The sequence below is a fragment of the Frigoribacterium sp. MCBA15_019 genome (genome assembly GCF_001864945.1).
Classification (GTDB): domain Bacteria; phylum Actinomycetota; class Actinomycetes; order Actinomycetales; family Microbacteriaceae; genus Frigoribacterium.
This window is the reverse complement of record NZ_MJGS01000005.1, coordinates 29,805-86,097: the sequence shown is the minus strand read 5'-3', so window position 1 is coordinate 86,097 and position 56,293 is coordinate 29,805. Positions and strand designations below refer to the sequence as shown.

Genomic DNA, 56,293 nt, shown 5'->3' with positions numbered 1-56,293 from the left:
CGATCCCCTGCGTGAAGCTCTGGTCGACACGGCGGGACGTCTCTGCCCACGCGGGGCGGACGTCATCAGCCTAAAACGGGCGCGGGCAGAGACACAGGGGTTGACAATCGCGAAAACGCCTGATCATCCTTCTTTTTTAGCTAGACGACCTAGCGAAGTGGTCTAGACTCGCCGCATGCCCGATCAGCACGCCACCGCCGCACCCTTCGACGCGTCCGGCTATTGGTACAGCAGCAGCACCGAAGAGCGTGGCGTCACGGTGCTGAACACCCTCCGCGCCTACCGGGCCGCAGAGGTCGCGATGCGGGCCCGCACCCGCAAGTCGATGAAGATGAACGACACCGACCTCGCGGCCCTCCGGTTCCTCCTGCGGGCGCAGCGGCTCGGCGACCCCGTCAGTGCGAAAGAGTTGGCCGCCCAGCTGAAGATCACCTCGGCCTCGACGTCCGTGCTGATCAACCGCCTCGTCGCGAGCGGGCACATGCTGCGCCATCCTCACCCGACCGACAAGCGGGCCGTGCTGCTGACCGCCACGGGCGACTCGAACTCCGAGGTACGCGACACCATGGCGGCGATGCACGCCCGCATGATCTCGACCGCCGAGTCACTCGATGCCGACGAGGCCACCGCGGTCGTGGGTTTCCTGCAGCGCATGACGGCCGCGATCGAGATCGACGACCACCACGTCGACGGCGACCCGACCGACGCACCGGACGCAGCGGGCACGGCGGGCACGGCGGGCGCAGGTCACCCCGCTTCCTAGCCGCTGGGCGAACACCTGGTGAACTGACTAGATCGACTAGTCACCACCGTGGCAGGCTGACCGCACGTCACCGGTTCACGGCGGTGTCGTGACAGTCCGAGCACCACCGTTCCGCCAGGCACCGCAGGGGTGCCGGAGACGAGCAGAACATGACCACGATCGACGTCGCTCGCAGCGACCGCCCCACCTCCGCCCGCAGTGCTTTCTCCGAGGTGCGCGACACCGCCCGCCAGCGCACGCTGGCCGTCATCGCGACGGCCGCCACCGGCGCGAGCGTCAGCCTCGTCGCCGCCCTGCTGCTCGCCCTCGGCGTCGTCCGATGACCGGCTCGCCGGGCCTCTCCGCCCAGCAGATGCAGGGCCTCACCCACGAGCAACTCGTGTCGTTCGTCCGCGGTTCGGTGACGACGGCCGTCTCGGCCCTCGACCTGCAGTCCGTCAGACCGACTCGACCCGCGCCGACGGGAGCCGTCTGCGCATGACGGCCACCGCCTCCTCGTTGCTGTCGACGAGCAGGTAACGCCGGCCGAGGGCGTCCGCCACTGCACCGGTGGTTCCGCTGCCGGCGAAGAAGTCGAGCACCCAGTCGCCCTCTCGACTCGAGGCCTGCACGATGCGGCGCAGCACGCCCTCGGGCTTCTGCGTCGGGTAGCCGGTCTTCTCGCGACCCGTCGGCGACACGATCGTGTGCCACCACACGTCGGTCGGCAACTTGCCCCGGGCGACCTTCTCGGGCGTGACGAGACCCGGTGCCATGTACGGCTCGCGGTCGACGCTCGTCGAGTCGAAGTGGTACCGCTTGGGGTCCTTCACGTAGACGAGGATCGTGTCGTGCTTGGTCGGCCACCGGTTGCGGCTCTTCGCGCCGTAGTCGTAGGCCCAGATGATCTCGTTCAAGAAGCAGTCCCGACCGAACAGGGCGTCGAGCAGCACCTTCGCGTAGTGCGCCTCGCGGTAGTCGAGGTGCAGGTACAGCGTGCCGTCGGGGGCGAGCAGCCGCCAGGCCTCGGCCAGGCGTGGCTCGAGGAACGACCAGTAGTCCTCGAAGCGGTCGTCGTAGCCCATCAGGTCGCCGCGGATGCGTTCGTACTGCACGCCCTTGAAGCCCGTCACCGAGGTGATCGAGTCCTCGGCGCTGCGCACCGACGTCGTCGACCGGCGCCGCTGCTGGCGCCCCGTGTTGAACGGCGGGTCGAGGTAAACGATCGTGAATCCGCCGTCGGGCAGCTGGACCGTGACGTCGAGGTTGTCGCCCTGGACCACGAGGCTCGGGGAGGCGGTGGTCCAGTCGAGGGGCATCCGACCATTCTGCTGCCTGCCGGGCACGGACACGCGCCCGAATCCCGGCCGGGGGCGCGTAGCGTGTCGGGATGACCACCGAGGTAGAGAACCGCCCCACGCAGAACCAGTACGCCCTCGTCGAGGACGGCGAGACGATCGGCTTCGCGGCCTACGACGTCGTCGGCCACGAGATCCGCTTCACCCACACCGAGATCGAGCCCAGCCGACGTTCCGCCGGCCTCGGGGCCCGGCTCGTCCAGGGCGCCCTCGACGACGTGCGGGCGAACACCGACCTGCGCGTCGTGCCCCTCTGCCCGTTCGTGGTCGACTTCGTCGACGACCACGTCGACTACCGCGAGCTGCTCGACCGCTGACCGCGGCCGGGTCGCCGAGGCGCACGCCGGGCAGGAGGCGCGGGTCGCCTCGTCGGCGTGCGTCGCGTGCTCAGGGCACGCGCGCCAGCCACTCGGGCGTCGCGAACTTCGAGGTGACGAGGTGCTCGGCCTTCTCGAGTTCGGCCTCGGTGACGTGGCCCTCGGTCGCCCCGTAGAGACCGGTGAAGGTCTGCTTGAGGCGCTCGATGATCTCGGCGCGGGGCAGGCCCGTCTGGCTGCGCAGCGGGTCGACGCGCTTGGCGGCGCTGGTCGTGCCCTTGTCGCTCATCTTCTCGCGGCCGATGCGCAGGACCTGCACCATCTTGTCGCCGTCCATGTCGTACGACATCGTGGCGTGGTGCAGCAGGGCGCCGTTGCCCAGGCGCTTCTGCGCGGCCCCGCCGATCTTTCCCTTGGCGCTCGTGATGTCGTTCAGCGGCTGGTAGAAGGCGTCGATGCCGAGCGACTTGAGCGCCGTGATCACCCATTCGTCGAGGTACGCGTACGAGTCCGCGAAGCTCATGCCCTGCACGAGCTCGCCCGGGGCGTAGAGCGAGTAGGTGACGATCGACTGCGCGTCCATGAACATGGCGCCGCCGCCGCTGATGCGGCGCACCACCTCGAACCCGTGGGTCGAGGCGGCGTCGAGGTCGACCTCGTTCTTCAACGACTGGAAGCTGCCGATCACGACGGCGGGCTGGTCCCACTCCCAGAAGCGCAGGGTCGGGCCGCGGCGACCCGCGCCCACCTCTTCGGTGAGCACCTGGTCGAGGGCGAGGTGGACGTTGGGCGACACCGGGGCGTCGTGGATGATCTGCCAGTCGTAGTCGCGCCAATCCGTCGCCTTCGAGAGGCTGCGCCGGATCGCCACGGCGATCGCCTCGGGCGAGAAGCCCAGCAGCACCGCGTCGTCCGGCAGCCCCTGCTTGATCGTCGCCGCGATCGTCGCGGCGTCGGACTCGACCGGCAGGCCGTTCACCGCCCGGTCGACGGCGTCGAGCGCCGTGTCGGGCTCGAGGAAGAAGTCACCGGCGAGACGGAACCCGGCGATGCGCCCCTCTCTGACGTCGAGGTCGACGACCACGAGCTTTCCGCCTGGGACCTTGTACTCACCGTGCATGGACGCAGCCTATGCCTGGTGCCCCACGCGGTCGTCGAGCCAGCGCACCAGGTCGGCCACGACCTCGTCGCGGTTGGTCTCGCGGAACACCTCGTGCCGGGCGCCCTGGTAGACCACGAGCTCGACGTCGCTGAGCCGGCTGCGGTTGACGTACGCGTCGGCGAGCTTGCGGGCGCTGGCCTCGCCGCCGAGCGGGTCGTCGTCGCCGACGAGGACGAGGACGGGCAGGTCGCTCGCGAGCCGGGTCGACGGGCGACCCATCAGGCGCAGCGTGTCGGCCGTGCCGAACAGCTGCCGGGCCGTCGCCTGCACCGACAGCGGGTCGGCGGCCATGGCGTCGACCACGGCCTGATCACGGCTGAGCCACTCGTAGCCCGTGTCGCCGAGGTGGGCGTGCCGGGCGTTCAGGTCGCCCGCGTTCATGCTGCCGGGCATGCGGTACGCCGTGCCGCTCAGCACGACGGCGTCGAACCGGTCGGACCCCTCGTCGACGAGCTTCTGCGCCATCAACGAGCCCCAGGAGTGCCCGAGCAGCACGAGGGGCGAACCGGGGTTCTCGGAGCGCGCGATGCCCGTCAACCGGACCACCGCCTCCATCGCCCCGCGCAGCCCCGACGGGCCGAGGCGGCCGAGCTTCGAGCGGTCGCCGCCCCACTGCCCGAGGCCGGTCTCGCCGTGGCCGAGGTGGTCGTTCGCGTAGACCGTGTAGCCGGCTCGCACGAGGTCCTGCGCGAGGTCGTCGTAGCGCAGGGCGTACTCGCCGAGGCCGTGCGCGATCTGCACCACGGCCTTGGGCGCCGCGGCCTTCCAGACGTAGTAGTGCACGGTCACGCCGTGGGCGTCGGTGAACTCGTAGTCGCCTCGGGCGGCGGAGAAGATGGGCACGGCCTCAGTCTCCCATCACGGGCCCGCCCCCGGGGCAGGGACTCGTGGTCAGCGGCGGGCGTCGACGTCGGTGCGCACGACGCCGAACGCCTGGTCGAGGTCGACGTCGACCTCGGTGCCGTCGTCGAGGCGCACGTCGACCTCGTAGGCCACGCCGGCGTCGTCGCTGCGGTCGGCGTCGGTCACCGTGCCCCCACCGGCGGCGGCGAGGGCGGCGGCCGCGGCCTGGTCGTAGTCGGCGCCGGTCAGGTCGTCGTCGCGGGTCGAGTCGTCGGCCGAGTCGTCGCGGCCCGAACCCGGGACGGGCGTCGGGGTGGCGTCCGACCCGCGCGATTCGTCGTCGTCGTCGTCACGGTCGTCGCCCGCGAGGGGCGTCGGGGTGGCACCGGACCCGCGCGATTCGTCGTCGACCCGGCTCGAGGTGACGGCGTAGTCGCCGTCGAGCAGCACCTTCGCCTCGCGCCCGTCGGGCATGACGACCTCGACCTCGTAACCGACGAGCCCGTCGTCGAGGGTGTCCACCTCGGTCACGGTCCCGCCACCGGTCTCGGCGAGCGCCGCCGCCTGGGCCCGGTCACGGGTCTGCCCGGACACGCCGTCGTCGAGGCCCGAGGCGAGGGCCACGCCGCCGCCGCCCAGCACGAGGACGCCGGCGATGCCGCCGGCGATCAGCAGGGACTTCTTCTTGGTGAGGCTGTTCTTCAGCATGGTTCGCTCCGTTCGTGGGGCCGCCGAGCGGCCGGGTCTGTCGCTCTCTCGAGCTGATGACCCCACTCTCGCGAGGGGGCACTGAAGCAGTGCTGAAGTCCGCTGAAGAACCGTTCAGGAGGCGCGGGTCGCGTCACCGGGGCAGGGCGGGCAGCGCTCGGGTCAGGCCGGCCCGGCGGGGAGGTCGACCACGAACCGGGCACCACCGAGCGGCGACGTGGTGATCGACACCGAGCCGCCGTGCACCCGGACGATCTCGCGGACGATCGCGAGCCCCAACCCGCTGCCGCCCGCGTCGCGGGCGCGGGCCTCGTCCAGGCGCACGAACCGCTCGAACACCCGCTCTCGGTCGGCCTCGGCGACTCCGGTCCCGTCGTCGTCGACGGTGAGGACGGCTCGGCCGTCGCGCTCGTCGAGGGCGACGGCGACGCGGGTGTCGGCGTGCCGGGCCGCGTTCGCCACGAGGTTGTGCACGACCTGGCCGAGCAGTCCCTCGTCGCCTTCGACGCGGGCCGGGCCGACGGCCGTGGCGTCGACGGAGAGCGGCCCCCGACCGTCGGAGGGGGCGACGCCGCGCAGGCGGGCAGACTCGGCGACGACGAGATCGTCGAGGTCGACCGGGCGACGCGTCACCCCGAGGGCCCCCTCGTCCGCCCTGGCGAGGACCAACAGGCCCTGCACGAGCGCCGTCAGCCGCGCCTCCTCGCCGAGGACGGTGCCGGCCAGGGCCGCACCGTCGATGCTGCCGGGGTGCAGCAGCGCGACCTCGGCGTGCTGTCTGATCGTGGCGAGCGGCGTCTTGAGCTCGTGCGAGGCGTCGCCGACGAATCGCCGCTGGGCCGTCGCCGACGAGTCGAGTCGGTCGAGCATGCCGTTCAGCGTGCGGGCGAGACGGGCGATCTCGTCGCTGCCGCCGGGGTCCGGCAGCCGGTGCGACAGGCTCTGCGCCGTGACCGTGTCGACCTCGCGTCGCATCGACTCGACCGGGCGCAGCGCACGGCCCACCACGAGCCAGGTCGTGACGCCGAGCACGAGCAGCGCCACGGGGATCGCGACGCCGAGCGTCACGAGGCTCGCCGAGGAGGCGGCGCTCGCCTCGTCGAGGGACCGCGCCGCGACGACGCCGTACTCGGTCGTCACGGTCGGGGCGGGTTCGGGGGTGGCCTCGGGCGTCGGGGTGGAGTCGTCCGCGTCGTCCACGGCGTCGTCGGCGTCGTCCACGGCGTCGTCATCGTCGTCGCCGGACCGCGCGGACGGGGAGGACGCGGTCGGAGTCGGTGTCGGCGTCGGTTCCGCGCTCGGCGTCGGCGTCGGCGTGGTCTCGACCCCCACGTCGTCCCGTTCGACGACGAACTCGTCGCCGTCGAGCGTCACGCGGTCACCCGACCCGGCCTCCGCGAGCGACGAGGCGGACTCGACGAGGTCGTCCTCTCCCCCGGCGGCGAGCACTCGCCCCGAGGAGTCGGTCACGACGACGAGGGCCCCCTCCGCCTCGCCCGCGACCGCGACGTCGGGCGTCGAACCGATCGCCAGGGCCGACACGGCGCGGTCCACGTCGGCCGCGGCGGACCGGCGCGGGCCGTCGGCGAGCACGGCCTGTTGCACGAGCGCGAAGACGAGCGTGAACACGCCGAGGGTCAGTGCGACGGCGAGCACGGCGGCCGCGGTGATGCGGGACCGCAGCGACGCCCGTCGGGGGCGACCCGGCCCGGTGCCGGCGGACGGCCCGATCGCGGCGGACGGCCCGGGCCCGGGCGCCGGGACGCGAGGGGCGCGCTCAGCCACCCCGCGCCTCCAGACGGTAGCCCGCCCCGCGCAGCGTGACGATGGCCTCGCGGCCGAACGGCCGGTCGACCTTGTTGCGCAGGTGGCGCACGTACACCTCGACGATGTTGGGGTCGCCCTCGAAGTCGTCGTTCCAGACGCCGTCGAGCACCTCGCGCTTGGTCACGACGCTGCCGGCGTGGCGCATGAGGAACTCGAGCACCGCGAACTCGCGGCTGGTGAGCTCGACCTCGACGTCGCCGCGGCGGACGCTGCGGGAGGCGGGGTCGAGGCGCAGGTCGCCGGCCTCGAGCACGACCGGTCGTTCGCGGGCACCACGGCGGACCAGGGCGCGCAGCCGGGCGAGCAGCACGGCGAAGGAGAACGGCTTGGTGAGGTAGTCGTCCGCGCCGGTGTCGAGGGCCTCGACCTGGTCCCACTCGCCGTCCTTGGCGGTGAGCATGATGACGGGGGTCCAGTCGCCGCCCTCGCGCATGGCCCGGCAGACGGCGTAGCCGCTCATGCCGGGCAGCATGATGTCGAGGACGACCACGTCGTACGTGCCCTCGCGGGTGCGCCAGAGGCCGTCGGTGCCGGTCGGGGCGACGTCGACCGCGATGCCCTCGGCCTCGAGACCGAGTCGCAGGCCCTCGGCCAGGGTCGCCTGGTCCTCGACGACGAGCACGCGCACGGGGCCTCCCTCGGTCGCGCCGGGTGCGCGTCGTGCCCATCATGGCGGCCCGGCGCTGAAGCGCGGCTGAAGCGAGGTCAGCCCGGGCGAGGTGTCACGACGTGCCGCTCGCGTTCGGAGCTGAGCGGCACGTCGCGACATCGCGGCAGGCGGGCGGCCGAGGAGGCGCGGGTCAGTGCGCCGAGTAGCCGCCGTCGACGAGGTGGTAGCTGCCCGTGACGAACGACGCCTCGTCGCTCAGCAGGAACAGGACGAGCGCCGAGACCTCGGCGTCGGTGCCCAGGCGGCCGGTGGCGTGCTGCGACTCGAGGTACGAGAGCGCGTCGCCGTCGAGAGACGCGCGCACGAGGGGAGTGTCGATGAAGCCGGGGCCGACCGCGTTCGTGCGGACGCCACGCTTCGAGTACTCGAGCGCCGCGACCTTGGTCAGGCCGACCAGGGCGTGCTTGCTGGCGACGTAGGCCGCGTTCTGGGCGATGCCGACCGAGCCGAGCACCGAGCTCATGTTGACGATCGAGCCGCCGCCGGCCTCCACCATGGCGGGCAGCTGGTAGCGCAGGCCGTAGAAGACGCCGTCGAGGTCGACCGAGCGGACGCGGTCCCAGGCGGCGATGTCGTACTCGCCGATGTCGGCGGCCGGGGCGCCGATGCCGGCGTTGTTCACCGCGAGGTGCAGGGCACCGTAGGTGGTCTTCGCGAACTCGACGGCCGCCTCGGACTGCTCGGGCTTCGCGGTGTTCTGCTCGAAGGCGACGGCCGTGCCGCCGGCGGCGACGATCTGGTCGACGACGCCCTGGGCCGCCTCGAGCTTGATGTCGGTGACGACCACCGATGCGCCCTCGGCCGCCAGGGAGCGCGAGATCGCGGCGCCGATGCCGCTGCCTCCACCGGTGACGAGTGCCGTCTTGTCGCTGAACCGTGCCATGGTCTGTGCCTCTCTCCGTTCGTGGGCCGGCCGTCGGGGCCGGTCGGGCTCGTCGACGAGCCCGTCTGCGAACATACGCTCGCATGGAACTGTGGGCAACAGGTGTCGCCTTGCTCTCGGCGAAATCCCTGCAGTCCGTGCAGCTTCGCTCGTTCGGGGGCAGGGTGGCGGGATGACCTCCCCCGCGCCCGACGACGCCTCCTCACCCTCCACCGCCGTCCTCTTCGACATCGACGGCACCCTGGTCGACTCGAACTTCGCCCACGTGGACGCCTGGTCGCGGGCCTTCACCGACGTCGGCCACGCCGTCGACAGCTGGCGCATCCACCGGTCGATCGGCAAGGACTCGTCCCTGCTGGTCGAGGGCCTGGTCGGGAAGGACGCCGCCGCGCGCCTCCTCGACGACGCGAAGGACGCCCACTCGCGCCACTACGCCGAGCACCTCGGCGACGAAGGCGACCTGCACGTCTTCGAGCGGGCGACCGACCTGCTCGCCGAGCTGGCGCGTCGGGGGCACGGCGTCGTGCTCGCCACGAGCGCGCCCGAGGACGAACTGAAAGCCCTGCGCGGACTGCTCGACGTCGAGGACGCCCTCTGGGCCGTCACGTCGAGCGAGGACGTCGAGACCGCCAAACCCGACCCGGGCATCGTCGAGGTCGCCCTCGCGAAGGCGGACGTGTCGGCCGAGCGCGCGGTGATGGTCGGCGACGCCGTCTGGGACGTCGAGGCGGCGCACCGGGCGGGCGTGACCTGCGTCGGGGTGCTCAGCGGCGGCTTCTCCCGGGCCGAGCTGGTCGAGGCAGGGGCCGAGGAGGTCTACGACGACGTGGCCGACCTGCTCGCCCGGCTCGACGACAGCGTGATCGGTCGGCTCGGGCGCGACTGAGGCCCGCACGACGGGGCGCGGTCGGCTGGGGCGGAGCGTCTTCGGCGACCGCCACCGCGCCTCCTGGTCCGTCAGCGGAGTGGCCCGACCTCGGGTCGCGGCGCCGGTCGGCGTCGAGCCCAGGGTGGCACCGCCCGGGCCGGCGCACCAGCCCCCGGTCGGCTGCAGGAGGCGCGGGTCGCGTCGCCTGGCTCGGGTCGCCCGGGCCGGGTCGCCGGGTGCCGCCTCGCCCCGTGGGTCAGGTCGCCGGGGTGCCGCCTCGCGACGACGCCCACACCTGCACGGCCAGACCGACCGCGATGAACCCGAGCATCAACGCGCCCATCACGACGGCCGTGCCGCCGAGTGCCCCGGCGAGCGGGGTCGCGGCGCCGCCGAGCCCGAACTGCAGGCCGCCCGCGAGCGCGGCGGCCGTGCCGGGCGCGCGGTGTCCGAGCGCCTGCGTCAGCGTGATCGACCCGGGGATGACCCAGCCCCAGCCCGCCGTGACGAGGGCCAGTGCCGGCCAGATCAGCGTCGGGCCGACACCGGTCAGCGCACCCGCGAGCACGAGGGCCGAGCCCACGGTGCAGGTGACGAGCCCCACGGTGAACAGGTGGTCCTCGGCGAAGCGTCCGACGAGGCGGCGGAACACCAGGGTCGACGCGATCATGCACGACGCGTTCGACGCGAAGACGAGCGTGTAGAGGCCCTCTCCGAAGCCGTACTGCTCCTGGAAGACGAACGACGACGTGGCGATGTACGAGAAGAAGCCGATCGTCGCGGCGCAGCCCGTCACGAGGTACCAGCGGAAGCGGGGCAGGGCGAGCAGCGCGCCCATCCGTCGCAGGGACGCGAGCAGCGAGCCCGCACCCGGCTCGGGGTCGACGAGCGTCTCGGGCAGGCGCCGCGCGGCCGCCCAGGTCAACGCGGCCCCGAGCACCGCCAGCACGACGAACGTCGCCCGCCAGCTCGACACCGAGAGCACCACGCCGCCCACGAGCGGCGCCACGACCGGGCCGACGGCGTTGATCGCGGCGAGCGTCGCGAAGAGCCTGCTGCGCACGAGGCCCGTGGTCGAGTCCCCCACCATGGCCCGGGCGGCCACCGAGCCCGCCGCGCCGCCGAGGCCCTGCGCGACGCGCGCGACGACGAGGGTGGCCGCGTCGGGAGCCACGGCGCAGGCGATCGAGGCGAGGGCGAACAGGACGGTCCCGCCCAGCAGGATGCGCCTCCTGCCCCGACCGTCGCTGATCGGCCCGATGACGATCTGGCCGACCGCGAACGCGACGAGAAACGCCGTCAGGCTGAGCTGCACCTCGGCCGTCGTCGCCCCGAGGTCGCGCGCGATGGCCGGCAGCGCGGGGATGTACATGTCGGTCGCGAACGGCGAGATGCCCACGATCAGTGCCACCGTCAACACGGCCCCCCGCCCGGACAGCCAGGAGGGGCGGCTCGGCTCGGTCGGGACGTCGTCGTCGCTCATCGGACCGAGCCTAGGCGCACGCCGTCCGGGCCAGACGTTTACTTAGCCGAACTAAACGAGTATCGTGGCTCGGCGATGACCGACTCCGCGCCTCCTGCCCCCTCCGCCCCCCGGGCCGTGCCGCACGCGCACCTCGCGACCGACGTCCGCGGGGCCGTGCTGCGACTCGCCCGCCGCCTGCGGCAGCAGAAGGCCGACGCCGACGTGACCGACGCCCAGATGGCCGCCCTCGGCTACGTCGTGCAGAACCAGCCGCTGACGATCGGGGCCCTCACGGCGCACGAGGGCGTCACTCCCCCGTCCATGAACCGGACCGTCGGCAAGCTCGTCGACGCCGGGCTGCTGCGTCGCACGGTCGACGACGACGACAAGCGCCGCGTGCTGCTCGAGACGACCGAGGCCGGCGCCGCCTTCGTGTTCGAGACGCGTCGACGCCGTGACGAGTGGCTCGTGCCCCGCCTCTCGGCCCTGACCGCCGACGAGCGTCGCACCCTGGCCGACGCGACCGAGATCCTGCGGAAGCTGACCCGCTCGTGACGGCCATGTTCCGCAGCCTGTCGCTGTTCAACTACCGCCTCTGGTTCGCCGGCGCGCTCGTGTCCAACATCGGCACCTGGATGCAGCGGACGGCGCAGGACTGGCTCGTCCTCACCGACCTGACCGACAACGACGCCACGGCGCTCGGCATCACCATGGCGCTGCAGTTCGCGCCGCCGATCCTGATGGTGCCGATCACGGGGCTGATCGCCGACCGGTTCGACCGGCGGCGACTGCTGATGGTGACGCAGCTGAGCATGGGGCTGCTCGGGCTCGGCCTGGGCGTGCTCGTCCTGACCGACAGCGTGCAGCTCTGGATGGTGTACCTCTTCGCCCTGCTGCTCGGCGTCGCGGCCGCGATCGACGCCCCGGTGCGGCAGAGCTTCGTGTCCGAGCTCGTGCCCCCCGGGCACCTGACGAACGCCGTCAGCCTGAACTCGGCCTCGTTCAACGGTGCACGCCTGATCGGCCCCGCGGTCGCCGGCGTGCTCATCGCGACGATCGGCACGGGTTGGGTGTTCCTGATCAACGCCGGCTCGTTCGCCGCCGTGCTGCTGTCGCTGCGGTTCATCCGCGTCGCGCAGCTCGAGCTGAAACCGGCGGTGTCGCGGGCCAAGGGCCAGATCCGCGAGGGGTTCCGGTACGTGCGCGAGCGACCCGACCTGGTCGTCGTGTTCGTCATGGTGTTCGTCATCGGCACCTTCGGCCTGAACTTCGCCATCTTCACCTCGACCATGGCCAGCGTCGAGTTCGGCGTCGACGCCAGCGGGTTCGGCCTGCTGTCGTCCGCGATCGCGGTGGGATCGCTGGTCGGCGCCCTGCTGTCGGCCCGTCGCGAGAAGCCCCGCTGGCGCGTGCTCGTCACGGCGGCCCTGGCCTTCGGGGTCACCTGCCTGGTCGCCGCCGTCATGCCGACCTACTGGAGCTTCGCCGCCGTCCTCGTCACCGTGGGGCTCGCGTCGATCACCCTGATGACGACGGCGAACGCCACCGTGCAGCTGACCACGGCACCCCGCATGCGCGGCCGCGTCATGGCGCTCTACATGGCCGTCTTCACCGGCGGTACGCCGCTGGGCGCACCGATGGTCGGTTGGGTCGCGAACGTGGCCGGACCGCGCTGGGCCATCGGCGTCGCGGCGGCGTCGGGCTTCGTCGCAGCCGGGGTCGCGGTCGTCTGGCTCGTCCGTGGGCAGCACCTGCGGGTGCATCGCGTCCGCGGGGGTGAGCCCGACCCCGTGACCGGGGCACTGCCCGTGGTCGGCGCCGGGCGGTTCCACTACCGGCTGCAGCACGACGGCGACGCGGCCGCCGGGCGGGCACGTGACGAGGCCGCGGCCGAGCTCGCCGTCGACGAGGGCACGGCGACGCGACCGTCCTGACCTGCCGGGCGGGCACGATCGACCGTCCACCACGAACACGCCCGCCTTCGGCACGTCAGGAGGCGCGGTGCCGGTCCGCCACGCCCGTCACCGGCAGCGGTGCCGGCGTCGACGCGGACGCCGTCCCTGGCACCGACTGCACGGTCAGAGGCGCGAGTAGACGATCAGCGACGCGAGCAGCACGACGAACGGGGCGATCAGCAGCACGTTGAGCCACTTGTGTTCGACCATCACGGCCACCCACTCGCGGAGGAACGCGCTGGGCACGTAGTACGCGGCGGTGGGCGACCCGACGACGTCGGCGCTGCTCCCGGTGTCGCGCGCCAGCAGGGCCGCGCGCAGCACGTGGTAGTTGTTCGTCACGACGAGGGTCGACCCGGTCCGACCGGCGTCGGCGAGCACCCGACCCGACAGCACGAGGTTCTCGCGGGTCGAACGCGACTCGGTCTCGGGCAGCACGTCGGCGGGGTCGGCCCCCTGGGCGATCAGGTACTCCGCCATCGCCTCGCCTTCGGGCCGGGGCTCGTCCGAACCCTGCCCGCCGGACGGGACGAGCACCGGCCGCCGCACGCCCTCGGGGGTCGAACGGTAGATCGCCAGCGCCCGGTCGAGGCGGCTGCGCAGCAGCGGCGGCACCTCGCCACGGATCAGCCCCGAGCCGAGCACGATCAGGGCGTCGGTCTGCTCGCGCACCCGGGGACGTGCGTAGACGAGCGACCACAGGGTGAACGCCCCGAACGTGAGCGCGGCGTACACGGCGACGAAGACGATCACGAAGCCGAGCCCGAGGGTGACGTCCTGCGCCACGGGCAGGCTCGAGCGCCGACCCGCCTCGACCAGCACGACGGCGAGGAAGGGGACGCCGATCAACGCGAGCCCGGCGAGCAGCGAGAGCAGGTTGCCCAGGCTGCGCCCCTCGGACCGCAGCATGGTGACGCCGTTCGCGATCGCGAAGACGGCGAGCGCGAGCACGAGCACGGGGACGAGCACCGCCGCCAGGACGAACACGAAGACGAGCGGCGGGAACGCCGCGACGACCGCGACCGAGAGGGCGACGGCCCCGAAGCCCACGGCCATCAGCAGGAACACCCCGTTGCGGAACCGCCGGGCGTCCTGTCGGCGCGACACGACGAAGAGCAAGAGGAAGACGGCGGCGATGCCTGCCGAGATCGCGGTCATGCTCCGAGGCTACCCACACGAGACCCCAGGACGTCGCCCGGACCCCCGCTCGCGCGAGAGGGTCCGGGCGAGATCCTGGGGTCTGGGCAGCGAGCCGTGGTCAGCGGTCGAAGAGGTTGCCCAGGCCGGGGATCTGGAACCCCTCGCCGAGGTTGCCGAGCTGGTCGCCCAGCCCGCCCACCTGGTCGCCGAGGCCGCCGACCTGCTCGCCCAGGCCGCCGAGGTACTCCTCGCCGCCTGCGGTCAGGCCGTCGAGCCCCTCGAAGCCGAACCCGTTCGTCAGCTGGTCGAAGTCGATGCCCGACGTCACGGCGTCGGACAGCAGGGGCAGGGCGACGCTGCTGACGGCGGCCGCGCCGGCCACGGCGACCGCGAGGCCCGCGACCCCGGCCACGCCGGCGCCGACCGCGGCACCCGCCGCGACCTTGCCGCCCGTGCTGCCGAGCACGCGCTTCATCAGTCCGGGGTGCGCGGTCTCGCCGCGGGTCGCCGCCCGGGCGAGGTCGGCGGGTGAGCTCGAGGCGGGACGTTCGCCCTGGGGCACCTCGGCGCTCAGGCGAGCGAGCACCTGCTGGCGCTGCTCGGGGGTGAGCCGCTCGAACGCGTCGCGGTGCACCTGTTCGAGCTGCTGCGGCGGGGCGGTCTGCAGCAGGTAGTCGTACTTGGCGAGGGCCGCACGGTCGCCGGCGGAGCCCTGCGGGGCGTGCCCACCGGTCGCCGGACGCCCGACGCCCTGCTGCGGTGCGCCGTACCCGCCACGGTGCGGCTGCTGCCCGCCCTGCTGCGGCTGCCCGTTCTGGCGGTCGTCGCCGGTGACCTTGTCGGAGACCTTGCGCACCATGTCGCGCCAGTCGGTGGAACCGCCGGACGCACCACCGCGCCCGGTCGAGGAAGAAGAGGAAGAGTTGCCGAGCGCACGTGCGGCGGCACCCAGGAGACGGTCGAAGTTGGCCATGACGCCGATCCTCTCGACCCCAGATCCGAGAAGCCCCCTCAGAAGCCGAGCATCGCCCGGGAACGGCGCGTCCGCCGCTGCGGGTTACGGTCGAGCCCTCGTCCGGGTTACATTCGCAGGGGACGTCCGCGCGGGCCCGACTCGCGGCGTGCGCCCCACGGACGAGGAGGTGTCGCATGGGCAAGGCAGCAGTCACGGGCTGGGTCGCTCTCGCGATGCTGGTCTCGGGCGCCGCGCTCGTCATGGCCGCCACCTTCCGCCTCGCGAGCGTGGGCCTCTTCGCCGGCGGCTTCCTGCCGATCGGCGACCTCGACTTCGTCACCATCGCGATCTGGCTGCTGGGCGCCGCCCTCGCCGTCGGCGGCGTCGCCCTCGCTCTCGTCGGGCTGACCGACCGGGTGCTCGGCGCCCTGCCGCGCGACGAGCCCGACCGCGGCCTCGAGCACGAGGCCGTCCGTGAGACGGCACCGGTCACCGCCCGTCCGGCGGCCGAGGAGGCGCGGGTCCTGCCCGCAGGACGACCGACGGCCGCCGCCGTGCTCGCGTCCGCCCCCGTGGTCGCCGCCGCACCGCCCACGCCGGTCGCCACCGCCCCGAGCACGCCCGGCGAGACCGAGTCGACTCCCCTGGCCGCGCCTGCTCCCCAGGCCGCGCCCGAACCGACTCCCGCCGGGCCGACCCTCGCCGAACGCCTGCGTCCCGTCCTCTCGTCCGCCGCCGCCCGGGTCGCGGCCGCTGCCCGCGCCACCGGCGACGCCCTGGCCCGTGCCGGTCGGGCCACGGCCCGGGGCACCCGACGCGCCTCGCAGGCCGTGGTCGCCTGGGTCCGACGCACCACCCCCGTCGTCGTCGCCTGGTTCCGCACGACCGGCAGCACCGTCGCGACGCGGACCCGACCGGCCGCCCGCTCGACCTGGGACGGCGTACGTCACGGCAGCCGGGCCACCGCGGCCGGTGCCGTCGTGGCCGCCCGGGCCACGGGAGCGACCGCACGCCGCGCTTCCTCCGCCGCCGCCACCCGCGCCCGCGACAACGCGCGCTCGCTCGCTGCCACCCGCGCCGCGTCCCGGGCCGCGGCCCGTCAGGCCGAGCTCGACCGCGAGTCGGCCCGACAGGCCGCTCGTCTCGACTTCCTGGCCTCGCGCCGCACCCCGGCGACGCCGCCCACGGCGGTCGACACGGCGGTCGACACCGCGGCCGAGCGCGAGTCCGCCCCGCTCTCGCACACGGCCTGACGCCCGCACCCGCCGACACCGCCGAGCGGACGCGGCACCGTGGTCTGCGGCGGTGTGCCGTCCCCTCGGCGGTGCCGCCGGACGGTCTCCCCTAGGCTCGCCGCATGCGCGTACCCCTCGGATTCGTCGGCCTGGCCGCCGTGGCCCTCGCCGTGACGGGTTGCACGGCCGTCGGGGCCGGGGCCGGTGAGCGACCCGAGCGCGCCTCCTCGTCCGCGGTGGTGGCCTCGGGCGCCGCGACGGCCGACGGCGTCGCGCTGCCGCCCGAGGGTGCCCGCTTCGACTACCAACTGGGAGGCGCGTCGCCCGTCCCCGACGGAGCCACCGTCGTCGCCCGCGACAGCACCGATGACCCCGCCGAGGGCGCCTACGGCATCTGCTACGTGAACGGGTTCCAGACGCAGCCCGGCGTCGAGTGGCCAAACGAGCTGCTCGTGCGCACGGCCGACGGCGAACCGCTCGTCGACCCGGGTTGGCCGGACGAGCACCTGTTCGACCTGTCCACCGAGGCGAACCGGCAGGCCGTGGCCGAGCGTCAGGCCTCGACGATCGACGGCTGCGCCTCCTCGGGCTACCAGGCGGTCGAGTTCGACAACCTCGACTCGTGGACGCGCTCGGACGGCGCCTTCGGCGAGGACGACGCGGTCGCCTTCGCGACCCTGCTCGTCGCCCGGGCCCACGCGGCCGGGCTGGCGACCGCGCAGAAGAACACCGCCGACCTCGGCGCCCGGGGCCGCGACGAGGTCGGCTACGACTTCGCCGTCACCGAGGAGTGCGACCGCTACGACGAGTGCGACGCCTTCACGGACGTGTACGGCGGCCTCGTGTTCGACGTCGAGTACACCGACGACCTCCGCGGCTCGGTCGCCGAGGTCTGTGCCCGGGTCGGAGAGCTCGACCCGGCTCCCTCGACCATCGTGCGCGACCACGACCTGGTGCCGGCCGACGACCCGGCCCACGTCTACAAGGCCTGCTGACCCGCGCGTCCTGACCCTCGGCCTAGGCCTCGCGGGTGATCTCGACGGTGACGAAGAGCTCGCTGTTCGACGAGCCCGCGTAGACGCCGCGCAGCGGCGGCACGTCGCGGTAGTCGCGGCCCTGGCCGACGACCACGTGCCGTTCGCCGATGTCGATCAGGTTGGTGGGGTCGAAGCCGTGCCAGGTGCCGCAGAAGAACTCGACCCAGGCGTGCGATTCGCCCGTGACGGTCTCGCGCAGCTCGGCCGAGGGCTTCGGGTGCAGGTAGCCGCTGACGTAGCGCGCCGGGATGCCCGCCGCCCTCAGGGCGCCGACCGTCACGTGGGCGATGTCCTGGCAGACGCCGGCCCGGGCGGCCCACGACTCGGCGGCCGTGGTCTTCACGTTGGTGACGCCCGGCAGGTACCGCACCGCGCCTCCGACCGTCTCGCAGATCGCCATCGCGGCGGCGCACGGGTCGGCGTGTGACGCCCGTGCCTCGGTGCCCACCTCGGCCAGGTCGGCAGGAGGCGCGGTGAGGGGCGTCTGCTCGAGGTGCTCGACGAACGACGTGCTGGCTCCCACGACCGCCGCCAGGTCGGCCCACGAGATCGTCTCGGACGGATGCGCCTGCGGCCGCACCTCGACGAGCGAGGTCGCGGTCAGCGAGAGCTGCCGGTGCGGCAGCAGCACCTCGAACGACGACACCCGCGTGCCCCAGTAGTCGACGTACTCGTGCGACGCGGCGACGGGTTCGATGCGCAGGTGCGACGAGAGCACGAACTGGCCCTCGGTGTGCGCCGGCAGCATGCGTGCCTCGTTGTAGCTCGCGACCGCCTCGCCCTGGTACGAGAAGCCCGTCAGGTGCCGGATGCGCAGCCGGCTCACGACCGCTCCCCCACCCAGGTCGGTGCCGCGCTCGTCGGGAAGTACCGCTGCCGGATCGCCTCGGACGCGGCGCTCGTCGCGGCCTGCACGGTGTCCATCTGGCCGGGCAGGTCGTCGAGGATCTCGCCGATCGGCCGGTACTCGAGCTCGCTGCGCATCTGACCGAGGATGCGCACCCCGCTGTCGGACGCCGCCACCCGGTGGTTCGTCGGCTCGACGTCGCGCAGGCAGGCCTCGGCCCGACTGATCGCGAACAGCACGCTGCGCGGGAACAGCCGGTCGAGCAGCAGGAACTCGGCGGCGTTGCGGGCGCTCGGCACGCCCCGGTAGGTGCGCAGGTACGCCTCGTACGCGCCGCACGACCGCAGGATCGTCGTCCACGACGGCCCGGACGCCTCGGTCAGGGTGCGGGTCGCGAGCAGGCGCGCGGTCATGTCGGCCCGCTCGATGGACCGGCCGAGGGTGAAGAACTGCCACACCTCGTCGCGGCTCGTGGCGCTCTCGATGATCCCGACGGCGAGCGCGCTGCGCTCCCGCACCCAGGCGAAGAACTCGTGCACCTTGTCGTCGGCGACCTTGCGCGGCATGCGGGCCCGCGTCGTGTTGAGGCACTCCCACAGCTCGGTCGAGACGATCTCGCGGGCCCGGCGCGCGTTCTCGCGGGCGGCGCCGAGCGAGTAGGCGATGGAGGCCGGGTTGTGCCGGTCGACCGCGAGCATCGACAGCACGTCGCCCCGGGCCAGGTCGCCCTCGGGGGCGTCGCTGCCCATCACGGCGAGCAGGCTGCGGCAGGCGACGTCCTCCTCGATCCAGGGGTCCTCGAGCAGCAGCTGCAGGTGCACGTCGAGGATGCGCGCCGTGCCGTCCGACCGCTCGATGTAGCGGCCGATCCAGAACAGGCTCTCGGCGATGCGGCTCAGCATGATGGTCCTTCGGTCGGGGTGGCTCCGTGGTCGGGAACGCGGGACGCAGGAGGCGCGGGTCGACCTCGTGACCCGGCCCGCACCTCCTTCGTCTGTTGCTGTTGCGCCTGCTGGTCGTTGCGGGGGTCGTCCTGGGGCGCGTGGTCGGGGCTGTGGTCGGCCGCGGCGGCCGCGGCCTCGGCGAGCTGCTCGGGCGTGACGACCGGGATCGACTGGGTCGGGGTCGTCTGCTCGGCGATGAGAGCACTGACGTCGTGGCCGGCCCAGGCGTTGACGTCGCCGCCGACGATCCAGGTGTCCTTCGAGCCACCGCCCTGGCTGCTGTTGACGACCAGCTGCCCCTCGGGCAGGGCGACTCGGGTGAGGCCGCCGGGCAGCACCCACACGTCGTCGCCGTCGTGCACGGCGAACGGCCGGAGGTCGGCATGGCGGGGGCGGAGGCCGTCGTCGACCAGGGTCGGGATCGTGCTGAGCTGCACGACGGGCTGCGCGATCCAGCCGCGAGGGTCGCGTTGCAGCTGCGTGCGCAACTCGTCGAGCTCGCGTCGGCTCGCGGCCGGACCGACGACGAGGCCCTTGCCGCCCGAGCCGTCGACCGGCTTGACGACGAGTTCGTCGAGGCGGTCGAGCACCTCGTCGAGGGCACCGGGGTCCTCGAGCCGCCAGGTGTGCACGTTCGGCAGCAGCGCCTCCTCGCCCAGGTAGTAGCGGATCAGCTCGGGCAGGTAGGTGTAGACGAGCTTGTCGTCGGCGACGCCGTTGCCCACCGCGTTCGCGATCGTCACCGTGCCGAGACGAGCGGCCATCAGCAGGCCGGGCGACCCGAGCACCGAGTCGGCGCGGAACTGCAGCGGGTCGAGGAACTCGTCGTCGACGCGGCGGTAGATCACGTCGACGCGTTCGGGTCCGCCGGTGGTCCGCATGAAGACGCGGCCGCCCGAGCAGTAGAGGTCGCGCCCCTCGACCAGTTCGACGCCCATGAGGCGCGCCAGCAGGGTGTGCTCGTAGTAGGCGGAGTTGAACACCCCGGGTGTCAGCACGACGACGGTCGGCTCGTCGACGCCCGACGGAGCGCTCTTCTTCAGCGCGGCGAGCAGCCGGTTGGGGTAGTCGCCCACCGGACGCACCCGCATCGAGACGAACAGCTCGGGCAGCGTCTGCGCCATGACGCGACGGTTCGAGATGACGTAGCTGACGCCGCTCGGCACCCGGACGTTGTCCTCGAGCACGCGCCAGGCACCCGCCTCGTCGCGGATCAGGTCGATGCCGCTGACCTGGATGCGCACGCCGTTCGCCGGGTCGATGCCACTCGCCTGCCGGTGGAAGTGGCTCGAGCTCGTGATCAGGCTGGCCGGGATGACCCCGTCGGCGATGGCGGTCTGCGGGCCGTAGACGTCGGCGAGGAACGCCTCGAGGGCCTTGACCCGCTGCTTGATGCCGCGCTCCACGGTCGTCCACTCGGCGTGCTCGACGACCCGCGGCACGGCGTCGAGCGGGAACGGCCGCTCTTCGCCGGCGAAGTCGAAGGTGACGCCCTGCGCCAGGTACGAGTCGGCCAGCGCCGCGGTGCGGCCCCGCAGGTCGTCCTGCGTCATGCCCTCGAGCGTCGCGTGGATCTCGTGGTACGCCCGACGGGGCGTGCCGTCGGGCTCGAACATCTCGTCCCACGCGGCCGCCGGCGGACGGGCGCCGGCCGGCCGGGCCGCGGCACCCGTGGTGGTCGCGTATCCCTCGAAGAGCTCACCCATGACTCGACGCTAGCCAGAGGGTGTTGCCGGGGTGTTTCGGCCGTGCGGCGGGGGTGTGTCGGGGCCCTTCGTGCAACTGCGCGACACCTGTCGCCCAGGTTTCGACCCGGCTCGGCTCGGCCGCAGGGGAGGACAAAAGCGAACAGGAGGGCCTTCCCGCCAATCCGATTTGTAACAGAGAACTCCCAGGAGGAATAGCGTCACCCACGAACGACAAGAACGTCCCACTGGGAGGACCCCCACATGCGCTTCAAGTACCTCGTCATCGCCCTCATCGCGTTCCTCGCGTACACCTATGGCGCCAAGGCCGGAAAGGGTCGTTACAAGGAGATCAGCAACTTCTTCGACTCGTTCTGGAACGACCCCAAGGTGAAGAAGGCGCGTGTCCAGGCCAAGAAGGACGTCGCCAAGGCCCGCAAGGCCGCGGTGAAGAAGGCCCGCAAGGCCTCGCACTAGTCCTCTCAGCCGCAGGGGCCCGAGAGGACGACCTTCTCACGGGCCTCTTCGCATGCGGCCGTCACACAGACCCCCGCTGGCACGCACCCGACCCCGACCGTCTCAGCAGCACCAGCGCAACCCGCGCACCAAACGAAAAGGAACACATCATGGGCTTCCTCGCCTTCATCCTCCTCGGCCTCATCGCCGGCGCCATCGCCAAGCTCATCCTCCCCGGCCGTCAGGGCGGCGGCTGGATCGCCACCCTGATCCTCGGTGTCATCGGCGCCCTCATCGGCGGCTGGATCGGCGGAGCCGTCTTCAACGTCGGCTACGACGGCTTCTTCAGCATCCAGAGCTGGATCATCGCGATCCTCGGTGCGCTCGTCGTCCTCGTCATCTGGGGCTTCATCACCGGCCGCAAGGGAAGCCGCGCGTAAGCAGCTCCCCCGCACCACGACAGAGCGGGCCGTCCCTCCGGGGGCGGCCCGCTCCGTCGTTCCCGGGGGCCGGGGGTCGTGTCGTTCCGGGTGTGCGAATCCCGACTCGCGCCTCCGCACCCGGCGTACCGAACCCGACCCGCGCCTCCGCGTCCGGCGTGCCGAACCCGACAACCGCCGCGCGCCACGCCGCTCATCTCCGCCCCACGGCCCTGATCCCCTGCCGACTGTCGCGAATTGCACGCCGCCGCGCGCCGGCTTCCCGACCTGCGCCTCCTCGTCCCGCGTGCCGAACCCGACCCGCGCCTCCCCGTCCCGCGTGCCGAACCCGACAACCGCCGCGCGCCACGCCGCTCATCTCCGCCCCACGGCCCTGATCCCCTGCCGACTGTCGCGAATTGCACGCCGCCGCGCGCCGGCTTCCCGACCCGCGCCTCCTCGTCCCGCGTGCCGAACCCGACCCGCGCCTCCGTGTCCGGCGTGCCGAACCCGACAACCGCCGCGCGCCACGCCGCTGATCTCCGGCCCACGGCCCTGATCCCCTGCCGACGGTCGCGAATTGCACGCATCGGCCGGGCCGCAGCGGCAGGAGGGGCGGGGCAGGGGCGCGGGACGGGTGCGAGACTCGGGGCATGTGGACGCAGAACCGGCCCGACCCCGACGTCGAGGTCCCGGAGGCGGTGGTCGCGACCGCGGGCAGCGACACCATCACCGCGGTCTGGCGGAACGAGGCCGGCAGAACGACCTACCGCCTCGGCGACGGCCCGACCCGGCGCTTCGCGAAGTGGGCCCCACACGGCAGCGGCCTCGACCTGCACGCCGAGGAGATGCGGCTGCGCTGGGTCGTCGACTTCACCCCCGCCCCCCGAGTGCTCGAGATCGGCGGCGACGACGAGGGCGAGTACCTGGTGACGGCGGGCGTGCCGGGGCGCAGCGCCGTCGACCCGCTCGGGGCCGCCGACCCGGCGACCGCCGCGCGCGAGGCGGGACGAGGGCTGAGGCGACTGCACGACGTGCTGCCGGTCGACGAGTGCCCGTTCAGCTGGTCGGTCGACGACCGGATCGCGACCAGCGGGAAGGCGCGCACCGCGCCTCCTGAACTCGGCGACCCACCGGCGATCGACCGCCTCGTCGTCTGCCACGGCGACCCGTGCGTGCCCAACACGCTGATCGGCGACGACGGACTCTGGTCGGGGCACGTCGACTTCGACGCCCTCGGCGTCGCCGACCGCTGGGCCGACCTCGCGGTCGCGACGATGAGCCTCGGGTGGAACTACGGGCCCGGCTTCGACCAGACCTTCCTCGACGCGTACGGCGTCGCCGACGACCCCGTCCGCACGGCGTACTACCGGGCGCTCTGGGCCGCGACGTGACCCGGGGCTGAACCGCACCGGGGGCCACGACGCCACGATGTGGGCACCGCGCCACGAGAAAACCTGGCGGTGTGACCAGAACGTGGCGTCATACATCGTCCGGGTCGTCCAAGATGGTGCGGTGACCGACATCGAGACCACACGACGACACGACGGCAGCCGTGACGACATCAGCGGCGCCGTCGACGGCAGCCTGCGTCAGGACGTCAGCTACCTCGGCAGCCTGCTCGGCCGGGTGCTGCGCGAATCCGGCGGCGACGAACTCTTCCAGGCCGTCGAGGACGTCCGGGCGGCCGTCATCGCCGCCTACGAGGGAGCCGACGGTGCGAGCCTCGACGACGCCCAACGCCTCGTCGACGCCCTCGACCAGGGGCTCGCCGAGCAGGTCGCCCGCGCCTTCACCTGCTACTTCCACCTCAGCAACCTCGCGGAGGAGCACCACCGCGTCCGGGTGCTGCGGCGCCGCGGCAGCGAGGCGAGCGCCGCGGGCGACTCGGTCTCGGCCACGCTGCGTCAGCTGACCGACGAGGTCGGCGCCGACGAGGCCTCGAAGCGGCTCGACGCCCTGCGCTTCCACCCCGTGCTCACCGCGCACCCGACCGAGGCCCGCCGCCGTGCGGTCGCGTCGAGCATCCGTCGCATCAGCGACCTGATGATCGACCGCGACCGACTCGAGAACGACGTCGCCGTGGCCGAGGCCGAACGCCGCCTGCTCGAAGAGGTCGACACGCTCTGGCGCACCTCGCCGATCCGCACCACGCGCCCGACCCCGCTCGACGAGGTCCGCACGGCCATGAGCATCTTCGACCAGACGCTCTTCGAGATCGTGCCGCAGGTCTACCGTCTGCTCGACGACCGGCTGCTCGGCGACGCCGCCGGCCGCGAGCCCGCCGTCGCCCCCGCCTTCATGCGCCTCGGCACCTGGATCGGCGGCGACCGCGACGGCAACCCGCACGTCACGGCCGAGGTCACCCGGGCCGCCGCCGACATCGCCGCCGAACACGTCCTGCTCGGCCTGCACCGCGCGACCACCCGCATCGGCGGCACCTTGACGCTCGACGAGGCCGAGACCCCGGCCTCCGCCGAACTGGTGGCCCTCGCGGAGGCGCAGCGCGCGATGGACGCGGACGTCGCGTCCCGCATCGGCGTGCGCTCACCCCACGAGCTCCACCGCCGCGTGCTGATGTTCGTCGCGGCCCGCATCGACGCCACCCGTCGCGAGGGAGCACCGCTCGCCTACGGCCACCCCGACGAGCTGCTCGCCGACCTGCGGGTCGTGCAGCAGTCGCTGCGCGCGGCCGGCGCGCACCGCAGCGCCAACGGCGACCTGCAGGGACTCGTCTGGCAGGTCGAGACGTTCGGCTTCCACCTCGCCGAGCTCGAGGTGCGCCAGCACTCGCAGGTGCACCGCACGGCCCTCGCCGAGCTCCGCGCGGCCGACCCGGTGGCGGGCGGCGAGCAGTCGACCGGCGGCGACGCCGGGACCGACACCGCGCCTCCTGCTCGGAGCGAGATGACCGACGAGGTCCTCGCGGTGTTCCGCACGATCGCCGACCTGCAGAAGCGCTACGGCGTGCGGGCCGCGTCGCGCTACATCGTGTCGTTCACGCAGTCGTCGGCCGACCTGGCCAACGTCTACGAGCTCGCCGAGCGCGCGATGGGCGACGAACCCGCGCCCGTGCTCGACGTTATCCCGCTGTTCGAGACGTTCGCCGACCTCGAGGCCAGCACGCGCATCCTCGACGAGGCCCTGCAGACCGAGGCGGTGCAGAAGCGCCTCGCGGCGACCGGCCGCCGCCTCGAGGTCATGTTGGGCTACTCGGACTCGTCGAAGGACGTCGGGCCCGTCTCGGCCACCTTCGCCCTCTACGCCGCCCAGGCCCGCATCGCCGACTGGGCCGCCGAGAACGACATCGAGCTGACGCTGTTCCACGGTCGCGGCGGCGCCCTCGGCCGTGGTGGCGGACCGGCGAACGAAGCCGTGCTGGCACAGCCTCCGGCCTCGGTCGACGGCCGCTTCAAGATCACCGAGCAGGGCGAGGTCATCTTCGCCCAGTACGGCAACAAGACGATCGCCGCCCGACACGTCGAGCAGATGGCTGCGGCCACGCTGCTGGCGTCGAGCCCGTCGAACGAGCAGGCCAACGCGACCGCCGCCACCCGGTTCGCCGAGGTCGCCTCGACGATGGACGTCGCCTCGCGTGAGGCGTTCTTCGGCCTGGTCAAGGCCGACGGCTTCGCCTCGTGGTTCGCCGCCGTCACCCCGATGGAAGAGGTGGGCCTGCTCGCGCTCGGCTCACGTCCCGCCCGTCGGGGGCTCTCGGTCGAGTCCCTCGAAGACCTCCGGGCGATCCCGTGGGTCTTCGCCTGGACCCAGGCCCGCATCAACCTCGCCGGCTGGTACGGCCTCGGCTCGGCCCTCGAGGCCGTGGGCGACCTCGACCTGCTGCGTGAGGCCTACGCGACCTGGCCGCTCTTCTCGGCGATGATCAAGAACGTCGAGATGTCGCTCGCCAAGACCGACGAGCACATCGCCCGCGAGTACCTGGCGCTGGCCGACCGCGACGACCTCGCCGGACGCGTGCTCGACGAGATGGCCCGCACGCGCACGTGGGTGCTCGCGGTCAGCGGCCACGGCGAGGTCCTCGACGGTCGTCCGGTGCTGAGCCGCGCCGTGCGGCTGCGCTCGCCCTACGTCGACGCGCTCTCGCTGCTGCAGCTGCGCGCCCTGCGGGCGATCCGCGTCGCGGGCGGTGGTGACCCGGCGGACGCCGACCACCGCCTCCTGCTGCTCAGCGTCAACGGCATCGCCGCCGGGTTGCAGAACACCGGCTGAGCCGCCGACGCAGGACGCAGGAGGCGCGGGCCGGGTCGTCGACCCGGCCCGCGCCTCCTGCGTCCTCTGCCCGTCAGCCGGGCGAGCGCGTCAGCTCGTCAGCGCGTCAGCCGACCAGCTGCTCGCTGAGCGCCCAGAGTCGGTCCGACTGCTCGGGGTCGAGGGCGTAGTCCTTGACGCCGCGACCGCGGGCGTCCTCGCGGAACGGCTCGGCCTCGGCGACGTCCTCGAAGTAGCGGGCGCCGACGCCCTCGACGAGCGGGTGGACGGCCACGAAGACCGACGTCGCGGCGCCCTGCTGGGTCGACTTGAAGGCCGGGTTGGGGGTGCCGTCCTCGTCGATCCAGCCGCGGTCGAGCATCTCCTGCTTGGGCAGGTGGCGCTGCAGCGGCGTCAGGATGCCACCCGGGTGCACGGCGTTCGCCAGCACGCCGTCGTCGGCCCAGCGCTGCGTGACGCCCACCGCGAAGAGGGAGTTCGCCGTCTTGGACTGGCCGTAGGCCGACCACGGGTCGTACTCGCGCCGCTCGAACATCACGTCGTCGAACACGATGGGCGAGAAGTGGTGGCCGGTCGAGCTGAGCGACACGAGGCGCGACGGGGTGCCCGACGCCTGTGCTCCCTCGACGAGGGCGCCGCGGAGCGCGTTCGCCAGGGCGAAGTGGCCGAGGTGGTTGTTGCTGAACTGCAGCTCCCAGCCCTCGGGGGTGCGGGTCTCGGGCGTGGCCATGATGCCGGCGTTGTCGATCAGCACGTCGAGCGGGCCCTGCCACGCGTCGGCGAAGGCCTGCAGGGTGTCGCGCTTCTCGAGGTCGAGGATCGCGGCACGGACGGTGCCGCTGCCGTCGCGGGTGCTCTCGCGGATGTCGGCGACGGCCTGCTCGCCCTGCTCGGGACGGCGGACGGCGAGGGTCACGTCGGCCCCGGCGGCGACGAGGGAGCGGGCGGTCTCGATGCCGATGCCGGACGCGGCGCCGGTCACGACGATGCGTCGGCCGGTCAGGTCGAGGCCGTCGACGACCTCGTTCGCGGTGGTGGCGGCACTGAAGGGGGTGGTGATGCGAGTCATGGGGTCGACGCTACGCCCGCTTCGACGCGCCCCTCTCGGCGGACGGGACGCGCTTGCCCGACACGACCGGCACCGCGCCTCCCGGGTGTGCAATTCCCGACCGGCACCGCGCCTCCCGCGCGTACCGAACCCGACACGCGCCGTCCGACATGCCGCTCAGGTTGCCACTCGACCGGGTTCGACGGGCGCAGCTGTCGCGAATTGCACACCCGGGCAGGACATCGGCGACAGAGCCGTCGGGGGCGCGGGTCAGGCGGTGCGGCGCGCTCGGCGCATCCGGACGAGCGCGGCGGCGTAGAGGGCCGCCGCGACCCAGTGACCGACGAGGCCGACCCAGAGCACCACGAGGCCGATCGTCCGGCCTGCGGCTCCGGCGTCGGCGAGCGGGGCCGACGCCGTGCCTCCGGACCCGCCGAACTGGTCCACGAACGCCGCCGCGACCAGCACGAGCAACAGTCCGACGAAGATCAGGGCCGTGCGGATCTTGCCGACCCAGGTCACCGGGAACGACGCCCCGGCCAGCACGAACAGCGCGTAGGCGCTCAGCAGCAGGTCCGGCACCAGCAGCAGCGGCAGCACGGGCCAGGGCACGAGCCCTCCGGCGACGAACGCGATGACGACGACGATCACCGTGATGCGGTCGGCCACCGGGTCGAGCCACTTGCCGAGCTCGGACGTCGTGTTCGTGCGACGGGCGATGAACCCGTCGAGGAAGTCCGTCACGAAGACGACCGCGATGACGACCATCGCCGACCAGTAGTGCTGCCCCACGATCAACACGAGGAACACCGGCAGCAGCAGCAGCCGGGCCGCCGAGATGGCGTTGGGCACGGTGCGCCACTCGTCCTGACGGAACAGCTTGTCGACGAGCGTCACGAGGCCCCCTCTGCGCGATCGCGCGGACTGTCGGTGCGGTCGCACCGATCACACCCGAGGAGGCGCGGGTCGCGCCCCCGAGATCGCTCCGAGTCTACGGGTGCCCCGGTCAGGCGGTGCCGTAGAGCGCGTCGGGCAGCTCGCGCATGAAGATCTCGGCGGTCTTCGGCCCGACACCCTTGAGGTCGGTGAGACGACGGGTCAGTTCGGCCCGGTCCGCCGACGACCGCACGAGGTGGCTCACCGAGCCCCAGTCGGAGTCGACGCGTCCCATGACCTCGTGCAGCTCGTCGCTCATCACGTGGTCGATGCGGGCGTAGCCGGCCTCGTCGAGCAACCGGCGCAACCCCTCGTGGTCGTGCTCGGCGAAGCGGGCGGGGCTGGTCAGCCCGTGGTCGATCAGCACCTGGTAGGTGTCGGCGGCGACGCCCTGCTGCACGGGCCGGCCGAACAGCACGCTCGCGAGCAGCCAGCGGTACAGCTGCTGCGGCGAGCCCTCGCTCACGTCGATCCCGAGGTCGGACGGGTGCTTCACGTCGCTCATGCCGTCCTGTCTACGCCCAGTGCGCGGCGCGGGTGACGCGCCCCGCGCCTCCTCGGCTCGCCGCGGGCGCCGGACGGCGCGCGGACTGCGCGGACGGGCCTCACGACGACGAACCCCGTTCCGTGCGATGAACCACGAAGGAACGTGGTTCATCGCACGGAACGGGGTTCACGGTGCAGGCGACCGACTAGCGGTCGGCGTGCTGCAGCGTCGGGTAGTCGGTGTAGCCCTCGGCACCCTCGGCGTAGAACGTGGCGGGGTTCGGCTCGTTGACCTCGTGGTCGCCCTGCCAACGCTCGACCAGGTCGGGGTTGGCGATGGCGAAGCGGCCCACGGCGACGGCGTCGGCCTGGCCGTCCGCGACCTCGGCGATGGCCTCTTCGCGCGTGGTGATCTGGCCGAAGCCGCTGTTGGCGATGAAGGCGCCGCCGAAGCGCGTGCGGAGGTCCTGCACGAGCTCGCCGCGCAGGTCGGCCTGCAGCACGCTGAGGTAGGCGAGGCCGAGCGGGGCGAGGCCTTCGACGAGCGCGCGGTAGACGGCGGTCACGTCGGCGACGTCGGTCTCGACGACGTCCTGGATGTTGTGCATGGGCGACAGGCGGATGCCGACGCGGCCGGCACCGATCGCCTCGGCCACGGCCGTCGCGGTCTCGATCGCGAGGCGGGCACGGTTCTCGGGGGTTCCGCCGTACTCGTCGGTGCGGACGTTCGAGACGGGCGAGAGGAACTCGTGCAGCAGGTAGCCGTTGGCGCTGTGGATCTCGACGCCGTCGAGCCCGGCCTCGAGCACGGCGCGCTTCGACGCGGCGACGATGTCGGCCGTGACCTGGTGCACCTCGTCGGTGGTGAGGGCGTGCGGCACGGGGAAGTCGACCTTGCCGGCCGAGGTGTGCACCTGGCCGTCGATGGCGATCGCGCTGGGGCCGACGATGCGGTCGGTGCGGGTGATGTCGGTGTGCGAGACGCGGCCGCCGTGCATGACCTGCATGACGATCTGGCCACCCTCGGCGTGGACGGCGTCGGCGACGCGCTTCCAGCCGGCGACCTGCTCGTCGGTGACGATGCCGGGCTGGCCGTCGTAGGCCTTCGACTCCTGCGAGGGGTAGGTGCCCTCCGTCGTGATCAGACCGAAGGAGGCGCGCTGACGGTAGTGCTCCACCACGACGTCGCCGGGAACGCCGGCGTCGCCGGAGCGAAGACGGGTGAGGGGCGCCATGACGACGCGGTTGCGCAGCTCGAGCTGGCCGAAGGTGGCGGGAGAGAAGAGGTCCAAGGGTGGTCCTTCCGAACGATGGGTCGCCCTCGGGCGGGGGCGCTCGTGAGGCAACCCGACGGTTGCACCCTGCATTCCCCGCCGGGTGCATCGACACCCCGGGAAGTCACCGAGACCCCTGTGCGCGGACCGGGGTGTCGACCACGTCCTGGGGGCTGAGGCGGCCGAGGCCCGCCGCGACGAGGGCCGCGAGCGCGGCCAGGACGAACGCCGTGCCGTAGCCGGCGGTTCCGACGAGCGCACCCAGGACGACGGCCCCCACGGCCTGGCCCAGCACCAGCAGCACGAAGAGCAGTGCCGTCCCGCTCGCGGCCCGCTCGGCGTCGATCTCGGCGGTCCAGGCGATCAGCGCACCCGTCGCCGCCGTGTAGGCCCAGCCGAACGCCGCGCAGGCCGCGAACGCCACCGGCACGACTCCGGGGAGGGCTGCCGCCCCGGCCGTGCCCGCCGCCAGCACGGCCAGCGTGAGAGTCCAGACCGTCCCGGGGGCCAGGCGCGCCAGCGGTCGGGCGGTGACGATGACGGCCGTGCCTCCGGCGCCGAGGCAGACCCAGGCCCCGACCGACAGCTCGGCCGCCACCCCGGCGTCGACCAGCAGGGTGCGTCCGTAGTTCCAGACCGCGGCCGAGGCGGTACCGGCGAGCAGCGCCGCGAGCAGCACCCACCGGTGGGCGACGAACCACGACCGCGGCGGCAGGAGGCCGCGGGGACCGGTCGGGCCGAGGCCCGTCGCGCCGCTCGGGCGGGCGGCGTCGGCGCGTGCGTGAGCGGTGGCGCCGTCCGCGACGAGGGATCGAGCGGAGGAGGCGCGGCGGTCGAGCACGAGGACGGCCCCCGCCGCCACGACGGCTCCCCCGGCGGCCACCAGCCAGGCGAGCCGCCAGTCGGGCAGCAGCACGAACGCCAGGAGCCCCGCCGCCACCAGCCCCGGTCCGGTGCCTGCGTTGACGACCGTCTGGGCGCCCGCCTGCCGCCCGTCGTCGAGACCGCGCTGCAGGACGCGCACCAACGCGGGCGAGGCGAGCCCGGCGCCCGCCGAGCCCAGCACGGCCGCGAGCGCGAACGGGACCACGTCGGGGGCGAGGGCCATGCCCGCGGCCCCGACCCCGGCCGTGGCACCCGCCGCGACGACGAGGGCCCGCGAGTGGCGACCGGCCGCGGCGAACCCCGCCACCGCGCCGGCGACGTAGGCCAGCGACCCGCCCGAGGAGATCGTCCCCGCGACGCCCGCGTCGAACTCGAGGTCCGCCTGCATCTCGGGCAGGTACAACCCGTAGGCGAGGCGGACCAAGCCGTAGGTCACCGCGATCAGGGCCGTGCCGGCGGCGACGAGCCCGACGCCCGTCGACCCCGACGTGGTCCCCGTCGTTCGTGACGTCGCGGGTGCAATCGAAAACGTACGTTTCATTTCGACAGCCTAAGCTGTCCGCATGCCCCTGCGCCCGGCCAGCGAGAAGAAGATCCTCGACGCCGCCGACGAGCTGTTCTTCACGAACGGCATCGCGGCCACGCCCGTCGACGCCGTCCTCGCCCGCGCGGGCGTCTCGGCGGCGACGATGTACCGCGGCTATCGCAGCAAGGAGGCGCTGGTCGCCGCAGCGCTGACCCGTCGCCACCACGACTGGCTCGCCACCTGGGACGCCGCCGTCGCCCGGCACGACGAGGCCGGCCCGCGCCTCCTCGCGGTCTTCGACGCGCTGGACGAGTTCCGGTCACGCCCGACGGGGGCCCGCTGGTGCGCCTTCCTCGCCTCGGCGGCGGAGTACGTCGATCCGCCCGCCGACGTCGCCGAGGCCGTGCGGCTCGACACCGAGACGCTGCGCACCCGACTCACCGACCTCGCCCGCCCGCTCGTCGGGGGGCAGGCCGAGGCGCTGGCCGAACACCTGTTGCTGGTCGTGACGGGCGACCTCGCCATGCGTCTGCGCGAGCCCGCGCGTGACACCACGACCGCCCGTGCCGTCGCCACCGCCCTGCTGGCCGCCGCGGGCCGTCAGGGACGCTGACACCCCAGGAACACGCCGAGACCCTTCCGCGCATCGGAGGGTCTCGGCGGTTTCACGGGGTCTCGGGCGAACCGTTCCGGTCGAAGCCGGTGCGGACGGCGGCGATGTCGTCGTCGCCGTGGCCCTGCTCGGCAGCCGAGGCGTACACACCGGACAGCGCCTCGAGCAGGCCGGTGTCGAAGCGCGTGCCCTGGGCGGCCTCGCGCATCAGACCGAGGTCCTTGCGGATGCCGTCGAGGGCGAACTGGGCCGGGTACTCGCCAGCGATCATCGTCGCGCCCTTGAGGTGCGCGTACGGGGTGTCGGACTGGCCGCCGTCGATCGCGTCGAGGAAGAGCTGCGGGTCGAGGCCGAGAGCCTCCGTCAGCGCGAGCGACTGGGCCGTGGCGGCGGTGATCGTGGCGATCCAGGCGTTGGCGGCGAGCTTCAACGCCGTCCCCTGCCCGACCGTGTCGCCCGCGACGATCGTCTTCGAGCCCATGGCGTCGAGCACCGGACGCACGGCCTCGAGCAGGGCGCCGTCGCCGGCGGCCAGCATGACGAGCTTCCCCGTCGCGGCCGGCTTCTTCGTGCCGAGCATCATCGCCTCGACGAGCCGGAGCCCGTGCCCGTCGGCCGTCCGGACGACGCGGGCCGTGTCGGCCTCGCCGATGGTGCTGGCCTGCACCCAGACGGCGTCGGGACGGCTCGCGTCGGCCGCCTCGTCGAGGACCTCGAGCACGGCGTCGCCGTCGAACAGCACGGTGACGATCACGTCGACGCCCTCGACCGCCTGACGCGCCGTGTCGGCGACCACGGCGCCGTCGGCGGCCAGCGGCTCGGCCTTCGACCTCGTGCGGTTCCAGACCGTGACGTCGAACCCCTCGCGCAGCAGTGTTCCCGCCACGCCCTGACCCATGATGCCCGTCCCGAGCACTGCGACCTTCATGGCTCCGACGCTACGCCCGGCGCGGGCGAGCAGCGCGGCTCAGTCGAGCGGATCGGGCCCCACGGGGTCGGGCCGCATCGCGCGGCGCACCCGCGCGACGACCGACGGGGCGGGCGGATCGTTGTACGAACCCGCCTCGACCTGTCCGCTGAGCCGCTGGATCGCCGCCATCACCTCGTCGGTCGCGTGCCGACGAGCCCGACCCGACTTCGCCTCGCCGTGGCGCGAGAGGTCGATGGGCTCGCCGAACTCGACGGTGACCTTCCGGAGGCGCGGGAGGCGCGCGCCCGCCGGTTGCAGTTCCTGGGTCCCCGTCAGGGCGACCGGCACGACCGGCGCCCCGCTCGTCAGAGCGAGCCAGGCGACGCCCGTCCGGCCGCGGTACAGCCGCCCGTCGAGGGAGCGCGTCCCCTCGGGGTAGATCGCGAACGCGTCGCCGTCCGTCAGCTTGCCGAGGCCCAGGTCGAGGGCGTGCTGCGCGGCGGACCCGGCCCCTCGCTCGACACCGATCGCGCCGATGCCCGTGAAGAAGGCGCGCGATGCACGACCTTTGAGACCAGGGCCGGTGAAGTAGGCGTTCTTCGCGAGGAACGAGACCTGACGGGGTGCCATGAGGGTGATCACGACGCTGTCCATGAACGAGAGATGGTTGCTGGCGAGGATGACGGCACCACGCCGCGGGACGTTGCGGCGCCCGATCACCCGGGGACGCCAGACCACGCGCACGAGGGGTGACAGGGCCGAACGGCTGAGGGTTGTGAGCACGCTCCACTGTGCCCGACGCCACATTCCCCGAGGGGCATGGCTCGCCCCCGCGCCTCACCCGGGGCCCGTCGGCACCCACCCGCACCACCCGATTCGGGGAACAACGGGTGTCCCCCTCAGGGAGGATTGCCGCAGACGGACCCGCGGCCTATCGTCGGAGGTCGATCGAAACAGGACGCTCGTCCGGTTCACGACCCCTCGAGCGAGTCCTCGTCGGGGGATCGACCCGAGACCCGGAACGAGCGCCGCCACGCACCGCCGAACCCGTGGGCGGTGGTCCGGCCGTGCGAGCGGACGGTCCTGAGGGTCTCCGACTCCGACAGCCGGGGACGACCCGGAACGACCCGGGGCGCCCGGCACCATCCCCGACGACAGCCACGACGACCCGACGACCCGAGAGGACCGCCATGGACGACGAGACCGTGACCACCCGCCCCTCGCGCCTGCCGTTCGTCTTCGGTGCCACCGCGCTGATCTCCACCTACTTCGCCGTCACCAGCATCGTCGGTGCCGGCACCTCGGTCGGCGTCGGTCTCACCGCGACGGTCGTGGCGACCGGCCTCTACGTGCTGTCGACGATCGTCTGGCTCGCACTCGTCGTCGTGGCCGTCTCGTCGGTCCGCCGGACGCGACGAGGCGCTGACCTCGACCGGACGAGCATGCGCTTCGTCGGACTGGCACCCCCGGCGGGCGGGGCCCTGCTGCTCGCCGCGGCCTACGTCGCCCGCATGAACGGACAGCCCTTCCTCGGCGGGTTCGAGGCCATGGTGATCACGACGGTCGCGCTGGTCGTCCTGTCGCAGGCGTTCCCGCTGCTCGGCTTCGGCCCGTCGGCCCCGGGTCACCGCCAGTCGTCGGGCGGCGGCGGCGCGTCGTCGTAGGGGTCGAACGGAGCGTCGGGCGGCAGGTCGTAGAGATCGTCGGCGGGCACCTCGGGCACCTCGTCGACCGCGGGCGGTGCGGCACGACGGGCACCACGACCGAAGGCCGGGGCCGTCGAGGTCGAGCGGGGCGAGCGGGCCGTGGCGCTGCCCGCCGCGGACACGGACGCCGTCGCAGTGGACCCGGCGGCTGCCGCCTCGGCCGGGGCGGTGCCGCCCACGACCGCGAGGACCTGCTGACCGTAGGTGTCGAGCTTCTTCTGACCGACGCCGCTGATGCCCGCGAGCTGGTCGAGCGAGGTGGGCCGTTCGGACACGATGCCCCGCAGGGTGACGTCGCCGAACACGACGTAGGCCGGGACGCCCTGCGCCCGGGCGACCCCGGCGCGCCACTCGCGCAGGGTCTCGAACAGGGCGGCGTCGTCTCCGGTCAACTCGGCGGCACCCCGTGACGAGCCGCGGCTCGACGAACCCGAGCCACCCCGCGCGCGGGCCGAACGCACCGGGCGCTCGGGCTCGCGTCGCAGCCGGACGGTGCGGCTGCCCGAGAGCACCTCGCCCGCGGCGTCGGTGAGCAGCAGCGTGCCGTACCCGTCGGGCGAGACCGCCAACAACCCCTGGGCGAGCAGCTGTCGGACGACGCCCCGCCACTCGACGTCGCTCAGCTCGGTGCCGATGCCGAAGGTGGACAACTGCTCGTGGCGGTTCTGGAGGACCTTGGGGGTCGACTTGCCGACGAGGATGTCGACGATCTGGCCCGCGCCGAACTGCTGGTTGCGCTCTCGCTTCAGCCGGACGACCGTCGAGAGCAGCTTCTGGGCGGGCACCGTGCCGTCGAGCGACTCGGGCGGCGAGAGGCAGGTGTCGCAGTTGCCACAGGCCGTACTCGCCTGGCCGAAGTAGCCGAGCAGCTGCACGCGTCGACACTCGACCGTCTCGCACAAGGCGAGCATGGCGTCGAGGTGGGCGCCGAGCTTGCGGCGGTGCTCGGCGTCGCCCTCGGACTGGTCGATCATGCGTCGCTGCTGCACGACGTCTTGCAGGCCGTAGGCCAGCCACGCCGTCGAGGGCAGGCCGTCGCGACCGGCACGGCCGGTCTCTTGGTAGTAGCCCTCGACCGACTTGGGCAGGTCGAGGTGCGCGACGAAGCGCACGTCGGGCTTGTCGATGCCCATGCCGAAGGCGATGGTGGCGACCATCACGATGCCCTCGTCGCGCAGGAACCGCGCCTGGTTGCGTGCCCGGGTCTGCGCCTCGAGGCCCGCGTGGTACGGCAGCGCCGGGATGCCCTGCTTCACGAGGAACTCGGCCGTGCTCTCGACCGACTTGCGGGACAGGCAGTACACGATGCCGGCGTCGCCGTCGTGCTCGGTGCGGATGAACCGCAGCAGCTGCTGCTGCGGGCCGTCTTTCGCCTCGATGCGGTACTGGATGTTGGGCCGGTCGAAGTCGGCGACGAAGTGCTTCGCGTCGTCGAGCTCGAGGCGCCGCGAGATCTCGCGGTGGGTGGTCTCGGTGGCCGTCGCCGTCAGGGCGATGCGCGGCACGTCGGGCCAGCGCTCGTGCAACACGGACAGTTCGAGGTAGTCGGGGCGGAAGTCGTGGCCCCACTGCGCCACGCAGTGAGCCTCGTCGATGGCGAAGAGCGAGACGTGGCCCCGGTCGAGCAACGACTTGGTGGACTCGAGCTTGAGCCGCTCGGGCGCGAGGTAGAGCATGTCGAGCTCGCCCTCGACGAACGCCTGCTCGACCGCGCGACGACGGTCGGGGTCTTGCGTCGAGTTGAGGAACGCCGCGCGGACGCCGACGGCCTCGAGGGCGTCGACCTGGTCTTGCATCAGGGCGATGAGCGGCGAGACGACGATGCCCGTGCCCTCGCGGACGAGGGCGGGCACCTGGTAGCAGAGCGACTTGCCGCCACCCGTGGGCATGAGCACGAGGGCGTCGCCACCCTGGACCACCTGGTCGATGATCTGCGCCTGCTGGCCACGGAACTCGTCGTAACCGAACACCCGGTGCAGCACGTCGAGGGCTGCGGTGGGGGCGTCGGGGGCCAGGGCGGGCGAGGCGGTGGTGGTCACGCGACGAGTCTACGAGCGGCCACCGACGCGGTCAGCCGACCCGCGCCTCCTGGGGACGGTCGTCGGCGGGAGGCGCGCTGGGGACGAGAGGAGTGCTGCGGACCGTCACGAGACCGGTTCGTCGAGCGGCCCTGAGCACGAGCCACACGTAGAGCGGCGTCGAGACCACCGTCACGGCGAGGGCGAGGGGGCTGCCGTCGCTCGACTCGACGCCCGCGAACGGTGCCGACAGCAGGAACAGCACGGTGTTGTTGAGCACGTGCGCGACGATCGCCGCCTCGAGTCCGCCGGTGCGCCAGGTCAGGTAGGCCGCGGCCACCCCGAACACGGCGACGTCGAGCATGCCCCAGGGGTTGTAGTCGTGCGCGAACGCGAAGGCGACCGTCGGCAGCACGACGGCCACGACCGGGAACGCCACCCACGATCCCAGGGTCTGCATGGCCAGGCCGCGGAAGGCGTACTCCTCGGCGGTCGCCTGGAACGGCGTCACGACGAGGATCACCACGACGGCCCAGACGAGCGTCTCGCCCGGCGTCGTGACCGGCCCCGTCCCGAGCGACTCGCCGACGACGAGCGGTGCCACGACGTAGCTCAGCCCGACGGTGACCGCCATGAAGGCGAGCCCGGGCACGACGCACCGCACGAGCCACCGCCACCGCAGCCGCCCGGCGACGCTCCAGAGCCCGCCGACCGCCCCCGGCCCGACGATCAGGGCGCCCAACATGATCGCCGGCAGCATGACCGCGATCGAGGCGAGCGTCGTGAAGAGCACGAGCGGGTCGGCCGCGGCCAGGGCGTCACCCTCGATGCCGCGCTGCAGTCGTTCGGCGGCGGCGGTCCCACCGACGGCCGTGGTCACCCCGAGGACGCCCACGTAGACCAGGACCGAGGCGAGCAGATAGGTGACGACCGCCACGACGGCCGCGAGCAGCGGTTTCCACCACCGGTACGAGGGCAGCGACCGGAACAGGCGGTGGTAGGCGAACGTCGTCACGCGACGAGCGTACGGGAGGCGCGGTCCCGGCCCCCGGGAACACCACGAGGAGGCGCGGTGCCGGCCGGTCGCGCCGCCGCCACCATCACCACCGCGCGAGGGTCGCACCACGAACTGAACGTCGCACCGCCGGTTTCGGCGGTGCGACGTTCGGTCGGTGGTGCGATGCCGGGTGGCGTCAGCCCTCGGTGGGCGTCACCGTCGCGTGGGTGCGGCGTCGGCGGGCGACGACCAGAGCCGAGCCACCGGCCAGCATCAGGGCGAGCGCGGCGAGGGCCGCGAGCCCCAGGCCGTCCTGGCCGGTGAAGGCCAGCGAGCCGTCGGCGTTGCGGACCGTGCCGGCGGGCGTGGTGCCCGAGCCCGAGCCGGGGGTGGTGCCGGGCACCGTGCCACCGGGGGTCGTGACCGGGGGCGTGGTGCCCGGGTCGGTCGGCGGGACGACCACGGGAGCGGCCGCTGCGGCGAAGACGAGCGGGACGGATGCCGTCGTGCCGGTCCCGTCGACCGTGAGCACGACCGATCGGGTCACGGGCCCGGCCGCGGGAGCGGTGATGCCCTCGGGGACCACGAAGCTCAGCGTGGCGCGACCCTGTTCGTCCGAGTTGTCGAGGATCGTCTCGTCGATCGGCGCCGAGGCGAGCTCGACACCGTCGAGGGTCGCGGTCACGGTGCCCGACGCGTCCGTGGCAGCCTGCTGCAGGACGAGCGACGACAGGGTCATCGACACCGTGTCACCGGCGACGAACCCGCCGACGGGCGCGGCGGTCAGCCCCGAGACACCGACCGAACGCGACGCGAAGTCGGGGTCGGAGGGGTCGCCGGCCTGGGCGTCGAAGTACTCGAGCTGGCTCTGCAGGTCGACCTTGCCGCTGTCGGCGTGGGCGCGACCGTTCGCGAACGCGGCGAAGCCGTCGCCGCCCGAGGCGAGGAAGGAGTTGACGGTCACCTTGTAGATCGTCGCGTCGTCCATCGGAACGCCGTCGAGCGAGACGGCGGCGATGCGCGAGCCCGCCACCGCCGCGGGGTCGTAGGTGTAGGTCAGACCCTCGGACGTGCCGAGCTTCAAGGTGCTGTTGCGTGCGGCGGTCGGCCACTGCTGCTCGAGCACCTGGCGGATCTCGGCACCGGTCATGTCGACCACGACCAGCGTGTTGGCGAAGGGCTGCACGGCCGCGGCGGCCTTGTAGGTCACGTCACCGTTCGGCGCCACGAAGGGCAGGTCGTCCCGCAGGCCGCCGGGGTTCATGAAGGCGAGCTGGGCACCGCTCGCGGTGGTCGACGACAGCTGGATGTCGGCGACGAAGTTGCCGAGGGTCGACTCACCCGCGCGGTTCGACACAGGCAGCCCGTTGGCGTCGGGGTTGGCGTTGTAGGCCCGGTTGAAGGAGTCGCTGATCGAGCCGATCACTTCGGCACCCCGGTCGGCGGCCACCGCGACGGCAGCCGCGACGATGTCGGCGACGGTGCGGTCGGGCGTGAAGGCGCCGTAGAGCGGCACCAGGCGGTGCGAGGCGATCGTCACCCGGTCGCGGAAGGCGGTGGCAGCGGGGTCGACCGTCATGGTCACCCGGGCCAGGTTCGTCCCGTAGCTGCCCGTCTGCACGACGGCGCGCTGCGGGCCGCCGTCGGAGGGCGACACGAGGTAGTCGTACCCCTGGTGCGTGTGCCCGGAGAAGATCGCGGACACGTCGCCCGAGACGCCGCGGGCGATCTCGCCGAACGCGTTGTCACCGGTGACGGAGTCCAGGCTGCCGGTCTCGGCGCCTTCGTGCAGCAGCAGGACGATCGCGTCGGCGGCGTCGGTCTCGACGATGTCGTCCGCGACCGCGTTGACCGAGTCGACGACGGGCGCGAAGGTGAGCCCCTCGATGCCGGCCGGGCTGACGAGCGTCGGCATGGTCTCGGTCAGGGCGCCGATGAAGGCGACGCGGACGCCCCCGATCTCCTCGACCACGTAGGGGGTGTAGGCGGGCGTCCCGTCGCTCTTCAGGATGTTCGCATTGACGTAGGGGAAGTCGCTGTTCGTCTGGACGCGACCGTTGAAGTCTGCCTGGCCCTTGTCGAACTCGTGGTTGCCCGGCGTGCTGACGTCGAGGCCCATGGCGTTCAGGGCGTCGAGGGTCGGCTCGTCGTCCTGGATGAACGAGGTGAACGTCGAGGCGCCGATGTTGTCACCCGCCGAGACGAAGAGCGTGTTCGGGTTCTGCTGCTCGACCGACTTGACCGCACCCGCGAGGACCGCCGCGCCGGCGATGGACGCGCGAGCACCCGGGGCGTCGGCCTCGAGCCGGCCGTGGAAGTCGTTGATGCCGACGAGGTCGATCGTGACCGGCACGGCCTGGGCGGGTGCCGCGGCGACGAGGCCGAGCAGCAGGGTTCCGGCGGCGACGGACGCGAGGGCGGCACCGCGGACGCGCCGCCGGCCTCCCGTCGGGGTGGACTCGGATGACGGGGGGCTGATGCGCATGGGCGTCGGTGCTCCTGGAGAAGACGGTTCGGGTGGGACGGCACCCCCCGACAGGGGGCACAGCACACGACCATAAGTTCTCGCTGGGGACTCGACAAGAGTCCGCCGAAGATCGTCACATGTTGTTCATCCGACGCGCGACGATCGACCGACGAGCAGGCCGCCGGTCGCCCGCCGCGTGGGCACGACCGCAGCGCCTCAGTCGGCGATCAGCCGCTTCCCCATGCCGAACGCGTCGTCGACCGAGTACCCCAGGTGCTCGTAGAACGCCCGCACCCGCTCGTTGCCGGTGCGCACCTGGAAGTTCGCCTTCGGGCACCCCATCGCCTCGAGCAACCGCTCCACCTCGGCCATGAGTCGTCGGCCGAAGCCCTCCCCCTGGCGATCGGGCTCGACCGCGACGTAGTAGACCCAGCCACGATGGCCGTCGTAACCGGCCATGGCGGTCGCGACCAGCGCCTCCTCGTGGTCGACGCCGACCAGGAACAGCTCGCGCTGCATCGTCAGCTTGCGTTCGATGTCGCGTCGCGGGTCGTTCCACGGGCGGGTCAGCCCGCAGCGCTCCCAGAGCGCCACGACGGTCTCGGTGTCGGCCTCGTCGAAGGGTCGGATCTGCATGCACCGACCCTGCCAGACCCGACGAGCCGAGGAGGCGCGGTGCCGGTCACCACCGCCCCGCACCCCCTCAGGGCCCTCGCGTTAGGGTGGGTCGTCGTCCGAGCCGCGGGCGCAGGGAGGGGCCCACCCGTGACCGATGCTCGCCGACGTCTCGCCGTCCTGGGGTCGCCGATCGAGCATTCGCTGTCGCCGGTGCTGCACCGCACGGCGTACGCGCACCTCGGGTTGCCCTTCGACTACGACCGCGTCGAGGTGGCTTCGGGCGGTCTCGCCGACTTCGTCGGGGGCCTCGACGCGAGCTGGCGCGGGCTGAGCCTGACGATGCCACTCAAGCGCGAGGTGCTGCCCCTGCTCGACACGGTCTCGCCCCTCGCCCGGCGCCTCGGCGTCGCGAACACCGTGGTCCTCGACGACGACGGCCGACGCCACGGGCACAACACCGACGTCGACGGCATCGTCCGCAGCGTCGAGGGGTTCCACGACGCACGGCCCGCCGCGGCCACCATCCTCGGCGGGGGCGCGACCGCCCTGTCCGCCATGGCCGCCGCCTGGGACCTCGGCGCCCGGTCGTTCTCGATCCACCTGCGCAACCCGATGCGGGCCGGCGAGCTGACGTCGCTGGCCGCCGAGCTGGGTGCCGACGTGATGGTCGCCCCGCTCACCGAACTGCCCTCGCTCGGCCCGCTGGACTTCGTCATCAGCACGCTGCCCGGCGGGGCCGCGGACGACCTCCACCTGCGTCCGACCAGCAGCTCGTCGGTCCTCTTCGACGTCGCGTACGAGCCCTGGCCGACCCGCCTCGCGTCTCGCTGGTCGGCCGACGGCGGCATCGTCTTCAACGGTCTCGACATGCTCGTCGAGCAGGCGCTCGGCCAGGTGCGGCTCTTCTCCGGGCGGGCACAGGACGAGCCGGTGGCCGACGAGAGCGTCCTGCGAGACGCGATGCGCGCCTCCGTGGGCTTGCCGATCCGCGGCCGGTCGACGACCGACAGCGTGGCGGGCTGACGGTGGCTACTCCTCTGCCGGTCTCGATCGGCCGGGTCGCGCTCGGGACCGGGCGGCCCGCGGTCTGCGTCCCGCTCGTGGCCCGCACCGCCGACGCACTGGTCGACGCCGCCTCGGCGCTCGACGCGCGGACGGCCGACCTGGTCGAACTGCGCATCGACTTCGTCGACGCCGCCTTCGCCGCGGCACCGGACCCCGACGGGCCCGTGCGCGCCGGTGCCCCGGCGACGGGCCCGGCCGACCTCGACCTGGTGGCCGACGTCGTCCGACGGGTCCGCGGCGCGCTCGACGCGGATCTGCCGCTGATCTTCACCCTGCGCACCGAACCCGAGGGGGGCGAGCGTGACGTCGCCCCGGCGACCTACGACTCCGTGCTGCGCTCGGCGATGGCCACCGGACTGCTGGACGCCGTCGACGTCGAGATGTACACCGACCCCGACCTGCTCGGCGGACTCGTCGACACCGCGCACGACGCCGGTCTGGTCGTCGTGATGTCGTCGCACGACTTCAGCGGCACGCCCACGCAGGGCGAGATCGTGTCGCGACTGCTCGAGCAACAGGAGAACGGCGCCGACGTGGCGAAGTTCGCCGCCATGCCGTCCGGTACGGACGACGTCCTGACGCTGATGCGGGCCACGGCCGAGTTCCGGGCGGGGGCCGGCATCGTGCCCGCGATCACCATGTCGATGGGGCCGCTCGGCGTCGTGTCCCGACTCGCGGGCGAGACGTTCGGCTCGTGCGTCACGTTCGGGTCGGTGGGGGCGTCCAGCGCACCGGGCCAGGTGCCGGCGGTCGGGCTGCGGGCGGCGCTCGAGCTGGTGCACGCGGCACAACAGGGCTGACGGCGTCGTACGGGGCCTCGCACGGGGCCTCGAGCGTCAGGGCTCCGGCGACCCGACCCTCGCAGCGTCCACCACCGGGAAACGAGCGACGGACGTCGCTCAACAGGACCACCGCGGCGGTCGGGTCCACCGGAGTGCGAACAGGTTAGCGGTCGGTGACGCGGCCCCGGAACCCCCTGACGAACGGTCGGTGGCCTTACCCTCAGGCATGGACGAAGCAGAGATCGACGACCACGCCCACCGATTCGTCACGGCCTTCGCGCTGCCGAGCAAGGTCGGACGCCTGAACAGCCTGCGCTCGACCGACGAGAAGCGGACGAAGTTCCGGGCGGGTCTCGGCCTGATGCCGTTCCGATCGGACCGCACCACCCGGCTCAGCCACGCGGACTCGTCACCGGCCGCCGTGCTGACGCGGTTGCGCGACCTCGGCGCGGGCGAACGCTGCGTGGTGTTCGAAGAGAGCAGGGAGTGGGCCGGCACCCTCGACGACGCCGTCGCGGCCGTGGTCGGGCAGGGCTACGGCGCCGTCATCTCGTGCCTGCCCGGCCGCCTCGGCTACGCCGAGTCCGAGTCGGGCGAGCGGCTCGTCCTGTCCCTCGACGAGTGATGCGGAGGCGGACCCGGCTCACACCGGGACCGCCTCCTGTGACCTACAGCAACCGGACGGTCGCGGTCACGAGCGCGACCAAGGCGGTCAGCAAACCGACCACCCCGGCACACGACTCGTACGCGTCGCTCCGGCTGCCACGACGACGGTGTCTTGCCATCGCGGGCCTCCTTGTCCCCAGGGCAGGAGGCTTGCGGTCTGCGCTCCCCCAGCCAGGTGGCCCGGGGATCGCATATACTTGAACGCGTAGCGATCCGAGTGTCAACGCCGCTCAGACCACTGGCCTCACACGAGGCGAGATCAGCCCCTGTTACCGCAGGGGCTTTTCTCTTGCTCATCGAGTCCGGCGCAGGCTTGCCTGGGTTCCCGCGCCGAGACGTCCATTCTGCCTGACCGACATGTCAATGTCGCCCCGAGACGCAACCGGTCAGGCCGGCCCCGGGTACTGCCGCTCACCGCCGGTGTCGAACCGCTCGCCCGAGGCGCGCGAGGGCAGCAGCGACATGACCAGCAAGGTCAGCCAGCCGAGCACCGGCAGCAGGTAGAAGAGCACGTACCAGGCGGTGAAGCCCCCGTCGTGCAGGCGCCGCGACTGCAGCGCGACGGTCGGCAGGAAGCTCACGACCGACCACAGCACGACGACGACGCCCTGGGGATCGATGTAGGTCCAATCGCCGTTGTCGCCCCCGGCCCAGGTCGACGTCCCGCCGCTGCCTGTGGCCCAGGCCTGCAACGCCCCCTGGAACACGAGCGCGATGACGAACCACCACCAGTACTCGCTGCGGCTCGCGCGCCCGTGGAACGTGGCGTACTTCCGCCAGAACCGGACGACCGCGACCTTGGGCGAGGCACGGTGGTACGGCTGGTCGAGGGGCACGGGGCCGGCGGCTCCGGTCATGGGATCTCCTGCGGTGTCGGGTGACGGGCTGCCCCATCCTCTCAGCGCCGTCGACGCGTCGTGGCCGCTCGACGCGGCCCGTCGGTACTGTGGGGCCCGCCGACCCTCGCGTCGGCGCCGTCGCCCACCCCGGGCGGCGCCAGACGAAGGAGACCCCATGAGCATCGGCGGCGGAATCGCCTTGATCGTGATCGGCGCGGTCCTCGCGTTCGCTCTCGACTTCCAGGTCGCGGGCATCGACATCAAGCTGATCGGCTACATCCTCATCGCGGCCGGCGTGGTCGTGACCATCATCGGCATCGCCTTCGCGTCGCGTCGTCGCTCGACGGTGTCCACGACCCGCAGCGCGGTCGACCCGGCCACGGGCGAGCGCGTCGAGCGTCGCTCGACCGACAGCGACCCGCTGGTCTGACCCGAGGGTCCGACGCGACCCGAGAACGCAGGAGGCGCGGTGCCGGCTGGCACCGCGCCTCCCGTGTGTCGGGGCCGGGGCGGCTAGAGCTGCACGCCGTCCTGCAGGGACGCCGCTCGGTGGCGACGGCGCAGCACGAGGGCGGCACCGGTGCCGGCGAGCATCAGCGCGAGCAGCAGGGCGGGCAGGGCGTCGGCGCCGGTGAACGCCAGGGGTCCGCTTCCGTTGCCGGCCGTACCCGCGCCTCCTGCGCTCGTGCCGTCACCGGGGACCGCCGCGGGCGGGGTCGTCGGCGCCGGGGTCACGGCGCCCACGACGACCGCGACCGTCGCGGCCAACGTCGTGCCGCTCTGCGTGCCGGTCAGCGTGATCGTGTAGTCGCCGGGAGCGGTGGGGGCCGTGACCGTGTAGGTCGCGACGCCGTCGATCACGTCGGCGATGCCGAGATCGGTCACCGTGCCGTCGACGTCGAGCGTGCCCGTGACCTGGCGGTCACCCGCGAGGCCGGCGGTGCTGACCGGGAAGTCGGCGCCGGGGGCGACCTCGGTCGGAGCCGAGATCGTCGCGCCGGTGCTGAGGCCGTCGAGGTCGCGGTCGAGCTGCAACGCGTTCACGATGGTGAAGAAGTTGTCGGTCTGGTCGATCAGGCCGACGACGTTCGCGGCGCCCGGGCCGTAGCCCGCGACGCGCAGCTGCGTGCCGGTGTGCTGCTGCGAGCCACCGGCCGCGGCCGTGCCGTAGGCGATCTTCATCGTGGTGCCGTCGACCGTCGTCAGCGCGGTGCTGAGCGTGGCGGGCGGCGTCGAGTCGACGATCTGGCTGGTGTGGGCGTGGTCCGCCGTGACGATGACCATCGTGTTCCCGTCGGCCTTCGCGAAGGCGAGGGCGGACTGGACGGCCTCGTCGAGGTCGAGCACCTCACCGATCTGACCGCAGGCGTCGGCGCTGTGGTCGCGCTTGTCGATCGAGGCACCCTCGACCTGCAGGAAGAAGCCCTGGTCACCCGTGTCGAGCAGGTCGATCGACTTCTCGGTCAGCGACTGCAACGAGAGGTCGGTGCCCAGGCGGGCCGGGTTCGGCTGGCAGGTCTGCGGGGCCAGGTCGGCTCCGCCGACGGTCGCCGTGGTGGCGGCGTACCGGGTCGGGAAGTTGCCGTCGGTGAAGGTGCCGAGCACGGGCTGCGCCTGGTCGGCGGTCGTCAGCGCATCGAGGCCTGCCGCGTCACGCACGACCTGGTAGCCGCGGTCCTGCGCCTGGGCGAACAGGGTGTCGCCCTGCCACTGACCGGCGCGGGCCGACTGACCGAACGAGGTCGCGCCTCCTCCGAGGGTGAGGTCGGCGCGGGTGCCGATGATCTGCTCGCTGATCGAACCGAGGCCGCCCTGGTCGAGGGCGTCGGCACCGCACTGGGTGACGGAGTCGGGGCCGTAGCAGCTGCGGGCGGCGACGTGCGCGGCCTGGACGGCCGGGGTGGCGTCCTGCAGCTCGGCGGTCGAGACGTCGCCGGTCTTCTTGCCGTTGGCCTTGGCGATCTCGAGCAGGGTGTCCTGCGGAACGCCGTCGACGTCGACCGAGATGGCGTTGTCGTAGGTCTTGGTGCCGGTGGCCCAGGCGGAGCCGGTCGCGGCGGAGTCGGGCACGTAGTCGGGCTTGCCCTTGTTCGCGCCGTCCTTGTAGACCGAGTACGTCGTGTACTGGCCGGTCAGGGGCAGGGCGTCGATGCCGGGCAGCGTTCCGCCGGCGCCGTAGGCGTAGTTGCGCGCCGAGGTGATCTCGCTGTCGCCCATGCCGTCGCCGATCAGCAGGATGACGTTCTTGGCGGGCCCGGCCTTCACCGAGTCGAGCAGCAGCTGCGTGCTGTCGTCGATGCTGCGCGCGGCGCCGCCGTTCTGGGCGACGTTCGCGGGGGTGGCCGCGAAGGCGGCGACGGGGCTGAGGGCGAGGGCGGCGACGGCGGCCGTCGCGACGACCCCCGTCGTCAGGGCCGCACGCCGGCGGTTCGGGGTGTTCTTCGACACGGTTCTGCTCCTGTGATCGTGATCGTGATCCGGTCGCCCCGCGACGGAGTCGTCGCGGGGCGGGGATCAGCAGACTCCTGCCGGGTGGCCGCCACGTGAACGAGGCCGTGCGCGCGGGTGAACACCCTCGGATGAGGGCCACCGCCGGCCGGCGAGGGCCGGCGAGGGCCGACGAGCCGACGAGGTCAGCCGACCGTCGAGCGCAGCACCGACGATCCGTCGGGCCGGCGGCGCACCTCGACCCGGTCGGCGATGCGCTGCTTGAGCTCGTCGACGTGGCTGACGATGCCGATCACCCGCCCCGAGGCACTCAGGCGACCGAGCTCGCTCATGACGGCGTCGAGGGTGTCGGGGTCGAGCGAGCCGAACCCTTCGTCGACGAACAGGGTGCCGAGCTCGAGTCCGCCGGCCTCGGCCTGCACGACGTCGGCGAGGCCGAGGGCGAGGCTGAGCGAGGCGTAGAAGGTCTCGCCGCCCGAGAAGCTGCCGGGGTCGCGGGTGGTGTCGGTGGTCGCGTCGCGGATGACGAGCGAGAGCCCGGTCTTGCGCGAGCGCGACCCGACCTCGCGTTCGTCCGACGACGCGAGCTCGTACCGCCCGCTGGACATGACCGACAAGCGCACGTTCGCCGCCGCCACGACCTCGTCGAACCGGCGCAGCAGCACGTAGGTGCCGAGCGTCACGCCCTTGACGTTCTCGCCGGTCGAGGCGCTGGCGAGGTTCGCCATGCGCACCACCGCCCGGGCGTGCTCGACGGCGTCGTCGGCCGCGGCCGCCACGGCCTCGAGGGCGGCCAGGGCCTGCCTCGTCCGCTCGGCCCGGTCGCCGGCGCGTGTCGCCCGGTCGGTGGCCTCGTCGAGCTCGGTCTCGACCAGGCCGAGGGCCTCGACGGCCGATTCGACGTCCGCCGTCTCGTCGCCGGTCAGCACGGCGACCTCGGGCTCGGCCAGCCCGGCCGCGACGATCGCCCGTTCGCGATCGTGGGCCGACACCCGCGTCTCGAGGGCCGCCAGGTCGCCTGCTTCGAGGGCGGCGTCGGCGACCTGGTCGACGTCGTCGAATCCGCTGCGCTCGAGGGCGGCGGCGAGCTCGGCGCGACGGACGGCCGCCGCGCCGGCGGCCACGTCGGCGGCGTCGAGGAGGGTCAGGAGGCGCGTGTCGCGTTCGACGCCGTCACCGACCCATGCGGTGAGTTCGGCGATCGTCGGGGCGTGACCGTCGAGCAGTCGCGCCATCTCGGCCTCGTCGTCGAGCAGGGCGCGCCGGTCGGCGGCGACGCGCTCCCGGCCGGTGGCGGCCCGCTCGCGGAGGTCGTCGAGCTCGTCCCGCAGCCGGTCGACCTCGCGGTCGTGGGCCACGAGGGCCGCGTCGGCCGCCGCGAGGGCGGTGCGAGCCCGGGTGGCCTCGGACACGCGCAGGGCCAGCCGGGCCAGCTCGGACTCGACGTCGTCGCGGGTCAGGTCGCCCAGGGCGCGGCGGGCCTCGGCGACCCGCCCCTCGGCGGTCGCGTGCCGGGCGGCGGACTCGCGCTGACGCGCCTCGGCCGCGCGTGCCGTCAGCGACGCGGCCTCGACCTGCTCGTCGGTGGGGTGCTCGGCGCCGGGAGACGCGGGGGCCGGATGCTCTCGCGAGCCGCACACGGGGCACGGGTCGCCGACGACCAGGCTCGCGGCCAGGTGGCCCGCCATGCCCTCGATCTGCCGACGGCGGAGGCCGGCCTCGTCGTCGAGGGCCCTCAAGGCCGCCGCCGAGTCGTCGGCCAGTCGTCCGGACGCCACGTCCACGGCCCGACCGAGGGCGTCGAGGTCGTCGAGGTCGCGCAGGCGGACCCGTGCCTCGGCCGTCGCCTGCTCGGCGGCGGCGAGGTCGGTCGACGTGTCGGCCAGGGCCTCCCGCTCGACGACGAGCGAGGACCGGACGGCGGGGGCCGCGACGAGGCGGTCGTCCAGCTCTCGGCGCCGCTCGTCGGCGTCGACGAGGGACTGCTCGGCCGCCTCGAGGGCTGCACGACGCCCGGGCAACCCTCTCTCGGTGCGGGCCGCCTCGGCCAGGAGCGCGAGTTCGGAGAGCCGGGCGTCGCGACGCGCGGCGACGTCGGCTCGGACCGGGGCCCCGTCGACGGCGGCGGACCCGGTGCCTTCGCCGTCCGTGACGCCCCGGGTGGCCTCGGCCAGACGGGACGCGGCGTCACGCTCGGCCTCCGCAGCCCGCGTGACCGCGGCGAGGGCGTCGGTCACGGTCGCGGCTCGGGTCGCTGCGGCGACGCGCAGCCGGATCGTGGCGATCTCGGCATCGCCCTCGTCGAGACGCGTCTGCCGGACCATCAGGTCGGTCCGCCGGTCGAGCGCAGCCTTCAGCGCTCGCACGCGATCGAGCGACCGTCGCGCCGCGTCTCGGACCTCGAGCACTCGCGACCGCCGGGCCGCCGCGTCGGAGGCCTCGGTCTCGAGGGCCCCGAGCACAGCCGCCGCGCCGTCGGCGGCCAGGGCCTCGTCGAGGGCGTCGGCGTCGAGTCCGCTCGCCTCGAGCAGTCTCGCGCGGGCCAGCTCGATGTCTCGGTCGGCGGCGGCCACGGCGGCGTTGGCGACCTTGCGCCGTTCGACGAGCTCGGCCGTGGTCCGCTCGTAGATCTCGGTGCCGAAGAGCGACTGCAGGACCTCTTTGCGTTTCTCGCCGGTCGAGCGGAGGAAGGCGGCGAACTCGCCCTGGGGCAGGACGACGGTCTGCACGAACTGCTGGCGCGTGAGCCCGAGGATGCGCGTCACCTCGGCGCCGGCCTCTTGGGTGCTGATCGAGACGATCTCGCCGTCGACGGCGTCGGGCGACGAGAGGCGCCAGAGCTTCGCGGTCGCGTTCGCGGGCGTCGTGCCCGTGCCCCGCGCCTTCGGACGACGGTACGCGGGCGTCCGGCGGATGCGGTGGACGCCCGCACCGTTCTCGAAGACGAGCTCGACGAAGGGCTCGACGTCGGGGGCGGCGTGGTGGCTGCGCAGGCGGTCGGGCGTCGAGGCCGAGCCGGCGAGCCCGCCGTAGAGGGCGAAGACGATCGCGTCGATGATGGTCGACTTGCCCGACCCGGTGGGGCCTTCGAGCAGGAAGGTGCCCGAGGCGCCGAGCGCGGCGAAGTCGATGCTGTGCTCACCCGCGTAGGGACCGATGGCCCGGAGCGTCAGCCGGTGGAGGTTCATTCGCTCGTCTCGCTCGCCCGCGCGGCCTCGTAGGCGCCGCGCACCACGGCCAGCTCGGTCTCGCTCGCGGCCCCGCCGGAGGCGAAGGCGACGAAGTCGGCCGCGACCTCGATCGGGTCGGACTCGGCCGTGACGGCGGCGAGCGCCGGGGCATCGACTGCTCCGACGGGCGTGTGGTGGATCGCGAGGGCGTGCGGGAAGTGCTCGGCCACGCGCGTGTAGAGCCGCTCGGGGTGCACGGGATCGGTGACGAAGACCCGCAGCCAGGCGTCGCGCAGGTCGTCGTGCCGGCCGTCGAGCAGGGCGTCGAGGGTGTCGGTCACCTCGGCGAGTCGACGCGGCACGGGGGCCGGGACGAGGTCGATCGAGACCGAGCCGTCGGCGGCCAGCTCGACGATCGTGGACGACTTGACCTGGTTCCGCTCGCCGAACGAGAAGGCCAGGGGCGAACCCGAGTAGCGCAGGCGACCGGACGAGCCGACGCGTTGGGCGCCGTGCAGGTGACCGAGGGCGACGTAGTCGACACCGTCGAACGCGGTGGCGGGCACCGAGTCGACGCCGCCCACCCGGATGTCGCGCTCGCTCTCGCTGCGCTCGGGTGACGTCCCGTCCTCGACGTCGACACCGCCGCCGCCCGGGATCTCGGCCTCGCGGTCGGCTGCGGGCCCGGCCACGACGAACGCGTGCGCCACCACGACCGACCGGGTGCCGGGCCGCCCGGCGAGGTCGTCGCGCACCCGCTGCATCGCGGCACCCACGACGGCCGCGTGCGACCGGGCCAGCGGCTCGTCGGCGCCCCCGGGCGCGAGCGACCGCCGGACGCTGTCGGGGTCGAGGTAGGGCAACCCGTAGAAGGCGACCGGCCCGTCCGGGTCGTCGACGACCACGGGCTCGTCGAGCAGGTCGACCGACGCCCGCAGGTGCAGCCCGGGTCGCATCAGCTCGGCCGCGAACCCCAGTCGCACCGCCGAGTCGTGGTTGCCCGGCGTGACGATCACGGTGGCGTGCTCGGTCAGCCCCGCGAGGGCCCGGCCGAGGAGGCGCACGCTGGGCACCGCGGGGACGGCCCGGTCGTACACGTCGCCCGCGACCACCACGACGTCGATCGAGCGGTCGGCCACGATCCGCACCAGGTGGTCGACGAAGGCCTGCTGGTGCTCGTGCAGGTCGACCCCGTGCAGCGTGCGCCCCAGGTGCCAGTCGCTGGTGTGCAGGATGCGCACGGCGCCCCTCTCGTGGATGTCGCGGTCGGTGCGGCAACGGGTGCCGGAGTCGGTGCCCCCGACTGTATCGGGGGCCCCCGACAGAGCCGGGTGCGCCTCCTCGGGACCGGCACCGCGCCTCCTCGGGTCCGGCACCGCGCCTCCGGCCGGTCGCCGCCCCGCCCACGGGAGTGAGATGGTCAGATGCCCGCACACCACGGCGGGCCCGACGAGAGCGAGACCGTGAGCAACGACCCCCTGCAGCCCGACCAGGTCACCGCCCTGCGCCGCGAGGTCGAGGCACGCCTCGACGCGATGGTGGCCGACCTGACGACCTACGCGAGCCTCGAGACGCCGTCCGACGACGTCGACCTGCTCGAGGCGGGGCTCCGCTGGATCGAGACCTGGCTCGGCGAGACCGTCGGCCCGCCGGCCGACCGCCGGGTGCACGTCGTCGAGGGGTACGGCGACACGGTGACGCTCGACTACCCGTCGCCGTCGGGGTCGACCGAGTGGGTGTCGGCCCTGTGCCACTACGACACGGTGTGGTCCGAGGGCACGCTGGCCGGGTGGCCCGTCACGGTCGAGGGCGACCGCATGACCGGTCCCGGGGTCTTCGACATGAAGTCCGGGCTGATCCAGCTCGGCAACGCCCTCGCGATCGGCGACCGCCTGGGGCTGCCGCGTCCGAACGTGCGCCTGCTGTTGAACGGCGACGAGGAGGTCGGCAGCATCGCCTCGCGTGAGGCGATCGAGCGCGAGGTCGGACGAGGAGGCGCGGTGTTCGTCTTCGAGTCCGCCGCCGACGGCGCCGTCAAGACCGCCCGCAAGGGCGTCGGCATCTTCGAGGTCGAGGCCTTCGGGGTCGAGGTCCACGCCGGCCTGCACCCGCGCTCGGGTGCGAGCGCCGTCGACGAGATCGCCCGCGTCGTCCTGACGCTGCACGCGGCCGCCGACGTCGAGGCGGGCACCTCGCTCAACGTGGGAGTGCTGCAGGGCGGCACCCGCACCAACGTCAAGGCCGGCTACGCCCGGGCGATGGTCGACGTCCGCGTCACCTCGTCGACCGAGGCCGAGCGCATCGAGCGGGTCTTCGCGGGGCTCGCGGCGCACGACCCGGCCGCGACGCTGAAGGTCACCGGCGGCTGGAACCGTCCACCGATGGAGCGCTCGGCCGCGACCGGTGCCCTCTACGAACGCGCCGCCCGGGTCGCCGCCTCGCTCGGCTTCGAGTTGCGCGAGGTGTCGGTCGGCGGCGCCAGCGACGGCAACTTCGCCGCCGCGCTCGGCCTGGCCGTGCTCGACGGGGTCGGCGGCGTCGGCGGTGGAGCCCACGCCCGCCACGAGTGGATCAGCGTGCACGGCATGGTCGAGCGCACCGAGTTCGTCACCGCCCTGCTCGCCGACCTCGCCTGACCGCCGCCCTCCCCGGCGACCGACGCCGCGCCTCCGCCCGGACCCCAGGAAGTCGCCGAGACCCCGGTGCGCGCGCAGGGGTCTCGGCGACTTCCTGGGGTCTCGGGCCTCAGGCCTCGAGCGTGAAGTCGTAGACGCCGGCGTCGAAGCGGGCGTAGCCGGGGTAGTCGATCAGCTCGTAGAGCTCGGCACGGGTCTGCATCGACGGCACCTGCGACTCGAGCGACCCGTCGGCCGCGAGTGCGTCCAGGGCGCGGGACGCCGCGCCCATCGCGGCGCGCATCAGCGACACCGGGTGGATGACCATGCTGACGCCCACGTCGTGCAGCTGCTGTCGGGTGAAGAGGGCGCTCTTGCCGAACTCGGTCATGTTGGCGAGCACCGGCACGTCGAGTGCCGAGCAGATCGCCTCGAACTCGCCGAGGTCGGCCATCGCCTCGGCGAAGATCGCGTCGGCGCCGGCGTCCACGAGCGCACGGGCCCGGTCGATCGCCGCCTCGAGGCCGTCGAGGGCCCGGACGTCGGTGCGGGCCATGATCACGAGCGCGGGGTCGCGTCGCGCGTCGACCGCGGCCCGGATGCGACCGGTCGCCGTCGCCGAGTCGACGACCTGCTTGCCGTCGAGGTGGCCGCAGCGCTTGGGGTTGACCTGGTCCTCGATGTGCAGACCGGCCACGCCAGCGGCCTCGAGCGCCTGGACGGTGCGGGCGACGTTCATCGGCTCGCCGAACCCGGTGTCGGCGTCGACGAGCACGGGCAGGTCGGTCATCGACGCGATCTGCCCCGCCCGCGTGGCGACCTCGGTGAGCGTGGTGAGGCCGATGTCGGGCAGCCCGAGTTCGTTGGCCATCACGGCACCCGACACGTAGACGCCGTCGAAGCCCTTCTGCTCGATCAGGCGGGCGGTCAGCGGCGTGAACGCCCCCGGGAACGTCAGGGTGCGCTCGTCGGCCAGGCCCGCCCGGAACGCCGCACGCTTGTCGGCCGGCGACACCGTCGAGTACAGCATCAGAACAGCCCGCCCGGCTGGGCGACGGCACCGGCGAGCGCGTCGGGAGCGACGATGCCCAGCTGCCGCACCTCGGCCGCCGTCAAGGAAGGGAGGCGCGTGGCCAGGTCGACGAACCGCTCGACCTCGGCGTCGGGCAGCACGCCCTCGGTCAGCGTGCGGAACTTCCGCACGTAGTCCTCGCGTCCGAAGGGCCGCGCCCCCAGCGGGTGGGCGTCGGCGACGGCGATCTCGTCGACGAGGGTCGTGCCGTCGACGAACTCGACCTCGATGCGGCCGCCGAACGCCTTCTCGGCGGGGTCGGTCGAGTGGTAGCGGGCCGTCCAGGCGGGGTCCTCGGCCGTGGTGATGCGTTGCCACAGCTCGACTGTGTCCGGACGCTGTGCCCGGGCGGGGGCGTAGCTGCGCTCGTGGTGCCACTCGCCGTCCTGCAGGGCGACGGCCACGATGTAGGGGATGGAGTGGTCGAGCGTCTCTCGGCTGGCGGTGGGGTCGTACTTCTGAGGGTCGCCCGCCCCCGAGCCGATGACGACGTGCGTGTGGTGGCTGGTGTGCAGCACGATGCGGCGCACTTGCGCCGGGTCCCGCAGGGCGGGGTGCGAGCGACCGAGCCGACGGGCGAGGTCGATCCACGCCTGGGCCTGGTACTCGGCCGAGTGCTCCTTCGTGTAGGTGTCGAGGATGCCCCGCTTCGACGCCCCCGTCGCCGGCAGGGGCACGTCGTACGACGCCCCGGGCCCGTCGAGCAGCCAGGCGATCACGCCGTCCTCGCCCTCGTAGATCGGGGCGGGGCTGCCCTGGCCGCGCATCGCGCGGTCGACGGCCTCGATCGCGGCCTTGCCCGCGTACGCCGGTGCGTAGGCCTTCCACGACGAGATCGCCCCCTTACGCGACTGTCGCGTGGCCGTCGTCGTGTGCAGCGCCTGACCGATGGCCTGGTGCACCACCTCGGTCGACAGCCCGAGCATCGTGCCGAGGCCGGCGGCGACCGACGGGCCGAGGTGGGCGACGTGGTCGATCTTGTGGGCGTGCAGGCTGATCGCCCGGACGAGGTCGACCTGCACCTCGTAGCCGGTGACGATGCCGCGCAGCAGGGCCGCGCCGTCGAGTCCGCGGTGCTGTGCGACGGCGACAAGCGCCGGGATGTTGTCGCCGGGGTGCGAGTACTCCGCCGCGAGGAACGTGTCGTGGAAGTCGAGCTCGCGCACGGCGACCCCGTTCGACCAGGCGGCCCACTCGGGCGAGACGGGGTGCTCGGGCGCGACGCCCGTGACCTGCGAGCCCGCGCCTCCGGTGGTCGGCGGGTGCGCGAGCGCCTGGTCGCGGGCGACGGCGACCGGCGCGCGCAGCAGCGACGCGGCCGAGACGGCGGCGTTGTCGATCAAGCGGTTGATCACCATCTCGGTGACGTCGTCGTCAATCGGGGCATCGTCGGTGGCGAGCGCGGCGAGGCGCCAGGCGAGCTCGTCCTCGCGGGCCAACGGCTCGTCGCTGCGGTGCACCCGCACCGTGTGCACGACGAGGTCGGCGGCCGGGGCGGTCGGCCCGTCCGGCCCGCCCGTGACCCCGGACGAGGAGGCGCGGGTCGTGTCTGCCCCGCCGCTCGCGTCGGTCGTCGCCCCCGCGTCGTGTGCGTGCTCGGACGCCTGCTCGTGCTGCGTGCCCATCGGCCACCCTCTCTGGTGGGGCGGGCGTCGTCGCGACCCGCCGTGCGCCGTCGTCGGTGACGGCCGTGTCGTTGCCGACCAGTCTCGCACCCCGGACCCCTGCCCCGTTCGGGGGCGGACGCACCGGTCGGCCGCATGGCAGGCTCGGGGCATGACCACCGAGAGCCCGCTGGGGGGCGGCTCCGACGAGCGACGCCCCTCCGCCGACCAGCCGACCACGTCCTACCCCGCGACGGGGACGTCCACCCCGCCACCGCGCTCGGGTCGCCCCGGCGGCCTCGCCCTGGCCGCCCTGATCGTCGGCATCGTGGCCTTCCTGCTCGGCCTGGTGCCGGTGGTCGGCACGATCGTCGGCCTCGCCGCCGTGGCGCTCGGCGTCATCGCATTGGTCCGGCACCAGTCGAAGGTCCTGGCGTGGATCGGCCTCGGGCTGGGAGCCGTCGCCACCGTCGTGTCGATCGTCGTCGCCATCGGCCTCGGCGCGGCGATCGACAGCGTGCAGCAGGACGACCCCGCCGTGACCGCGACGTCCGAGCCCGCCCCTGCCCCCACGTCGTCGACGCCCGCGCCCACCGCGTCGGCCACGCCGACGTCGGCGGCCGCCGACGTGCCGGCCGACTACGCCCAGGCCCTTGAGGACGCCGAGCCCTTCGCGATCAGCCTCGGCAGCAGCAAGGCCTACACGTTCTCGAAGCTCGTGGCCGGTGGCGCGTCCGAGGCCGCGGCGCAGTACGCCGTCGACACGGTCGGCGCCGACTGGCAGGCCAACGCCGTCCGCAAGGCCAAGGCCTACGCGCGGGACGGCATGACCGGCGACGTGCTGCGCAACCAGCTCGTGAGCGAGTACGGCGAGTGGTTCACGGCCGAGGAAGCCGACTACGCCCTGGCGCACCTCGGCGACTGACGCCCCGTGACGTGATCGTGACCCGGGCCGGCCCGACGTCATCCTGTGGGACGACTGCGCGGGCCGGACCCGTCACTAGCGTCGAGATCGGCGAACGGGTGGGACGACCCGACGACCAGGAAGGCACAACCATGAGGAGCACGACCATCAGGGGCACGACCGCGAAGCGGACGGCGACGATGACGGGGGCGACGGCCTGCCTGGTGCTGGCCCTCACGGCGGGCTGTTCGAGCGGTCCCGGCGAGGTGACACCCGATCCCTCGAGCCCCGGCTCGTCGGAGCCGTCCTCGCCCGCGCCGTCGGGCACCGCGACACCCACCCCGATCGCGACCCCCGGGCCGATCGCCCTGCCCACCGATTGCACCGACGTCGTCGACCAGGCGACCTACGCCGCGACCTTCGGCGACAGCCCGCTCAACCCCGTCGAGTTCGGCGGCTCGGGCACCACGTCGGGCCTGGTCACGCCGACCGAACCGCCCACGGGGGCCAGCGCCGTCGAGGTCGTCGGGGCCGCGAACGAACTGAGCTGCCTGTGGCGCGACCCGCGCGCCGACGTCTCGGGCATCTCGGTCGCCATGGGGCACCTCGACCCCGCGGTCTCGGGCCCGGCCTTCGACGGGCTCGCCTCGGCCGGCTTCACGTGCACGACCGTCCACGAGGGCCGCAGCTGCCAACTCGTCACGCCCGACCCGCAGTACCCGGTCGACCGCACGCAGACCTATTGGGCCCGGGACGACGTCGTCGTCACGGTCGACCAGACGAACGTGCCGACGGACGACCTGATCGGCTCGATCGCGACGCGCCTCTGGGGCTGAATCCGCGCCTCCTGCACCTGTCGCACCGTGAACTGAACGTCGCACCGCCGAATTCGGCGGTG

The 56,293-nt window shown here is 73.1% G+C and carries 51 protein-coding genes; 21 read left to right on the top strand and 30 right to left on the bottom strand.

Annotated elements, in window-relative coordinates; translation table 11 throughout:
- The first annotated feature begins 175 nt into the window (after positions 1–175).
- Positions 176–763 (top strand): MarR family winged helix-turn-helix transcriptional regulator, encoded by a 588-nt coding sequence (locus BIV04_RS08105; protein ID WP_071255702.1) that lies wholly within the window; start codon positions 176–178, stop codon positions 761–763.
- Between the two features lie 149 nt (positions 764–912).
- Positions 913–1,086, top strand: a complete 174-nt coding sequence (locus BIV04_RS17105; RefSeq protein WP_177174793.1) for a hypothetical protein — start codon at positions 913–915, stop codon at positions 1,084–1,086.
- 114 nt (positions 1,087–1,200) lie between these two features.
- Here BIV04_RS17105 and BIV04_RS08100 read toward each other — a convergent pair whose 3' ends face one another.
- Positions 1,201–2,061 carry a site-specific DNA-methyltransferase gene (locus tag BIV04_RS08100; protein WP_071255701.1) on the bottom strand — a complete coding sequence of 287 codons (861 nt, stop codon included), beginning with the start codon at positions 2,059–2,061 and terminating at the stop codon, positions 1,201–1,203.
- Between the two features lie 71 nt (positions 2,062–2,132).
- Here BIV04_RS08100 and BIV04_RS08095 point away from each other — a divergent pair, with 71 nt between their 5' ends.
- Complete coding sequence (locus tag BIV04_RS08095) at positions 2,133–2,417, top strand: GNAT family N-acetyltransferase (RefSeq protein ID WP_054145096.1); 285 nt, start codon at positions 2,133–2,135, stop codon at positions 2,415–2,417.
- Between the two features lie 70 nt (positions 2,418–2,487).
- Here the strand turns inward: BIV04_RS08095 and BIV04_RS08090 are convergent, their stop codons facing one another.
- The 6 genes from BIV04_RS08090 to BIV04_RS08065 all read right to left on the bottom strand — a co-directional run bounded on the left by BIV04_RS08090 (position 2,488) and on the right by BIV04_RS08065 (position 8,510).
- The gene (locus BIV04_RS08090) at positions 2,488–3,537 is read right to left on the bottom strand and encodes a biotin/lipoate A/B protein ligase family protein (protein WP_055977985.1); all 1,050 of its coding nucleotides are present in this window, start codon (positions 3,535–3,537) and stop codon (positions 2,488–2,490) included.
- Between the two features lie 9 nt (positions 3,538–3,546).
- Positions 3,547–4,422 (bottom strand): alpha/beta fold hydrolase, encoded by an 876-nt coding sequence (locus BIV04_RS08085; RefSeq protein ID WP_177174792.1) that lies wholly within the window; start codon positions 4,420–4,422, stop codon positions 3,547–3,549.
- Between the two features lie 48 nt (positions 4,423–4,470).
- Positions 4,471–5,130, bottom strand: a complete 660-nt coding sequence (locus BIV04_RS08080) for a PepSY domain-containing protein (RefSeq protein WP_071255700.1) — start codon at positions 5,128–5,130, stop codon at positions 4,471–4,473.
- A gap of 162 nt (positions 5,131–5,292) precedes the next feature.
- Positions 5,293–6,915 carry a HAMP domain-containing sensor histidine kinase gene (locus BIV04_RS08075; protein WP_071255698.1) on the bottom strand — a complete coding sequence of 541 codons (1,623 nt, stop codon included), beginning with the start codon at positions 6,913–6,915 and terminating at the stop codon, positions 5,293–5,295.
- The gene (locus BIV04_RS08070) at positions 6,908–7,585 is read right to left on the bottom strand and encodes a response regulator transcription factor (RefSeq protein ID WP_071255697.1); all 678 of its coding nucleotides are present in this window, start codon (positions 7,583–7,585) and stop codon (positions 6,908–6,910) included. The genes BIV04_RS08075 and BIV04_RS08070 overlap by 8 nt, the downstream gene beginning before the upstream one ends.
- A 172-nt stretch (positions 7,586–7,757) precedes the next feature.
- A complete protein-coding gene (locus tag BIV04_RS08065; RefSeq protein WP_055978000.1) occupies positions 7,758–8,510 on the bottom strand; it encodes an SDR family NAD(P)-dependent oxidoreductase in 753 nt (250 codons plus the stop codon).
- A 172-nt stretch (positions 8,511–8,682) separates the two neighbouring features.
- On the opposite strand from BIV04_RS08065, the gene BIV04_RS08060 reads away from it, so the two are divergent.
- Positions 8,683–9,396: an HAD family hydrolase gene (locus tag BIV04_RS08060; RefSeq protein ID WP_071255696.1), complete on the top strand. Its 714-nt coding sequence runs from the start codon at positions 8,683–8,685 to the stop codon at positions 9,394–9,396.
- Positions 9,397–9,634: 238 nt separating this feature from the next.
- On the opposite strand, the gene BIV04_RS08055 is transcribed toward BIV04_RS08060, so the two are convergent.
- Positions 9,635–10,861 carry a multidrug effflux MFS transporter gene (locus BIV04_RS08055; protein WP_071255695.1) on the bottom strand — a complete coding sequence of 409 codons (1,227 nt, stop codon included), beginning with the start codon at positions 10,859–10,861 and terminating at the stop codon, positions 9,635–9,637.
- 75 nt (positions 10,862–10,936) lie between these two features.
- Here BIV04_RS08055 and BIV04_RS08050 point away from each other — a divergent pair, with 75 nt between their 5' ends.
- Both BIV04_RS08050 and BIV04_RS08045 read left to right on the top strand, forming a co-directional pair.
- A complete protein-coding gene (locus BIV04_RS08050; protein ID WP_071255694.1) occupies positions 10,937–11,398 on the top strand; it encodes a MarR family winged helix-turn-helix transcriptional regulator in 462 nt (153 codons plus the stop codon).
- Positions 11,395–12,777 carry an MFS transporter gene (locus BIV04_RS08045; protein WP_071255693.1) on the top strand — a complete coding sequence of 461 codons (1,383 nt, stop codon included), beginning with the start codon at positions 11,395–11,397 and terminating at the stop codon, positions 12,775–12,777. The genes BIV04_RS08050 and BIV04_RS08045 overlap by 4 nt, the downstream gene beginning before the upstream one ends.
- A 144-nt stretch (positions 12,778–12,921) precedes the next feature.
- Here the strand turns inward: BIV04_RS08045 and BIV04_RS08040 are convergent, their stop codons facing one another.
- Together BIV04_RS08040 and BIV04_RS08035 are read right to left on the bottom strand one after the other, a co-directional pair.
- Positions 12,922–13,956: a YdcF family protein gene (locus BIV04_RS08040; protein WP_071255691.1), complete on the bottom strand. Its 1,035-nt coding sequence runs from the start codon at positions 13,954–13,956 to the stop codon at positions 12,922–12,924.
- Between the two features lie 100 nt (positions 13,957–14,056).
- A complete protein-coding gene (locus BIV04_RS08035) occupies positions 14,057–14,911 on the bottom strand; it encodes a hypothetical protein (protein ID WP_071255690.1) in 855 nt (284 codons plus the stop codon).
- A gap of 176 nt (positions 14,912–15,087) precedes the next feature.
- On the opposite strand from BIV04_RS08035, the gene BIV04_RS08030 reads away from it, so the two are divergent.
- On the top strand, positions 15,088–16,146 hold the full coding sequence (locus BIV04_RS08030; protein WP_071255688.1) for a hypothetical protein: 1,059 nt from the start codon (positions 15,088–15,090) through the stop codon (positions 16,144–16,146).
- Positions 16,147–16,250: 104 nt separating this feature from the next.
- Positions 16,251–17,123 (top strand): endo alpha-1,4 polygalactosaminidase, encoded by an 873-nt coding sequence (locus BIV04_RS08025; RefSeq protein ID WP_083396282.1) that lies wholly within the window; start codon positions 16,251–16,253, stop codon positions 17,121–17,123.
- A 22-nt stretch (positions 17,124–17,145) separates the two neighbouring features.
- Here BIV04_RS08025 and BIV04_RS08020 read toward each other — a convergent pair whose 3' ends face one another.
- From BIV04_RS08020 to BIV04_RS08010, 3 genes are read right to left on the bottom strand one after another with little or no spacing between them, the layout of a single operon-like run.
- Positions 17,146–17,991, bottom strand: a complete 846-nt coding sequence (locus BIV04_RS08020) for a transglutaminase family protein (protein ID WP_071255687.1) — start codon at positions 17,989–17,991, stop codon at positions 17,146–17,148.
- A complete protein-coding gene (locus tag BIV04_RS08015) occupies positions 17,988–18,914 on the bottom strand; it encodes an alpha-E domain-containing protein (RefSeq protein ID WP_043595802.1) in 927 nt (308 codons plus the stop codon). Before BIV04_RS08015 ends, BIV04_RS08020 begins: the two co-directional genes overlap by 4 nt.
- Positions 18,908–20,662, bottom strand: a complete 1,755-nt coding sequence (locus BIV04_RS08010; protein WP_083396281.1) for a circularly permuted type 2 ATP-grasp protein — start codon at positions 20,660–20,662, stop codon at positions 18,908–18,910. Before BIV04_RS08010 ends, BIV04_RS08015 begins: the two co-directional genes overlap by 7 nt.
- A 243-nt stretch (positions 20,663–20,905) precedes the next feature.
- Between BIV04_RS08010 and BIV04_RS08005 the strand changes: the two genes are divergently transcribed.
- The 4 genes from BIV04_RS08005 (at position 20,906) to BIV04_RS07990 (ending at position 25,746) form a co-directional block, all read left to right on the top strand.
- Positions 20,906–21,118, top strand: a complete 213-nt coding sequence (locus tag BIV04_RS08005) for a hypothetical protein (RefSeq protein ID WP_071255686.1) — start codon at positions 20,906–20,908, stop codon at positions 21,116–21,118.
- A gap of 149 nt (positions 21,119–21,267) precedes the next feature.
- On the top strand, positions 21,268–21,537 hold the full coding sequence (locus BIV04_RS08000) for a GlsB/YeaQ/YmgE family stress response membrane protein (RefSeq protein ID WP_043595797.1): 270 nt from the start codon (positions 21,268–21,270) through the stop codon (positions 21,535–21,537).
- A gap of 632 nt (positions 21,538–22,169) precedes the next feature.
- On the top strand, positions 22,170–22,910 hold the full coding sequence (locus BIV04_RS07995) for an aminoglycoside 3'-phosphotransferase (protein ID WP_071255684.1): 741 nt from the start codon (positions 22,170–22,172) through the stop codon (positions 22,908–22,910).
- 121 nt (positions 22,911–23,031) lie between these two features.
- Positions 23,032–25,746: a phosphoenolpyruvate carboxylase gene (locus BIV04_RS07990; protein WP_071255683.1), complete on the top strand. Its 2,715-nt coding sequence runs from the start codon at positions 23,032–23,034 to the stop codon at positions 25,744–25,746.
- A 106-nt stretch (positions 25,747–25,852) separates the two neighbouring features.
- On the opposite strand, the gene BIV04_RS07985 is transcribed toward BIV04_RS07990, so the two are convergent.
- The 5 genes from BIV04_RS07985 to BIV04_RS07965 all read right to left on the bottom strand — a co-directional run bounded on the left by BIV04_RS07985 (position 25,853) and on the right by BIV04_RS07965 (position 30,916).
- Positions 25,853–26,815: an SDR family NAD(P)-dependent oxidoreductase gene (locus BIV04_RS07985; RefSeq protein ID WP_071255681.1), complete on the bottom strand. Its 963-nt coding sequence runs from the start codon at positions 26,813–26,815 to the stop codon at positions 25,853–25,855.
- Positions 26,816–27,064: 249 nt separating this feature from the next.
- Positions 27,065–27,691, bottom strand: coding sequence for a CDP-alcohol phosphatidyltransferase family protein (locus tag BIV04_RS07980; RefSeq protein WP_071255680.1), 627 nt, complete (start codon positions 27,689–27,691; stop codon positions 27,065–27,067).
- A gap of 109 nt (positions 27,692–27,800) precedes the next feature.
- Entirely contained in the window at positions 27,801–28,235 is a 435-nt protein-coding gene (locus tag BIV04_RS07975; RefSeq protein ID WP_071255679.1) for a hypothetical protein, read from the bottom strand.
- A gap of 187 nt (positions 28,236–28,422) precedes the next feature.
- Positions 28,423–29,508, bottom strand: coding sequence for an alkene reductase (locus tag BIV04_RS07970; protein ID WP_071255677.1), 1,086 nt, complete (start codon positions 29,506–29,508; stop codon positions 28,423–28,425).
- 106 nt (positions 29,509–29,614) lie between these two features.
- Complete coding sequence (locus BIV04_RS07965) at positions 29,615–30,916, bottom strand: MFS transporter (protein WP_071255675.1); 1,302 nt, start codon at positions 30,914–30,916, stop codon at positions 29,615–29,617.
- A 22-nt stretch (positions 30,917–30,938) separates the two neighbouring features.
- Between BIV04_RS07965 and BIV04_RS07960 the strand changes: the two genes are divergently transcribed.
- Entirely contained in the window at positions 30,939–31,514 is a 576-nt protein-coding gene (locus BIV04_RS07960) for a TetR/AcrR family transcriptional regulator (RefSeq protein WP_071255674.1), read from the top strand.
- A gap of 52 nt (positions 31,515–31,566) precedes the next feature.
- On the opposite strand, the gene BIV04_RS07955 is transcribed toward BIV04_RS07960, so the two are convergent.
- Positions 31,567–32,442, bottom strand: coding sequence for an NAD(P)-dependent oxidoreductase (locus BIV04_RS07955; RefSeq protein ID WP_071255672.1), 876 nt, complete (start codon positions 32,440–32,442; stop codon positions 31,567–31,569).
- 39 nt (positions 32,443–32,481) lie between these two features.
- Complete coding sequence (locus BIV04_RS07950; RefSeq protein WP_071255670.1) at positions 32,482–33,231, bottom strand: 1-acyl-sn-glycerol-3-phosphate acyltransferase; 750 nt, start codon at positions 33,229–33,231, stop codon at positions 32,482–32,484.
- 383 nt (positions 33,232–33,614) lie between these two features.
- Here BIV04_RS07950 and BIV04_RS07945 point away from each other — a divergent pair, with 383 nt between their 5' ends.
- Positions 33,615–34,088 carry a hypothetical protein gene (locus tag BIV04_RS07945; RefSeq protein WP_071255668.1) on the top strand — a complete coding sequence of 158 codons (474 nt, stop codon included), beginning with the start codon at positions 33,615–33,617 and terminating at the stop codon, positions 34,086–34,088.
- Here the strand turns inward: BIV04_RS07945 and recQ are convergent.
- The 4 genes from recQ to BIV04_RS07925 all read right to left on the bottom strand — a co-directional run bounded on the left by recQ (position 34,049) and on the right by BIV04_RS07925 (position 40,248).
- Positions 34,049–36,169, bottom strand: coding sequence for a DNA helicase RecQ (recQ, locus tag BIV04_RS07940; protein ID WP_083396278.1), 2,121 nt, complete (start codon positions 36,167–36,169; stop codon positions 34,049–34,051). The two genes, BIV04_RS07945 and recQ, sit on opposite strands and share 40 nt — an antisense overlap.
- A 31-nt stretch (positions 36,170–36,200) precedes the next feature.
- Positions 36,201–37,163: a CPBP family intramembrane glutamic endopeptidase gene (locus BIV04_RS07935; RefSeq protein ID WP_071255667.1), complete on the bottom strand. Its 963-nt coding sequence runs from the start codon at positions 37,161–37,163 to the stop codon at positions 36,201–36,203.
- 178 nt (positions 37,164–37,341) lie between these two features.
- Entirely contained in the window at positions 37,342–39,630 is a 2,289-nt protein-coding gene (locus BIV04_RS07930; RefSeq protein ID WP_071255666.1) for a bifunctional UDP-sugar hydrolase/5'-nucleotidase, read from the bottom strand.
- Between the two features lie 198 nt (positions 39,631–39,828).
- Complete coding sequence (locus BIV04_RS07925) at positions 39,829–40,248, bottom strand: GNAT family acetyltransferase (protein ID WP_071255665.1); 420 nt, start codon at positions 40,246–40,248, stop codon at positions 39,829–39,831.
- A gap of 129 nt (positions 40,249–40,377) precedes the next feature.
- Between BIV04_RS07925 and BIV04_RS07920 the strand changes: the two genes are divergently transcribed.
- The 3 genes from BIV04_RS07920 (at position 40,378) to BIV04_RS07910 (ending at position 42,702) form a co-directional block, all read left to right on the top strand.
- Positions 40,378–41,253, top strand: a complete 876-nt coding sequence (locus BIV04_RS07920; protein WP_071255663.1) for a shikimate dehydrogenase — start codon at positions 40,378–40,380, stop codon at positions 41,251–41,253.
- Positions 41,254–41,255: 2 nt separating this feature from the next.
- Entirely contained in the window at positions 41,256–42,095 is an 840-nt protein-coding gene (gene aroD / locus BIV04_RS07915; RefSeq protein ID WP_177174791.1) for a type I 3-dehydroquinate dehydratase, read from the top strand.
- 208 nt (positions 42,096–42,303) lie between these two features.
- Positions 42,304–42,702, top strand: a complete 399-nt coding sequence (locus tag BIV04_RS07910) for a hypothetical protein (RefSeq protein ID WP_071255662.1) — start codon at positions 42,304–42,306, stop codon at positions 42,700–42,702.
- Between the two features lie 427 nt (positions 42,703–43,129).
- On the opposite strand, the gene BIV04_RS07905 is transcribed toward BIV04_RS07910, so the two are convergent.
- On the bottom strand, positions 43,130–43,600 hold the full coding sequence (locus tag BIV04_RS07905; RefSeq protein ID WP_071255660.1) for a DUF805 domain-containing protein: 471 nt from the start codon (positions 43,598–43,600) through the stop codon (positions 43,130–43,132).
- Positions 43,601–43,757: 157 nt separating this feature from the next.
- Between BIV04_RS07905 and BIV04_RS07900 the strand changes: the two genes are divergently transcribed.
- A complete protein-coding gene (locus BIV04_RS07900; protein ID WP_043593189.1) occupies positions 43,758–44,012 on the top strand; it encodes a DUF6458 family protein in 255 nt (84 codons plus the stop codon).
- A gap of 83 nt (positions 44,013–44,095) precedes the next feature.
- Here the strand turns inward: BIV04_RS07900 and phoA are convergent, their stop codons facing one another.
- The 3 genes from phoA to BIV04_RS07885 all read right to left on the bottom strand — a co-directional run bounded on the left by phoA (position 44,096) and on the right by BIV04_RS07885 (position 50,441).
- The gene (gene phoA / locus BIV04_RS07895) at positions 44,096–46,030 is read right to left on the bottom strand and encodes an alkaline phosphatase (protein ID WP_083396275.1); all 1,935 of its coding nucleotides are present in this window, start codon (positions 46,028–46,030) and stop codon (positions 44,096–44,098) included.
- Positions 46,031–46,215: 185 nt separating this feature from the next.
- Positions 46,216–49,218, bottom strand: coding sequence for an AAA family ATPase (locus BIV04_RS07890; protein WP_071255658.1), 3,003 nt, complete (start codon positions 49,216–49,218; stop codon positions 46,216–46,218).
- The gene (locus tag BIV04_RS07885) at positions 49,215–50,441 is read right to left on the bottom strand and encodes an exonuclease SbcCD subunit D C-terminal domain-containing protein (protein WP_071255657.1); all 1,227 of its coding nucleotides are present in this window, start codon (positions 50,439–50,441) and stop codon (positions 49,215–49,217) included. Before BIV04_RS07885 ends, BIV04_RS07890 begins: the two co-directional genes overlap by 4 nt.
- Positions 50,442–50,624: 183 nt before the next feature.
- Between BIV04_RS07885 and BIV04_RS07880 the strand changes: the two genes are divergently transcribed.
- A complete protein-coding gene (locus BIV04_RS07880; protein WP_083396274.1) occupies positions 50,625–51,836 on the top strand; it encodes a M20/M25/M40 family metallo-hydrolase in 1,212 nt (403 codons plus the stop codon).
- Between the two features lie 109 nt (positions 51,837–51,945).
- Here BIV04_RS07880 and prpB read toward each other — a convergent pair whose 3' ends face one another.
- Positions 51,946–52,845, bottom strand: a complete 900-nt coding sequence (gene prpB, locus BIV04_RS07875; RefSeq protein WP_071255655.1) for a methylisocitrate lyase — start codon at positions 52,843–52,845, stop codon at positions 51,946–51,948.
- The gene (locus tag BIV04_RS07870; protein WP_083396273.1) at positions 52,845–54,512 is read right to left on the bottom strand and encodes an MmgE/PrpD family protein; all 1,668 of its coding nucleotides are present in this window, start codon (positions 54,510–54,512) and stop codon (positions 52,845–52,847) included. Before BIV04_RS07870 ends, prpB begins: the two co-directional genes overlap by 1 nt.
- Positions 54,513–54,663: 151 nt before the next feature.
- On the opposite strand from BIV04_RS07870, the gene BIV04_RS16465 reads away from it, so the two are divergent.
- Complete coding sequence (locus BIV04_RS16465) at positions 54,664–55,416, top strand: Ltp family lipoprotein (RefSeq protein ID WP_083396272.1); 753 nt, start codon at positions 54,664–54,666, stop codon at positions 55,414–55,416.
- 131 nt (positions 55,417–55,547) lie between these two features.
- A complete protein-coding gene (locus tag BIV04_RS07860) occupies positions 55,548–56,231 on the top strand; it encodes a hypothetical protein (protein ID WP_071255654.1) in 684 nt (227 codons plus the stop codon).
- The last annotated feature ends 62 nt before the right edge of the window (positions 56,232–56,293 follow it).

What these genes read in the sequence shown, in the direction of transcription:
- BIV04_RS08105 (WP_071255702.1), top strand. Translation starts at nt 176, where the DNA reads ATGCCCGATCAGCACGCCACCGCCGCACCCTTCGACGCGTCCGGCTAT.
- BIV04_RS17105 (WP_177174793.1), top strand. Translation starts at nt 913, where the DNA reads ATGACCACGATCGACGTCGCTCGCAGCGACCGCCCCACCTCCGCCCGC.
- BIV04_RS08100 (WP_071255701.1), bottom strand. Translation starts at nt 2,061, where the DNA reads ATGCCCCTCGACTGGACCACCGCCTCCCCGAGCCTCGTGGTCCAGGGC.
- BIV04_RS08095 (WP_054145096.1), top strand. Translation starts at nt 2,133, where the DNA reads ATGACCACCGAGGTAGAGAACCGCCCCACGCAGAACCAGTACGCCCTC.
- BIV04_RS08090 (WP_055977985.1), bottom strand. Translation starts at nt 3,537, where the DNA reads ATGCACGGTGAGTACAAGGTCCCAGGCGGAAAGCTCGTGGTCGTCGAC.
- BIV04_RS08080 (WP_071255700.1), bottom strand. Translation starts at nt 5,130, where the DNA reads ATGCTGAAGAACAGCCTCACCAAGAAGAAGTCCCTGCTGATCGCCGGC.
- BIV04_RS08065 (WP_055978000.1), bottom strand. Translation starts at nt 8,510, where the DNA reads ATGGCACGGTTCAGCGACAAGACGGCACTCGTCACCGGTGGAGGCAGC.
- BIV04_RS08060 (WP_071255696.1), top strand. Translation starts at nt 8,683, where the DNA reads ATGACCTCCCCCGCGCCCGACGACGCCTCCTCACCCTCCACCGCCGTC.
- BIV04_RS08055 (WP_071255695.1), bottom strand. Translation starts at nt 10,861, where the DNA reads ATGAGCGACGACGACGTCCCGACCGAGCCGAGCCGCCCCTCCTGGCTG.
- BIV04_RS08050 (WP_071255694.1), top strand. Translation starts at nt 10,937, where the DNA reads ATGACCGACTCCGCGCCTCCTGCCCCCTCCGCCCCCCGGGCCGTGCCG.
- BIV04_RS08040 (WP_071255691.1), bottom strand. Translation starts at nt 13,956, where the DNA reads ATGACCGCGATCTCGGCAGGCATCGCCGCCGTCTTCCTCTTGCTCTTC.
- BIV04_RS08035 (WP_071255690.1), bottom strand. Translation starts at nt 14,911, where the DNA reads ATGGCCAACTTCGACCGTCTCCTGGGTGCCGCCGCACGTGCGCTCGGC.
- BIV04_RS08030 (WP_071255688.1), top strand. Translation starts at nt 15,088, where the DNA reads ATGGGCAAGGCAGCAGTCACGGGCTGGGTCGCTCTCGCGATGCTGGTC.
- BIV04_RS08025 (WP_083396282.1), top strand. Translation starts at nt 16,251, where the DNA reads ATGCGCGTACCCCTCGGATTCGTCGGCCTGGCCGCCGTGGCCCTCGCC.
- BIV04_RS08015 (WP_043595802.1), bottom strand. Translation starts at nt 18,914, where the DNA reads ATGCTGAGCCGCATCGCCGAGAGCCTGTTCTGGATCGGCCGCTACATC.
- BIV04_RS08010 (WP_083396281.1), bottom strand. Translation starts at nt 20,662, where the DNA reads ATGGGTGAGCTCTTCGAGGGATACGCGACCACCACGGGTGCCGCGGCC.
- BIV04_RS08005 (WP_071255686.1), top strand. Translation starts at nt 20,906, where the DNA reads ATGCGCTTCAAGTACCTCGTCATCGCCCTCATCGCGTTCCTCGCGTAC.
- BIV04_RS08000 (WP_043595797.1), top strand. Translation starts at nt 21,268, where the DNA reads ATGGGCTTCCTCGCCTTCATCCTCCTCGGCCTCATCGCCGGCGCCATC.
- BIV04_RS07995 (WP_071255684.1), top strand. Translation starts at nt 22,170, where the DNA reads ATGTGGACGCAGAACCGGCCCGACCCCGACGTCGAGGTCCCGGAGGCG.
- BIV04_RS07985 (WP_071255681.1), bottom strand. Translation starts at nt 26,815, where the DNA reads ATGACTCGCATCACCACCCCCTTCAGTGCCGCCACCACCGCGAACGAG.
- BIV04_RS07975 (WP_071255679.1), bottom strand. Translation starts at nt 28,235, where the DNA reads ATGAGCGACGTGAAGCACCCGTCCGACCTCGGGATCGACGTGAGCGAG.
- BIV04_RS07965 (WP_071255675.1), bottom strand. Translation starts at nt 30,916, where the DNA reads ATGAAACGTACGTTTTCGATTGCACCCGCGACGTCACGAACGACGGGG.
- BIV04_RS07960 (WP_071255674.1), top strand. Translation starts at nt 30,939, where the DNA reads ATGCCCCTGCGCCCGGCCAGCGAGAAGAAGATCCTCGACGCCGCCGAC.
- BIV04_RS07955 (WP_071255672.1), bottom strand. Translation starts at nt 32,442, where the DNA reads ATGAAGGTCGCAGTGCTCGGGACGGGCATCATGGGTCAGGGCGTGGCG.
- BIV04_RS07950 (WP_071255670.1), bottom strand. Translation starts at nt 33,231, where the DNA reads ATGTGGCGTCGGGCACAGTGGAGCGTGCTCACAACCCTCAGCCGTTCG.
- BIV04_RS07945 (WP_071255668.1), top strand. Translation starts at nt 33,615, where the DNA reads ATGGACGACGAGACCGTGACCACCCGCCCCTCGCGCCTGCCGTTCGTC.
- BIV04_RS07930 (WP_071255666.1), bottom strand. Translation starts at nt 39,630, where the DNA reads ATGCGCATCAGCCCCCCGTCATCCGAGTCCACCCCGACGGGAGGCCGG.
- BIV04_RS07925 (WP_071255665.1), bottom strand. Translation starts at nt 40,248, where the DNA reads ATGCAGATCCGACCCTTCGACGAGGCCGACACCGAGACCGTCGTGGCG.
- BIV04_RS07910 (WP_071255662.1), top strand. Translation starts at nt 42,304, where the DNA reads ATGGACGAAGCAGAGATCGACGACCACGCCCACCGATTCGTCACGGCC.
- BIV04_RS07905 (WP_071255660.1), bottom strand. Translation starts at nt 43,600, where the DNA reads ATGACCGGAGCCGCCGGCCCCGTGCCCCTCGACCAGCCGTACCACCGT.
- BIV04_RS07900 (WP_043593189.1), top strand. Translation starts at nt 43,758, where the DNA reads ATGAGCATCGGCGGCGGAATCGCCTTGATCGTGATCGGCGCGGTCCTC.
- BIV04_RS07890 (WP_071255658.1), bottom strand. Translation starts at nt 49,218, where the DNA reads ATGAACCTCCACCGGCTGACGCTCCGGGCCATCGGTCCCTACGCGGGT.
- BIV04_RS07880 (WP_083396274.1), top strand. Translation starts at nt 50,625, where the DNA reads ATGCCCGCACACCACGGCGGGCCCGACGAGAGCGAGACCGTGAGCAAC.
- prpB (WP_071255655.1), bottom strand. Translation starts at nt 52,845, where the DNA reads ATGCTGTACTCGACGGTGTCGCCGGCCGACAAGCGTGCGGCGTTCCGG.
- BIV04_RS07870 (WP_083396273.1), bottom strand. Translation starts at nt 54,512, where the DNA reads ATGGGCACGCAGCACGAGCAGGCGTCCGAGCACGCACACGACGCGGGG.
- BIV04_RS16465 (WP_083396272.1), top strand. Translation starts at nt 54,664, where the DNA reads ATGACCACCGAGAGCCCGCTGGGGGGCGGCTCCGACGAGCGACGCCCC.
- BIV04_RS07860 (WP_071255654.1), top strand. Translation starts at nt 55,548, where the DNA reads ATGAGGAGCACGACCATCAGGGGCACGACCGCGAAGCGGACGGCGACG.